Annotated in this window: 38 protein-coding genes (1 of these 38 running past the window's edge); 31 read left to right on the forward strand and 7 right to left on the reverse strand. The window is 50.4% G+C overall.

Annotated elements, in window-relative coordinates:
- Nucleotides 1-184 precede the first annotated feature (184 nt).
- Both EI42_RS25940 and EI42_RS25945 read left to right on the forward strand, forming a co-directional pair.
- Nucleotides 185-1,132, forward strand: coding sequence for a DUF5655 domain-containing protein (locus tag EI42_RS25940; protein WP_211326348.1), 948 nt, complete (start codon nucleotides 185-187; stop codon nucleotides 1,130-1,132).
- A gap of 906 nt (nucleotides 1,133-2,038) precedes the next feature.
- Nucleotides 2,039-5,350, forward strand: a complete 3,312-nt coding sequence (locus EI42_RS25945; RefSeq protein ID WP_111325552.1) for an AfsR/SARP family transcriptional regulator — start codon at nucleotides 2,039-2,041, stop codon at nucleotides 5,348-5,350.
- Between the two features lie 646 nt (nucleotides 5,351-5,996).
- On the opposite strand, the gene EI42_RS25955 is transcribed toward EI42_RS25945, so the two are convergent.
- Genes EI42_RS25955 through EI42_RS25965 form a run of 3 tightly spaced genes read right to left on the reverse strand, consistent with a single transcriptional unit; the run spans nucleotide 5,997 to nucleotide 9,288 of the window.
- Nucleotides 5,997-8,456, reverse strand: a complete 2,460-nt coding sequence (locus EI42_RS25955) for a beta-ketoacyl-[acyl-carrier-protein] synthase family protein (RefSeq protein WP_111325554.1) — start codon at nucleotides 8,454-8,456, stop codon at nucleotides 5,997-5,999.
- A gap of 21 nt (nucleotides 8,457-8,477) precedes the next feature.
- The gene (locus EI42_RS25960) at nucleotides 8,478-8,804 is read right to left on the reverse strand and encodes an acyl carrier protein (RefSeq protein WP_111325555.1); all 327 of its coding nucleotides are present in this window, start codon (nucleotides 8,802-8,804) and stop codon (nucleotides 8,478-8,480) included.
- A 34-nt stretch (nucleotides 8,805-8,838) separates the two neighbouring features.
- Nucleotides 8,839-9,288, reverse strand: a complete 450-nt coding sequence (locus tag EI42_RS25965; RefSeq protein WP_111325556.1) for an acyl-CoA thioesterase — start codon at nucleotides 9,286-9,288, stop codon at nucleotides 8,839-8,841.
- A 260-nt stretch (nucleotides 9,289-9,548) separates the two neighbouring features.
- Between EI42_RS25965 and EI42_RS25970 the strand changes: the two genes are divergently transcribed.
- The 19 genes from EI42_RS25970 (at nucleotide 9,549) to EI42_RS26055 (ending at nucleotide 27,612) form a co-directional block, all read left to right on the forward strand.
- Complete coding sequence (locus EI42_RS25970) at nucleotides 9,549-9,758, forward strand: hypothetical protein (RefSeq protein WP_111325557.1); 210 nt, start codon at nucleotides 9,549-9,551, stop codon at nucleotides 9,756-9,758.
- Nucleotides 9,759-9,772: 14 nt separating this feature from the next.
- Nucleotides 9,773-10,366 carry a DUF3159 domain-containing protein gene (locus tag EI42_RS25975; protein ID WP_111325558.1) on the forward strand — a complete coding sequence of 198 codons (594 nt, stop codon included), beginning with the start codon at nucleotides 9,773-9,775 and terminating at the stop codon, nucleotides 10,364-10,366.
- A gap of 301 nt (nucleotides 10,367-10,667) precedes the next feature.
- Nucleotides 10,668-11,657 carry an ABC transporter ATP-binding protein gene (locus tag EI42_RS25980; protein WP_111325559.1) on the forward strand — a complete coding sequence of 330 codons (990 nt, stop codon included), beginning with the start codon at nucleotides 10,668-10,670 and terminating at the stop codon, nucleotides 11,655-11,657.
- 34 nt (nucleotides 11,658-11,691) lie between these two features.
- Complete coding sequence (locus EI42_RS25985; protein WP_111325560.1) at nucleotides 11,692-12,810, forward strand: ABC transporter permease; 1,119 nt, start codon at nucleotides 11,692-11,694, stop codon at nucleotides 12,808-12,810.
- 33 nt (nucleotides 12,811-12,843) lie between these two features.
- Nucleotides 12,844-13,794 carry an ACP S-malonyltransferase gene (locus EI42_RS25990; RefSeq protein ID WP_111325561.1) on the forward strand — a complete coding sequence of 317 codons (951 nt, stop codon included), beginning with the start codon at nucleotides 12,844-12,846 and terminating at the stop codon, nucleotides 13,792-13,794.
- A gap of 9 nt (nucleotides 13,795-13,803) precedes the next feature.
- On the forward strand, nucleotides 13,804-14,757 hold the full coding sequence (locus EI42_RS25995; RefSeq protein ID WP_111325562.1) for an ACP S-malonyltransferase: 954 nt from the start codon (nucleotides 13,804-13,806) through the stop codon (nucleotides 14,755-14,757).
- 13 nt (nucleotides 14,758-14,770) lie between these two features.
- Nucleotides 14,771-15,517, forward strand: coding sequence for a 3-oxoacyl-[acyl-carrier-protein] reductase (fabG, locus tag EI42_RS26000; RefSeq protein ID WP_111325563.1), 747 nt, complete (start codon nucleotides 14,771-14,773; stop codon nucleotides 15,515-15,517).
- 28 nt (nucleotides 15,518-15,545) lie between these two features.
- Entirely contained in the window at nucleotides 15,546-15,866 is a 321-nt protein-coding gene (locus tag EI42_RS26005; protein WP_111325564.1) for an acyl carrier protein, read from the forward strand.
- A 17-nt stretch (nucleotides 15,867-15,883) separates the two neighbouring features.
- Nucleotides 15,884-16,372 (forward strand): 3-hydroxyacyl-ACP dehydratase FabZ, encoded by a 489-nt coding sequence (fabZ, locus tag EI42_RS26010; RefSeq protein ID WP_111325565.1) that lies wholly within the window; start codon nucleotides 15,884-15,886, stop codon nucleotides 16,370-16,372.
- A gap of 10 nt (nucleotides 16,373-16,382) precedes the next feature.
- On the forward strand, nucleotides 16,383-19,280 hold the full coding sequence (locus EI42_RS26015) for a GNAT family N-acetyltransferase (protein ID WP_111325566.1): 2,898 nt from the start codon (nucleotides 16,383-16,385) through the stop codon (nucleotides 19,278-19,280).
- Nucleotides 19,281-19,285: 5 nt separating this feature from the next.
- Nucleotides 19,286-20,614, forward strand: a complete 1,329-nt coding sequence (locus EI42_RS32085) for a DUF6365 family protein (RefSeq protein WP_137686249.1) — start codon at nucleotides 19,286-19,288, stop codon at nucleotides 20,612-20,614.
- On the forward strand, nucleotides 20,611-21,708 hold the full coding sequence (locus EI42_RS26025; RefSeq protein WP_170142917.1) for an aminomethyl transferase family protein: 1,098 nt from the start codon (nucleotides 20,611-20,613) through the stop codon (nucleotides 21,706-21,708). Before EI42_RS32085 ends, EI42_RS26025 begins: the two co-directional genes overlap by 4 nt.
- A gap of 69 nt (nucleotides 21,709-21,777) precedes the next feature.
- Complete coding sequence (locus tag EI42_RS26030) at nucleotides 21,778-22,266, forward strand: dTDP-4-dehydrorhamnose 3,5-epimerase family protein (protein WP_111325569.1); 489 nt, start codon at nucleotides 21,778-21,780, stop codon at nucleotides 22,264-22,266.
- Nucleotides 22,263-23,357, forward strand: coding sequence for a glucose-1-phosphate thymidylyltransferase (locus tag EI42_RS26035; RefSeq protein ID WP_111325570.1), 1,095 nt, complete (start codon nucleotides 22,263-22,265; stop codon nucleotides 23,355-23,357). The genes EI42_RS26030 and EI42_RS26035 overlap by 4 nt, the downstream gene beginning before the upstream one ends.
- A gap of 25 nt (nucleotides 23,358-23,382) precedes the next feature.
- Nucleotides 23,383-24,417, forward strand: coding sequence for a dTDP-glucose 4,6-dehydratase (rfbB, locus tag EI42_RS26040; protein WP_111325571.1), 1,035 nt, complete (start codon nucleotides 23,383-23,385; stop codon nucleotides 24,415-24,417).
- Entirely contained in the window at nucleotides 24,414-25,337 is a 924-nt protein-coding gene (gene rfbD, locus EI42_RS26045) for a dTDP-4-dehydrorhamnose reductase (protein ID WP_111325572.1), read from the forward strand. Before rfbB ends, rfbD begins: the two co-directional genes overlap by 4 nt.
- A gap of 18 nt (nucleotides 25,338-25,355) precedes the next feature.
- Nucleotides 25,356-25,523, forward strand: a complete 168-nt coding sequence (locus EI42_RS32830) for a hypothetical protein (RefSeq protein ID WP_170142918.1) — start codon at nucleotides 25,356-25,358, stop codon at nucleotides 25,521-25,523.
- Nucleotides 25,524-25,535: 12 nt separating this feature from the next.
- Entirely contained in the window at nucleotides 25,536-26,600 is a 1,065-nt protein-coding gene (gene sbnA, locus EI42_RS26050; protein WP_111325573.1) for a 2,3-diaminopropionate biosynthesis protein SbnA, read from the forward strand.
- Nucleotides 26,569-27,612, forward strand: a complete 1,044-nt coding sequence (locus EI42_RS26055) for an ornithine cyclodeaminase family protein (protein WP_211326349.1) — start codon at nucleotides 26,569-26,571, stop codon at nucleotides 27,610-27,612. Before sbnA ends, EI42_RS26055 begins: the two co-directional genes overlap by 32 nt.
- Before the next feature lie 244 nt (nucleotides 27,613-27,856).
- Here the strand turns inward: EI42_RS26055 and EI42_RS33485 are convergent, their stop codons facing one another.
- Nucleotides 27,857-28,249 (reverse strand): hypothetical protein, encoded by a 393-nt coding sequence (locus EI42_RS33485; RefSeq protein WP_111325574.1) that lies wholly within the window; start codon nucleotides 28,247-28,249, stop codon nucleotides 27,857-27,859.
- Here EI42_RS33485 and EI42_RS26065 point away from each other — a divergent pair, their 5' ends adjacent.
- Nucleotides 28,250-31,522 carry a hypothetical protein gene (locus tag EI42_RS26065; RefSeq protein WP_111325575.1) on the forward strand — a complete coding sequence of 1,091 codons (3,273 nt, stop codon included), beginning with the start codon at nucleotides 28,250-28,252 and terminating at the stop codon, nucleotides 31,520-31,522. It abuts the gene before it with no gap.
- Entirely contained in the window at nucleotides 31,519-35,280 is a 3,762-nt protein-coding gene (locus tag EI42_RS26070; protein WP_111325576.1) for a helicase-related protein, read from the forward strand. Before EI42_RS26065 ends, EI42_RS26070 begins: the two co-directional genes overlap by 4 nt.
- A 231-nt stretch (nucleotides 35,281-35,511) precedes the next feature.
- Here EI42_RS26070 and EI42_RS32835 read toward each other — a convergent pair whose 3' ends face one another.
- The 3 genes from EI42_RS32835 to EI42_RS26080 are packed head-to-tail and all read right to left on the reverse strand — an operon-like array spanning nucleotide 35,512 to nucleotide 36,556.
- Entirely contained in the window at nucleotides 35,512-35,652 is a 141-nt protein-coding gene (locus tag EI42_RS32835; protein WP_170142919.1) for a hypothetical protein, read from the reverse strand.
- Entirely contained in the window at nucleotides 35,636-36,190 is a 555-nt protein-coding gene (locus tag EI42_RS26075; RefSeq protein ID WP_111325577.1) for an ImmA/IrrE family metallo-endopeptidase, read from the reverse strand. Before EI42_RS26075 ends, EI42_RS32835 begins: the two co-directional genes overlap by 17 nt.
- Complete coding sequence (locus tag EI42_RS26080) at nucleotides 36,191-36,556, reverse strand: helix-turn-helix domain-containing protein (RefSeq protein ID WP_111325578.1); 366 nt, start codon at nucleotides 36,554-36,556, stop codon at nucleotides 36,191-36,193.
- Between the two features lie 188 nt (nucleotides 36,557-36,744).
- On the opposite strand from EI42_RS26080, the gene EI42_RS26085 reads away from it, so the two are divergent.
- From EI42_RS26085 to EI42_RS26120, 8 genes are all read left to right on the forward strand, one after another.
- Nucleotides 36,745-37,902 (forward strand): restriction endonuclease-related protein, encoded by a 1,158-nt coding sequence (locus tag EI42_RS26085; protein ID WP_111325579.1) that lies wholly within the window; start codon nucleotides 36,745-36,747, stop codon nucleotides 37,900-37,902.
- A 12-nt stretch (nucleotides 37,903-37,914) separates the two neighbouring features.
- Nucleotides 37,915-41,436, forward strand: coding sequence for a pPIWI_RE_Z domain-containing protein (locus EI42_RS26090; RefSeq protein ID WP_111325580.1), 3,522 nt, complete (start codon nucleotides 37,915-37,917; stop codon nucleotides 41,434-41,436).
- A gap of 28 nt (nucleotides 41,437-41,464) precedes the next feature.
- Nucleotides 41,465-44,317 (forward strand): RNaseH domain-containing protein, encoded by a 2,853-nt coding sequence (locus EI42_RS26095; protein WP_170142920.1) that lies wholly within the window; start codon nucleotides 41,465-41,467, stop codon nucleotides 44,315-44,317.
- Nucleotides 44,318-44,619: 302 nt separating this feature from the next.
- On the forward strand, nucleotides 44,620-45,174 hold the full coding sequence (locus tag EI42_RS26100) for a hypothetical protein (protein WP_111325582.1): 555 nt from the start codon (nucleotides 44,620-44,622) through the stop codon (nucleotides 45,172-45,174).
- 91 nt (nucleotides 45,175-45,265) lie between these two features.
- The gene (locus tag EI42_RS26105; protein WP_137686250.1) at nucleotides 45,266-46,717 is read left to right on the forward strand and encodes a hypothetical protein; all 1,452 of its coding nucleotides are present in this window, start codon (nucleotides 45,266-45,268) and stop codon (nucleotides 46,715-46,717) included.
- A gap of 519 nt (nucleotides 46,718-47,236) precedes the next feature.
- Nucleotides 47,237-50,425, forward strand: coding sequence for an NACHT domain-containing protein (locus tag EI42_RS26110; RefSeq protein WP_111325584.1), 3,189 nt, complete (start codon nucleotides 47,237-47,239; stop codon nucleotides 50,423-50,425).
- Nucleotides 50,426-50,849: 424 nt separating this feature from the next.
- Nucleotides 50,850-55,580, forward strand: coding sequence for an Eco57I restriction-modification methylase domain-containing protein (locus EI42_RS26115; RefSeq protein WP_170142921.1), 4,731 nt, complete (start codon nucleotides 50,850-50,852; stop codon nucleotides 55,578-55,580).
- A gap of 12 nt (nucleotides 55,581-55,592) precedes the next feature.
- Nucleotides 55,593-57,671, forward strand: the 5' portion of a protein-coding gene (locus tag EI42_RS26120) for a helicase-related protein (protein ID WP_111325586.1). 1,377 nt of this gene lie beyond the right edge of the window; only the first 2,079 of its 3,456 coding nucleotides appear in the window; it begins with the start codon at nucleotides 55,593-55,595; the stop codon falls past the right edge of the window.

Genomic DNA, 57,671 nt, shown 5'->3' on the forward strand with positions numbered 1-57,671 from the left:
GTGCGGATGGCTTCCTCGATGGCGGCGAATTGCGCCTTCGACCCATCGAGCTTGTATTCGTAGATCAGCATCCCTTGCTCCTTGTTCGTCCTCACTATCTTCGCGTATCCTAACACAACGATTGCCTTCTGTCAAGCGAAGGGGAACGTCCTGCCGCTGCTGGCTTCCTGCGCCATCCATCCCCTTGGCTGAAGCCAGGGGCCTTCTGCCGCTTTTTGGTAATCTGACATTGTTAAGCGACACATCCAAGGGGAATGAAGAGAAAACGTTCCTGGAAAAGCGGGATATGAAGGGAGGCTTTGCTGAAAGCCCGCTGGCGCTGAATCATGAGCTGGCTACACTGGATCACTGGAATCAGGAAACTATTGAGCGCCGTATAGAAGAGTTGGCCTATTTGGCTTGTGAGGTATGGCAGATACCACAGCTCCCCTCTGCGATTATTCGACGTTATTCGCGCTCATGGAAGAAGGGGGCTCTGGCTGATATCATCGGTCCGGCTGAGTATCCTCGGGCCGGCTTTGTTCCGAAAGGGGTGCGCATTATTCAGGGAGCGGAGCAGCGGTTCTATCTCTTCAGGCTTGTAGAGGGAGAATGGAAGCAGTATGGTGATGGTGTGAATGTCTGGTATACCGAGACCTGGCAGAATGTCCGGCAATGGATTCGGGATATACCAACGATTGATGAGGTGTCAGAGGTTGTTGAGAGCCAGCTTGTGCTTTCGGAGGATTCAGGAGAAGCGTTAGACTATCTGATACTAGAGTCTGCATCAAAGAACTCGTCTCGTATTGGATATCATCTTTATCTGCAAGGAGAAATTGGAGCACTTTTTGAGGAGATAGATAAACGTATTCTTGCTTTGAGCGAACAGGTAAGGCGAGAGGAACAAAAGCACTACATTGCATATAAGCTAGACAGCAACTTTGTTGATATCGAGCCAAAGAGGAAAAGTTTGAAGCTGATCTTGAATATGCCTTTTACGGCAATCAAAGATCCGAAAGAGATATGTCGAGATGTAACAAATATCGGGCATTATGGAAACGGGGATGTCGAGATACGATTAACAGATTTCAATCAGCTTGATGATACAATGATGTTGGTGCAGCAGGCTTTCCTGTGGCGAATGCAATTATAGAGGAATAAAGCTGTTTCGATTGAGGAAATACCGATCCCCTCTTCTATAGGAGAATTTTATTTCTATAGAAGATATTCCGTGGCTTCTTCTCTGATAGCTCTGAGAAGAAGCCCGCTCTTTCGTTATGCAATTTTATGGTAGGCAGGACTTTTTCCGGTGCAGGGTCCTGCCTGTTTATTTGGATGCGAAAAAGCTTTTGCGATTTTAACTGAAAACGATGCTGGTTTTTGATTGACGCTGTTTAATACGGAGACGAGAAATAATGGAAGGGTGTATATATGATGTTAAATTGCAGTATACAGTATTTTATGGCAATGTCTGTGAAACAATTACTTGTCACATGTGATAGAAGTAGATAAAATAAAAGGAGTGCATATATCTAATATGTTTTAAGTGTGAATGTAGTGGGGCGCTTTGCTTTTTGCAGCACTGGTGGGGGAGAGGAAACCATATGTAAGCATAATAAAGAAGCGGGTCTTATTTTTTATAAGATTTGAAGCAAGGAGCCTCAGGACTGCGATTTGATTAATGTCAACAGCAAGTAGCAAGTCGTCATAGGTGAGCAGGCAGGTATGGAACAACACGCTTCATTGTTTTTCTCATGGGCCGCAATGTGTTGTTCCCTTCCTCGCTTTTCAGGAAAACGGTGGCGCTCTGGTTCCTGGACAATGGACTCAGTGTTTGGAGAAGTGCGTGAGATTGGTTCCGAGGCAACTGTAGTCGTGCTCTCCTGGGACATTGGGCTGCTGGCATTTTTCAGAGGTACGCAGTGCCGAAAAATATCATTTTTCCTGGGGACTGGAATGATTTATATCAGATTATAGGGGGCGGGTATTGAAAACATGGACTTGAGCTTGAGGAGACACTGCATTTCTTTGCAATTGATCGAGAAATGAGAGGGATACTATGGGCGCTTTTGACGTATCATCGAAGGTGCATATCCCGGCGATCCCACGAACCTTTGTCCGCCGGAATCGGTTGCTGTCGATTTTAAAAGGGGCTTTAGATGGAGAGCATGAAAAGGAGTATCGAGTGATTTTGCTCTGTGCTCCCGGGGGATATGGCAAAACGACGGCACTAGTTGATTATATACGACAGGCGCAGTTGCCCTGTTGCTGGTATACCCTGGAACCGATGGACGCCGACGCAATCACCTTTCTGCGTGTGCTGGTCACAAGTATTCAGCATGTCTTTCCTCATTTTGGCAAGTCCGTGAGCGCGCGTCTCTCTGGAAGCGCTTTTTCGGAAAGTGAAGCCTTGTCCGGGCCGGTCTTAATGGATGCTCTGCTGACCGCGATTGAGAACGAGATTCAGGAGCATTTTCTTCTGGTCCTCAACGATTTTCATGAGGTGAACAACAGTGCGCCTGTGCTGGAGCTTCTCAATCACTTCCTGCGGAAACAGCCACAACACTGTACAGTCGTTGTTGAGAGCAGGGCTGTGCCCAGATTGGAACTTGCTCCGTTGCTGGCGCGCCGGGAGGTGTACGCTATCGGAAATGCGCATTTTCGCTTCTTGCCAGATGAGATATGTGAGCTGGCACGAGTACAGGGAAGCATTACGCTTACTTTGCAGGAAGCGGAGAAGCTGGCCCATTCTTTCGATGGATGGATTGCCGGTATTTTGCTTGGCACCCGGCTCGGTGAGGGGCAGATGTCGCCGGGGGGTGGCAGAATTCTTTCAGGGACATCAACGCTACGACTAGAACGACAACAGTTGTTCGCCTATCTGGTACATGAGGTGTTCAAGAGGGAACAAGAAGTGTACGCCTTTTTGAAAGAAGTGGCGATCCTGCCGCAGATGGCGCCGGAAGTTTGTGACGCGCTCTTGCAGCGAAATGATTCTGCGAGCAGGCTATCCTATCTTGAACAGCAGGGGCTTTTTGTCAGTCAGGTGGAAACCGACGAGGGGCCATTCTTTCTCTGTCATCCAGTTTTGCGTGATATGCTCTGTGAGGAGTTTCAGCGGGAGCAGCCGGAACGATACACGGAATTACAGCGACGTGCCTCAGAGTTCTTTTGCCAGAGAGGTGAGTATCAACAGGCGCTCTATCATGCACAGAGAGCAGGCGAGTATGAGCAGATGGCGTGCCTGCTTCAGGACGCATATCAACAGAGTGTAAAGCGTGGGCGCAGTTCTGAGGGATTGGCACACTGGATTGATGATATTCCTACAGATATCTGGATGAAGTATCCGCGGTTGCCGTTGATTCGGGCAAGCCTCTATCTGGCACAGGGCGATATCGCTCATGCCCTGCCACTATTGACTCGTTCCCATGAGCTGGTAGATAACGCTGCTGAAACGATGGAGAGCGAAGACCGACGGTTGTTACAGGCTGAAATCGCCCTCGCTCGAAGTAAGGCGCTCTTTTTTTCGGGCAACTATGTACAGGCACAGATACTCTGTCAGCAGGCTCTGCCAACCATACCTGCTGATGAGGTACCGCTTCTGGCAGAAGCTCATCTGCGACTGGGAATGTGTGCCCAGATGCTCGGGTGTTTTGGCGATTGTATTCGTGAACTTCAGCAGGCGTTGCGGCTCTGGGGGTATGGCATCGCGGCGAAACAGACAGCACTACTGCATAGCCAATTGGCAAATACCTATAGTCTGATGGGGAATCTGGCGCTTGCAGAGCATCATTACCGACGCGCGATGTCCTGCCTTGAGGAATTGCATGATGATTATGAACGGGCCAATACGCTCATCGGTAGAGGCGTCACATTACAGCGATACGGTAAGTATGATGAGGCAGTCACTGTCTTACAGGAGGCGTTAGATCTGGCGCGAAAAATTGGCTTTCGTCGCGCAGAGGCATATGCATTGGTTAGCCTGGGAGACGTATATCAGGATCAGGGGAAATACGATCAGGCGCTACTCATGATGGAGGATGGGCTATCGCTTGCTTCTCAGCTTGCTGAACACTATCTGGTTGGCTATACCCATAATACACTTGCAATGACCTATCTCCTGATGGGTGATCCCCACACCGCTCTGGTTCATCTTGCGCAGACAGAGGCTACCGCTGACGAGAAGACAAGCTATCATAACGAACTTGGGGCGCTGGTTCGCGGTACTGTGTGGCTGTATCAGCAGGAATATCAGCAGGCAAAGACCTGCTTTCTTGCTCTGGCTGAAACATTGCACGCAAAAGGCTATAAGCGCGAGTTGGTTCAAGTGATGGTGCGCCTGGCTGCCTGTTATGGGGCATTGCAGGAAAGAGATGAGGCGGTCAGACATCTAGAAAGGGCGCAGCGGCTTGCGGAGGAATATCACTATGAAGCATTGCTCCCTCTGGAGCTTGAGCGTCTGCCCGGGATCGCTGAGACGTTGCGGTTTCAACATGAAAGGGACTCCAATCGAGAGCTGCCTGTGAAAAAAGAGGCTGTGCCGCAGAATAGAGAGCCGCAGAGCCGTGCGAAGATGCCGGATGCATACTCTCGTCTTCAGGCGGTGAAGACAGAAGTTGTGCCGAAGCTACGTATCCTGGCGCTAGGAGAACCAGTAGTGTTACTGGAAGGGAAGCCTATCACGCGCTGGCGTATGGCAAGAGCAATGGAGCTATGTTTCTTTCTGCTGGATAAGGGAAAGCCTGTGCATAAGGAGCAGATTATGCTGGCTCTCTGGCCGGAAGTGGATGAGGCAATAGACCAGACACTCCGTTCAACGATCTATTATCTGCGGAAAGCGCTTGGTGAAGGCTGTATCTCTTACCGCTCAGGATACTATGCGCTGAACTTGCAGGCCCACTACGGCGATGAGGTTTGTTATGATGTGGCGCAGTTTGAGGAATACTATAAAGAGGCAAAAGAAAATTACGAGGTGAAAGAGTTTGATGAGGCATATGAACTCTTTCTGCGGATGGTGCATCTGTATCGTGGCGATTATGCGCAGTCATTTTACCATGACTGGTGTATTCCTCGACGTGAGGAACTGCGGCTAGCCTATCTGGATGCTCGGCGGCATCTGGCATTGATTTGTTGGAAGCAAGGAGAGTATCAGGAGAGCGCCTCTCACTGGCAACAGATGCTGATAGTTGATCGTTGTATGGAAGAGGCGCACTATGGATTGATGCGCTGTTATATGCAGATGGGAAAACGCAGTCTCGCATTGCGGCAATATCAGCGCTGTGCGGAGGCGTTACAGGAAGAGCTAGGGATTGAGCCCGGGGAACGCATTCAGCATTTATATCAGCGGCTGACCGGGCAGGTCCGAGAGTAGGAAAAGAGAAGGGTCGCCACGTGAGCGACCCTTTTGTTCATGTATTTCATTTTATTGGCTCTCCAGGAGGAAAAGGGTCTCCCTGTATATGGGTGAGGGTGATAGCCCTGTCAGGAAGAGCGTCGGCTGAGGTTGCAAGAAATGTTGCAGTTGCTGCTGAAAGGAACAAGAGAATGAGGGTCAGGTGCAAGATAAACGGTTTGATTGAGCAGATGGTGTGTGTTGCTTTCATTGCTGTCCTCCAGGTCTTTTCTAAGAGTTGCTTTTTCCTTTCACTTTCAGCTTACTTGATTGGTGTTAACACTGTATGCGCGTGGATAGGCTTACTGTTCGCACCTGTTTACAGCGAATCGAGAGGCAATACCTGCTTGTATGTCTATTGGCAATGATAAAGGAGGAGGCTTGTGTCTGAACTCTACTGCACCTTAGAGAACCGGTGCAAGCGCTCTGCTTTGGCTTCCTTGTTTGACACATCAGGGACAAGTGATAAACATCGAGTTGAGGAAGTTGCTGTCCCGGGCTGTGGCATCAAGATGTGAGCAGTTCCCATAGGTGAGGGGAACGAGCGTTATGAGAGGCATAGGAGAATGAGGGTGCTTGCCATTGCAAACACCCCTGATGAAAGGAAGGAGGACTGACAAGCTTCCTAAGCCGCCTGATAGCGGCGCAGAACGAGTGAATGATAATTGCCTGAGCCTGTTACCGAGTAGCTTGAGATCAATACATGCTCGGGAGTGGCGGGGCGCGCCGCACCATAGACATAGTCGAGCGCTGCATATTCTTGAGGCTCCCGCAAATTAGCTGTGGCAGAGATAAAACCATCATGCAACGCTGCAATACCGGCGATGATATTGAGTCCTCCGGCAGAGCCATGTGTTTCGCCGAAGATTGACTTAGGGGCAGTGACGGGGACGCGATCGCCAACGACACGGGCGAGAACCCTGGCCTCAACTTCATCAACGAGAGGAAGGCCGTTCGCAGCTGCGAAGACTGCACCTAGCTGTGCCGGTTCAATCCCGGCATCGAGCAGGGCGAGTTCAAACGAACGTTGCCATTCAGTTCCCTCTTCGTTGATGCGGGCGACGCGGAAGGTATCGGCCGTCATGCCAAAGCCTGCCAGTTCGGCATATGGACGGGCGCCACAGGAGCGAGCTGCCTCTTCGCTCTGAATCAAGAAGGCGGTACTGGCTGCGCCTATATTCGTGCCGGAGTGCGAGCGATCAAAGGGGCGCAGGGTGTCGCGACTCAGGAAATTGGGAATACGTCCGAAGCCTGCCAGCATCGGCTCATTGCATTCATCGGAACTTACAACAAGGATTGTATCAACGACACCGCGCTGAATCAGACTGTACGCGTAGAAGAGGGCACTGATCGTTGAGGTGCCGGCTGCGGTGATCGTTGACGTTGGCCCTTTGATCTTGAAATGCAGGGAAACGTGCCCGGCAGCGGCATTCATCACGGTATTCGGAAAGAGGCGCGGGTTGGCATTCTTCACTCCCTGCTCAATCACGGTGCGGTAGAAGGACTCAACCGTTTCAACGGGGCCAGTCCCGGTTGCGAAGAGAATCCCCACCTGTTCGCAGTTGTGGCGATCAATCTTGAAGCCGCTATCAGTCAGAGCGAATTTCGCTGCTGCAACAGCCTGTTTGCTGATCGTATCCATCTTCCGAAGAAGGCCAGGGTTAATGATCTTCTCATAGCGCAGGCCACGAATCATACCCGCCAGCAAGCTGCCGTAGGGCGAGGCGTCGAACTCAATAATAGGCTGGATCTGAGATTGCCCCTCGCGCAGACGAGAGAAGACCTCAGCAGTCGTGTTGGCTCCAGCAGCAAGAGCGCCAATGCCACTGATAACAACGCGCTTGTGTTGCCACGCGTGTCCATGCCCGGCCCGAGGATACTTGCCAAAGATAATACTTGCATTATTGCCGCCAAAACCGAACGAGTTTGAAAGAATGATGTCCAGTTTGGCCGGTCTGGAGTGGTTGGGCACGAAATCCAGGTCGTAGGTGCGTCGCTCTTCGTCGAAGTTGATGGTTGGGGGCAGGATGCCATCCTGCAAGGCAAGCACACAGGTGACCCCTTCAATTGCGCCGGCAGCACCCAGGGTATGCCCGATCATCGATTTGGTGGAACTGATAGGAATATCCTTGTGCTCCTTTAAAAAGGCGCGGATGGCCTTTGGTTCAATCATATCGTTGGTGGGCGTGCCAGTCCCATGCCCGTTGATATACGAGATCTCATGAATGCTAATGTTAGCCATCTCGACGGCTGTGCTCATGGAGCGGATCGCGCCAGAGCCGCCGGGATCGGGTGCCGTCTGATGATAGGAATCAGATGAGAGGCCATAGCCCATCACCTCTGCCAGAATAGTGGCGCCGCGCGCCTCAGCATGGGATAGTCGCTCAAGCACAAGAATGGCCGCGCCTTCGCCCAGATTGAGGCCATTACTCTTGCTATAGGGTGCGCAGGCTTCAGGGCTCAGAGCCGAGAGGCTATTAAAGCCGGAAAATGAGAGATGAGAGAGCGGATCGACGCCACCGGTAAACATGACGTCTGCTTTCCCACTAATCAGGAACTCAGTGGCAAAACCAATGGCATTTGTGCCTGCTGCACAGGCGTTTGAAATGACGCTTTTTGGGCCTTTCAGACCAAGATCAATGCTGATCAGATCTAATGGCGCATGCAGGGTGTAGAGCTGAAGCAAGCGCGGATGCGTTTTATGAATACCCCGCTTAATCCACTGCTCATGGAACATCTGCCCACTGACCATACCGCCAAGCGAGGTGCCCAGGACAACCCCGATACGATAAGGGTCGAGCTGTTGTACATTGATATGAGCATGTTCCGCTGCCTCTCGTGCGGCAATCACTGCCATCTGGCCGCAGCGGTCCATAAAGCGCATTTCTCGTTTGGAAAAGTAGCGCTCAGGGTGAAATTCAGTCACCTCGCCTGCGACATCGGTCGAAAGATTGGTCATATCGACGGTGTGGACCGAGCGGATGCCACTGCTCCCGCGTACGACGTTATCCCAGAAGGCTTTCTGTCCAATGCCATTAGCGCAGATGACGCCAACCCCTGTGACGACAATTCGTTCACGCGTCATATGAGCCTCCTTTATTTTGTATCAGGCGTGTTGCTCAAACATCGGTGCGGCGACCGGTTCACGCCCTTGCTGAAAGGCCAGGATGTATTCAGCGATCTTATTGACCGAGCTCAACGAACTGATATCATCATCGCTCACCGAGACCTCAAATGCCTCCTCGATGCCGACCACCAGTTCAAGCGCATCCAGGGAGTCCAGGCCGAGACCGCGGCCAAAGAGCGGCTGATCATCCGTTATCTGACCTGGCTCACAATTGAGTTCAAGGTATGAGACCAGCAGGGACTTGATCTGTTCATTGAGGGCTCGGCGCTGTAGTGCCTTCTCCCTCGTTTCCTGATAGTTGCTCATGTCTTCCTTCCTTTCTTTCTGGGTAGAATGGTATTTATGCTTTTTTTGCCTGGGACGTATGCTCTGTCTCAGCCAGATAGCGTTCAATTTGGTCGCTGATATGTGGCGGCAGGTGAAACAAAATGCGTCCGTCGGTACGCATCAGGACATGTGAGGATGCGCCCTCTGTAAGGAGCTGATGCCCTTGTTGCCGATACACACGATAGGTGAAATCAAAGCGCGCTTTGACCGGTTTTTTGAGAACCGTTTCTACCTCGACTATATCTCCGTAGCGCGCCGAAACGCGAAAGTGACTGCTACAGGTAACAACCGGAAAATGAAGCGTGCTCCCATCGGGCAGCGCCTCCAGATTCAGTCCTATCTGCTTTGCCAGGGTGACGCGCCCGATCTCATACCAGACAAAGTAATGAGAATGGTGAACGACGCCCATTGGATCGCATTCCACGAAGCGTACAGGAATAATTGCTCTGGCTTTCAGTACCATCACACAACTTCTTTCTCTCCTCTTTTCAGACAGTGTTTATGTCCGGACCTGCTGGAAGCATACCCGAGTTCTGTTCACACCTGGTTGCCTTTGAATTCGCAATTGTAGATTCCTGCAAGGAGGCTGTTTGACTGCTGAAGCTCTACGGGTGCTAATTCGTGCGAACAGTTGCAAACAAGAAGTGAATTGAGGCGGAGTATGCTTTTTCTGTCGTTAACCCCCCTTCTTTGCAAGAAGTGAGCGTGTAAGGATGAAGTGCTATGTCATGGCAAATAATCAATGAGTTGCTGATCTTGGCCAGTGTGGATGCTGAGTTTTATCAGGAACTGATTCAGTGCGGAGCCGTTGCGGCGTTGCGACGAGGCTTTCAACTTACTGAAGAGGAGCAAGCGGCTTTCGAGAATCTGCAGGTGAAAGATGTCTACGAGTTGAGTAGAGTCGTCATAGAGAGAATAGGATATAAAAAGTGACAAAGGAGAGATCATTGCAGAACACAACCGCCACCCTTCAAGAGACGAGTTCTCAACAGAGAACAAATTGGTTTGCTAGTTTTGGGGGCCTGATCCCTATCGTGCTGATGATCCCGCTGCTGATGTTGCAGCTCTGGACGGCCTGTATTGTTGCCGCGATCAGCATTTCACTGGTGACGATTCTTTATAATCTGAGCCAGAAGCGTGGCGTGACCAGCCTGGAAGCGCTCTCGTTGTTTTTCGGTCTGGTCAATGCTGTGCTGTACTTTGGGTTCCAGAGTACCTTTCTATTGCAGCGTCTGGGCGCATTCATTTATCTGTTGCTGCTTGTGCAGGTGATCCTCTCATTGGTGCGGGGTGTTCCCTGGACTGAGCAGTATGCGAAACGTTCGGTTTCGCCGGAGCTGTGGGAGAATCCGATGTTTCGGGAAACGAATCGGTTTCTAACCATTGTCTGGGGATGCGCATTCCTGGTAGATATGGTGCTCTCTATAGCCTTTACTGGTTGGCTAGGCAATATCGTGCCAATCGCTCTGGTGGTAGCAACGGCTGTGGCCACACCCTTTCTGACCAAATGGTATACCAGCCTGCGGACGAAGCAGAATTAAAGAGATAGTCCTGTCAGAGGACGCGAGCCATCCATAGTGGTGCACTCGCGTCCTCTGCTTTCTCTTGAGCGAAAATGCCAGGAGGCTTCTAAATGGAGGCACCTGGTCTCGACCTTTCGACGAACGCTGGCCCCTTTTCAGGCTATCAGAGGTTCAACTGATGCGAACAGATTGATGACTCGGTGTGAACGAGAGGCGGGTATGCTTTGAGCGAAGTCAGTTGGAGAACGTGAAGCGGATGGGCTGCAACTGACAGGTATTGTTGGAATATGGAGACAGAGAAGAAAGCCAGGTGAAATTCATGGCGATGATAGTAGAGCAGGCTCCCAGGCAGGGGAAGTCTACTGATAAGGTTGAGAATGTGATTGAGGCTCGTGAAATTTATAAGAGCTTCGGTGCTTTTCAGGTAGTAAAAGGGGTCAGCCTGGAAGTGAAAGCCGGTGAAGTATTTGGACTACTCGGGCCCAATGGTGCCGGTAAAACAACGCTGATCTCGGTATTAACCGGTATCCTGACTCCTGATAAAGGTAGTGCGACCATGTGCGGTTTTGATCTGGTGAAAGATGCGCGCAAAGTCAAAGATGTTATCAGCCTGGTACCGCAGGATCTCACGATTTATCAGGAGCTATCGGCACTGGAGAATCTCAAATTCTTTGCGCGTATGTATCATCTTGCGGGCAAACTGGCAAAGGAACGGATTGATGAAGTGCTGGAGATTGCCCGGTTAACCGATGTGGCGAAAAAGAAAGCCGGGACCTATTCGGGGGGCATGAAACGGCGTTTGAATCTGGCAATCGGGTTGCTCAATCATCCGCGCCTGCTCTTTCTGGATGAGCCAACTGTTGGCGTTGACCCGCAGTCGCGTAACCATATCTTTGAGTGTATCCGTATGCTGGTGCGGGAGCGCAATATGAGCGTTTTCTATACCACTCATTATATGGAAGAAGCGCAGACGCTCTGTCACCGGGTGGCGATCTATGATCATGGGCAGATCATCGCGCTAGGCACGCCTCAGGAACTGATTCAGAAGATTGGTGCGACTCGGTTGACTTTCAGCATAGAGGCGCTGCCCGAAGATGTGCTTGAGCAGGTGCGTGAGCTGGCTACAGTGCAGCAGGCTGACTACAGCGAACAGATCCTGACTGTTGCGGCTCCAGCGCCATATCAGGCGGCCCGCGATGTGATCGGTGTGCTTCAGCAACGGGATGTGCCGGTGACAGATATGCAGACGCAGGAAGTCAATCTAGAAACCGTGTTCTTGAGCCTGACGGGCAAGGCATTGCGCGAGTAAAGCATTCGCTATATCTGATGAAGGAGATGGGGTTATGACCTTCTGGCATGTCGCACTTAAGGATATCCGGCTACAGATGAAGGATCTACCAAGTATCCTGTTCCTGTTTCTGACGCCGTTACTGGTGATCGCGGTAGCCGGGTATGCTCTACCAAACCTGAGCAACAGCAAGACCTATAGCAAGTTCCAGATCCCGGTGGTGCAACAGGATACCGGTCCCTATGCGCAGGCGCTGGTCGATGCACTGAAAAAGAACTCGGCGCTTGAGATTCTGACTACCTATACCGATGAGGACAAGCAAGAACATACAATGACGCTCGATGAGGCGAAGAAGCGGGTCCCGGATCTGAAGGCGGCAATAGTGATCCCTGAGCACTTTTCTGATGATATGATCCAGCAGCGGCCGACCCGGATCACGGTACTGACTGACCCGACAGATAAGGTCGTGCCGCCCGTTGTCAGCAGTGTGGTGAACAAGATCACAACCCAGATGACGCAGACAAAAACGCTGATTGAGGTTGAGCAGGAAGAAAACAAGGTGGGCGAGAACTATCATCAACCCTCGGCTTTTGATGCGACGGTTCCTGGCTATGCGGTGATGTTCATTCTCTTCAGCACGACCTTTGCCGCGGCCTCGCTGCTGACCGAACGCGAAGCGGGCACGCTACGTAAGCTGAAGACGCTGCCAATATCGAAATTCTCGATTATTCTGGGGAAGATGCTGGCAAACTTCCTGGTTGCGCTGTTACAGTGTGTCGTCCTGTTTACTGCCGGTCACTATCTATTCGGGATGTGGCTTGGAAACGATCTGCTGGCTCTGATCACGGTGATTGTGGCAACAGCCTTTGCTGCGACCGGTCTGGGTATGTTGATCGCGGCTTTTATCAAGACGAGGGCGCAGGTGACAGGTGTGGTGACGCTCTGTGTGCTGGCGATGTCTGCTCTGGGAGGCTCGTGGTGGCCGCTCTATATCGAGCCGGAATGGATGCAGAACGTCGCGAAGGTCACGCTGACAGCCTGGGCGATGAGCGGCTTCAATCAGTTACTGGTGTATGGTAATGGTTTCTCTGCGGTTCTCACTCCATTAATTGTGCTGGCCTGTATCGGTATTGGCGGGGTGCTGATTGCAACGGCCCGTTTCCGGTACGAATAATGTTGAGCGTTCAGTGAAAAGGATGAATGCTATATGGAGTACGCGTTTCTCTTCCCCGGGCAGGGGTCGCAACAGGTCGGAATGGGCAAAGATCTGTACAGAAACTATGTGATAGCCCGAGAGACCTTTGAAGAAGCGAATGACATTCTGGGTTTTGATCTGAGCAGGCTCTGCTTTACCGGTCCACAGGTGACATTGACGGCGACCGAGAATGCGCAGCCAGCGATCCTGACGATGAGTGTCGCTCTCCAGAGAGTGCTGACCCAGGAAGGAATTATTCCGGGTATCGTGGCCGGGCATAGCATTGGCTCCTTTGCCAGTCTGGTGGCGGCGGGCTGTCTTCCCTTTGCGGATGCCGTACGCATTGTGCGGCAGCGAGGGTTGCTGATGGCGGCGGTACAACAACCCGGAAGTATGCTGGCGGTGGCCTCTGCCGACGAACTGAAGCTGAAAGAGGTTGAGAAGATGGCGCGGGAGCGCTTTGGGCTTGATATCGCGGCGAACAATAGTCCCGCACAGTCCGTCTTCTCGGGTGCGGTTGAGAGCATCCAGGCACTACAGGATGCCCTGGCCGACCGAAGCGGTGTGCAGGCGAAGCGTTTTTCGGTTAGCCAGGCTTTCCACTCGCGCCTGATGGGTGAGAAGAAGCAGGAATGGGAGCAATTTCTGAACGACTATCCTCTGCTGACCGCTCGTATCCCGGTCGGGTTAAACGTGCAGGGCAACTATACAACCGATGTGAGCGAGATTCGGAAAGATCTGGTTGAACAGTTTACCAGAACAGTGCAGTGGCGCTCGCTCTTCCAGCACCTGCTTGATCTAAACATCACACAGCTCATTGAAGTTGGCATGGGGCATACGCTGGCGGGACTGGCCCGCGCCTGGCCCGGTCGAATAACGGTTCAGGTTACAGAGAGTGTGCCGCATCTGGCGAAGCTGATCAAGCAGGCGCAGAAGCAGCAGCTCGCAACCCGCGCAGCGTAGGAGGATGGTATGCGATACGCGTTTCTCTTTCCCGGTATGGCCTCACAGCGCGAGGGAATGGGTCGCGATCTGGCAGAGCGTTGGCCTGAAGCGCGTGCGGTTTTCTCACAAGCAAGCGCCGTGCTGGGTTATGATTTCGCACAAAAGTGCTTCTATAGCCCGCTCAACGAACTGACCAGTACACAGGAAATGCGCCTGTTAACTATGTTTGTGGTGAGCGTGGCGAGTCTGCGGGTACTGGAAGGGGCGGGGTTAAGGCCTGCGATCGTTGCGGGTGCCAGTGGTGGAATCTTTGCGTCACTGCTTGCCGCTGATGCTATTGATTTTGCCCAGGCAGTGCGTGTGCTGGAGCAGCGCGGGCGATTGATCGCCTCGATCCCACCTGAAAAGCGCGGCTCTATGCTGGCGATCATCACGGCAAACGAGGAAGTCATGCAACAGGTGGAGCTGATCGGGGGCGAGGAGAAGGCGCACGTGGGGCTGTATAACAGTCCAACACAGATCGTGTTTGCCGGATCGGATGAGGTCCTTCGGCGGGTACGGGAGCGGGTACGGGGCCTGCGAGGTGTCTACATCCCGAGACCGGAGCGCTTCAGTGTTGGGAACGCGCATCACTCGCCACTACTGATGGTAATTCAGGAACAATGGTGCGAACTGGTCAACACGATGACGATCCGACAGCCTCGAATCCCCGTTCTGTTGAGCGGCTTTAACGAGGTGACGACCGATCCGCACCGGGTGCGTGAGGCACTGCTTGATCTGAATGGTGGCGCGGTCTATTGGCGGCAGTCGTTTAGCCGGATGCTTGAGGAGGGGTACCGGCTCTTCCTGGAGGTTGGTCCCTGTCAAACATTAACGAAGCTGGCCAGCGCCTGGAAGACACCACATACGGCTCTTCCCTGTGGCACCGTCGCTGAAATAGAGGCAGTCTTTACCCATCTGAGCGAGAAGCAAGCAGCATAAGAGGAGCAAGGCAATGTTTACCGGAGAGGAAGTAGCGCTAGTAACAGGCGCATCGCGCGGCATTGGCAAGGCAGTCGCTCTTGATCTGGCCTCCTATGGTGTGAAAGTCATGGTACATTATCACAGCAAGGAGGAGGAGGCGTTGCAGGTTGCTGACCAGATTGAGCGAGCTGGCGGCACGGCAAAGATCTTTCAGGCAAACGTCGCGGATGAGGCCGCAGTCCAGCGAATGTGTCGTGAAATTAAAAAGGAGTATGGGCGGCTGGATATCCTGGTGAACAACGCCGGGATCACGAAGGATGGCTTTGTCACGATGATGAGCGCAGCCAAATGGCAGGACGTTATAGACACCAATCTGAAAGGGACGTTCTTCTGTACGCGAGAGGCACTCAAGATTATGCACCGGCAGAAGCGGGGCGCGATTATCAATGTGGCCTCGACCAGCGGGGTAGTAGGGCAGCCTGGCCAACTCAATTATTCAGCGTCGAAGGGTGGCCTGATTGCCTTCACGAAAGGATTGGCGCGTGAAGTGGCTCCGCAAGGAATCAGAGCGAATGTTGTGGCTCCGGGCTTTACCGAGACTGATATGACCCGACAGATGGAGCCGGATGTGTTGAAAAAATATCTGGAGATGGTTCCCCTGGGCCGGATCGGCAAGCCGGAGGAGATCGCGTATATGGTCTCGTTTCTGGCCTCGTCAAAGGCCGCCTATATTACCGGAAAAGTCTTCATTGTCGATGGCGGTTTAGTGACTGTTTGATACGAAAAGGAAAGGAAGGAGAAAAACAATGGCAGTATCTCAGGAGCTGTATGAGAAGGCACTGCAGCGGCGCATATTGAACGAACGAATCAAGGAATTGCTGGTGAACTCACTGGAATTGAGCTGTGAGCCTGGCCAGATAACGGATGACCAGCCGCTCTTTGGTCGCGGTCTCGGCCTGGACTCCCTGGATGCGCTTGAACTGGTGGTCGGCATCGAGGAGGCATTTGAGGTCTCGGTGAGCGATGATGATATCAGTTCGTTGAGCTCGGTCAATAAGATCGCTGAATACATCCTGGCCTTTCAGCAAGGGCGTGAACCGGTCGCCGCACCGATGTTTGAAGCATAGGGAGAAGGAGTAATGTCATGAAGACGACATTAGGAGCAGACGAAATACGAACGATGTTACCCCATCGCTGGCCCTTCCTGCTGCTGGATCGTGTGACCGAGCTGGTGCCAGACAAATATGCGGTCGGGATCAAGAACGTGACCATTAGCGAGCCATTCTTTGAGGGCCATTTCCCGCAGCGGGCAATCATGCCCGGGGTGCTGATTGTGGAGGCGCTGGCCCAGTTAACCGCGATTGTCTACTGTAGTGGGCACCTGGCTCGGGCCGAAGAGTGTGGGGCTGGTGCGGCGTTGGAGGAGGTGGCAGATCATGTAGGCTATCTGGTGATGATTAAGAGTATGAAGTTTATGCGCCCGGTGGTGCCGGGAGATCAATTAACGCTGAAGTCGAGTGTCGCAGCCGGTCATGGCGTGTTTTCCCAGGTTAAAGTCTCTGCGCATGTTGGACCGCATCTGGTTGCAGAAGGTATCCTCGGCGTTACGCAGGCTCAGCCCGAAGAGCTGTAGGAGGTGATGTATGTCAGGCTCCATCGCAATTCGTCCATTGCAAGAGGCGGATGTTGAGGGCGTGGTTGACCTCTATAATCGGGGAGGTTTTGGCCCGATTGCCGGTGGACAGGCGTTAACCGGCGCGACTTTCCGTCGCCTGTTAGAGGAACGAGGCACCTATCTGTTTCTTGTTGCCGAGAGTCAGGAGCCAAACGCAATTGTGGGCACGCTGGGCCTGTTTCAGGTATCGGAGCAGCGAGTTGCACAGCCTGAAGAGGTGTTCGCAGGGAGCTTCTTTATTCACCCGGAGTTCCGTAATGGCTCGATTCCCAACCTGCTCTTCATTGAGGCGTTGCGAGCCCTGATTCGCGATGGTTATAGCTGTATCAGCGCGACCGTGAACCCGGCGAACACAACAGCCCTGGCACTTTATAAACGTATGGGCCTTTATCGCACACGGGCAAGCAGCATCGACTACGATGGGCAGATTGAGCTGAAGGGATATCAGCCGCTGATTATGCGCAGTATCAAACAGATGGTCCCGGATTATCTGACTACGCTGCCACGAGTTGAAAGCTGCTGGCGCTTCCTGGCTCCCAGGCAGTCACTGCGCTCAACCGGCTACGATACCGAAAGCTGGAACGGCCTGGAAGTGATTACCTACGAGATTCATTTTGAAGAACATTTCTATCGTTTCCGGCTGGATGTCGAGAGCAATGGACTGGTGGAGTTACAGACAAACGCTGTTCATTTCAGCTTTTATCCAGAGGCCGGGCCAGAGGGTCTGGTTGGTGAAGAACTGAAGCTGGTACACGAACTGACCACCCAATGTGAACAGGCTTGTGCTGTCAGCCGGGCTGATGGGAGCGAAGTGCTTACACGGAGAATATTCGGTCCCCACCAGCACTGGCGGTATGTGGAGCGGCTGGTCTTTCCACAGCCAGGACGGCACGTTGTGCGCTGTACCTTGCATTTGGAGAGCTGCTCGCTTGATTTTCAGGTAGGCGTCAGATTATTGACAGGTGTGCATGCCCAGCGAGTGCGCCCGTTAGTCCATCTCGTGCCGGGAACTGAGACGGTGCGCGTACCGATTTGTTTGCAAAATGCAACGCAACGTCCCTGTTCACTGTCTGTTGTTGCGCCCTCCTGGGCCCGGTGTGACAGCATAACTCTCGCAGCAGAGAGCGCTGCTGAAACGGCGCTCTCCTGTGAGGGGGTTCCAGAGGGCGTTCATGCCGTCGTGTTCGAGGCGCAGGCAGAGGATGGAACCCGGCGGCAACTGGACCCGGTAATGTTACCGGCGCTACGTCGGGGAATGGCGGTCAGCTACCGTGAAGAGAGCGGAGCGTATGTGCTTGAGTCGACTGCTGTAAGAGCAACCATCGATGCGAAGACAGGTCTGATGCATATCTGGGATAAGGGTGCAAGCAGGTTAGCTCTGTATGAGGCATGGCCCGATGTAGGGCCGCCATTCCCTGGCGGCTTGAAGCGAGGTAAGGTGCGTAGGCTTGAGGCATGCTGTGAGGCAGATGGCACGCTGACGCTACAGGAAACGCTGAAAGATGGCAGCTTGCTCAGGCGAACGCTGCGGCTGCGTGATGATCATCTGCTGGAGATTCAGCAAGCATGGAAGCCAGCTCGGAGACGGCAGGCCAGGTTGAAAACGTATGGCTGGTGCGCTCTACGCCAGAGTGTGCTTACTGTGCCCTTGCGTGAGGGCTGGCAGACGAGACCGGTAATCTATGGGGAATATCCCTATGCAATGCACGAGTTTGAGGCTATTCCGAGTGCAGATCTGCCGTGCGAGAGCGCGGCTTATGCCGAAAACTGGTCGGTGTTTGAAGAAGCTGGTCGCTGTACAGGGCTGCTCTGGGAGCGTGCCGCTGAGATCTGTTACGGGCTTCATTGGATGCCGTCGCTATTTTTCGAGCTCCCGGAGAAAGAAGCTATCTTGCCTGGCTACGCCTACTATATCGGGCCTGGTGGAGCAAATGAGGTTCAGCGTCACTGGCAGACCTGCTATGCTCATGGCCCGGTTGAGGCGGAACAAACAGCGGTTTTGGCAATGCAGACGCCTGAGACGCGACCCGCTATCGAAACGGTGCTGGAACGACTCTCGGTGCAGGAGGCGCCCGCAGTGCGACTTACACCGGGCGGGACAGGACAGACCCGAGGCTATCAGGTTGATAACGGAGTGGTACGTTTTCAGGTCGCGCCAAAGTTTGCCGGGAGCATCTACAGTTTGACCTTTCAGGGGGCTAATCTGCTACAAACAGCGTTGCCTCGACCGCGTCCGTTTGGTGAAAACGCGTCCTGGTTTGGTGGTATCCATCCCTACAGGGTCAATGAGCGTACTAATTTGCTGGAGAGCTTACTTTGTGATGGTGAGCGAATTCCTGAATATGAAGTCCAGCCATATCAGGAGCTGGATGCACAGGGGCGAGCCTGGGAGGGCGTGATCTTGACTGCCGGTGCACTGCGCATCGCTTATTCTGTCCTGCCAGGGACAAGTATGCTTCGGTTGATGGCTGAATATCACAACACGCGGGCGGTAACTGAAACCTTTGATCTCCTGTTTTATGCCTTCTTCCGAGCGCTGCATAGTCGCGTGCCGAAGATGCTGTACTATGAGCGGCAGGGGAAGGGAGCGTATCTGAAGGAGGAAAAGCGAGGCAGGCGGGTCTATACCGGACGCAGTTGTGTTGTGACGCTGGGGCGAGACGTGGCTGTAAGTCTCTGCGCACCGGAGATTGCAACCTATGAATGGCCAAAGGATGGTTTTCAACATGCCCTTCTTCATCATTTTGATGTGGCACCAGGAGAGACACAACGAGCATACTCATATCTCTTTGTCTCAGATTCGCTGGAACAGGCTTTCAGTGTCGCAGGCTTTCAGCGGAGCCAGACAGGCAGTGTGAAAGGATGAATGGAATGCGAGTCATTTTTGTGGCGTTGAGCAAGTTCAGTGTAGGAGAGCTGCATAACGCGCTCTGCGTGGCCCAACAATTGCAGCGTCGTGGGGCCGAGGTGCTCTTTTTAACGCCACCTGAGCAGCAAGCGTATGCTGAGGCTGCGGGGATGCAGGTAAGAGTGCTGCCGCTGAAGCTTCATCAACAGATACAGGAGGTGATAGAAGACTTTCGCCCTGATGCCGTGGTGTTGGCTGATTACTATCTACTGGATATCGAGAGCGAGATACTGGATCTGGAAGCTCTGTTGCGTTTGCCGGTTCCATGCGCCACCTTTGACTCGTTCCGGTGGGCGCCAGAGCCGCGCACAGTTGAAAACAGGTTGATTCGTCCACAGGATGAACGCCTGTTTAAAGGCAAGTTTGATCGTCTGGCACGGGTGCGAGCGCTGCCCGAGGGAGTGCAGATCTTGCGGGCCTGTCCGGTAAATGTGCCGACAAAGCCTGAGGGACGTGTCATCTCGCTCAAGATGTACGAGCAGCCATTTACGATCACGGAGGCGCGGCGTCGTGAAGTGCGTCAGCGCCTGGGGGTGCGGGAGGATGGCGAAAAGCTGGTGATGTTTGCAAAGGCTTCCTGGGCGCTCAAGGCGATGTATTACCGCATGTTGCAGTCTGGTGGGCGTGCGGCGCGCCTGACCTATAGTTATGAAGATTTCTTGCAAGAGCTTCTGATACATTATATTGCGGAAGTAGATGCACCGGTAACGGTGGTGGGAGTAATGCCGCAGGGGAAAGGAGAGGTGTATAGACAGGAGCAGAGGCGCTTTGTAAGTATGCCCTTTCTTCCAATGAACGAGTTCACCGAACTGGTGCTCTCTTGCGATCTGTTTGTGACGGATAATATGCCCTCCAGCGCTACGACAAGGGCCGTTTTCGGGCGTGTACCGGTCATTGTGCTGACTAATACGCTGCTCACCGGGACGCAGGATGGCTCACCATTGACCTTCCCGGAGCATCTGCGACTTTCGGAAGAGGGTGCGGCGCTGATCCAGAAGTGGAATAGTCTGCTTCATGGCGGAATTTATCCCTTTACGATTTATCCAAACGGCTGGATCGACGAATTACGACCGCTGTTTCAGAATAACCCGTATTGTACCACACTGGTTCAGGCGGAGATGTATGCATTGAGCGAGACTGCGCACTGCTTCGCGGAGCTGCTCTGTAACAGGAAAGCCCGTGAGGTGCTTCAGGCGCGGCAACAGGCATATATCGAACAGGTCGTTGGACTGCCGCCAACCTATGACCTCTTTGAGACATGGATTGCAACCATGAAAGGAGTATATGCATGAATACCGGATTACTGACAGTGACACACGAGCAGGCAGTGATGAAAGATGAGGCGGGCTATGGCATTATCGCTTCCTTTGGTGATGTCATGAAAGAGTACGCGGCCATTCGCAGCAGTGTGGGTATCTTTGATATGTCCACGCATGGTAAATTCCGGGTCAGCGGAGATGAGCATGTGGCCTGGGTTTCAAAAATGGTCAGCCGGGATATCGAGTTCTTGAATAGCGAGACCGAAATCTTCGCGCTCTGTCTGGACGAAGAAGCAAAGCTGCTTGGTATCGTGACACTGTACAAGTATGATGATGCGATTGTGATTGAGACCGAGACCACCGACCGCAAACGTCTGACGGAGTGGTTTGAGCAACATCGGGAAGAGGGTGTTGAGATTGAGGATATCAGTGATGAGTATGCGCTGATCGGGCTTGAGGGACCACTGGCTTTTAAGGTGGCGCAAACACTGCTTGATTACGAGATCAGCAGCATTCCCTTCCAGGGCTTTGTCGAAGTAGAGCGTGATGGCGCCACCCTGTTACTGGCCCGCACTGGCTACACTGGCGAGTATGGGTATAAGGTCTTTGTTCCGGCGTCTGTGGCAGGCGAGGTCTGGCATGAGCTGTACGCAAAAACACAGGAGCTTGGCGGAACGCAGTGCGGAAGTGAAGCGCTGGAGATCACCATGCTGGAAGTGCGACAGCCAATCGGCCATATTGAGGCGCGTGAGATCCCCGTTCTTGAAGCTGGTCTGGGCTGGCTGATCGATTTCGGCAAGATGGATGCATATATCGGTCAGGAGGCAATCAATGAGCAGGCTGCACAGCCGGTTGAGCGCCGAATGATTGGCTTTATCGTCGAGAAGCAGGCACAGATCGAGGCGGGCGATGCAATTGTGCTCGACGATCAGGTTATTGGGCGAGTCGTCACAGCTTGCTATAGCCCGACGCTGGATGCGATTCTTGGCCTGGCGCTGAACAATGAGCCGTTCACCGTTCCCGGTTTAACCTGGACCGTGCGCACCGCAGAAGGCACTGAATATGCGGCTGAGTCTGCTTCTTCGCCGTACATTGTGCCAAGATCCTGGAAAGTGAAGATGCTCTAAGAGGGCGATTCCGAGGAGCAGCCAGCTCCTCGGGTTCCCTTCCGTGCAGGGAGAAAAGGAGAGACGCTGATGAGTATAGCTATCGTACAGGAGTGCCTGGAGATAGAGGGCGTGGTGCTGAAGAAGTTGCAGCGGCATGCTGATGAGCGCGGTTTTTTCCTGGAGCTGATTCGTCAGAATGACCCGTTTTTTGCCGAGGGCTTCGGGCAATTGAGCCATAGCAAGATGTATCCGGGAGTGGCGAAGGCATGGCATATTCATAAAACACAGGTTGATTGGTGGTATGTGGCGCTTGGACGGTTGAAAGTGGGGCTTTCGGATCGGCGTCCTGATTCCCCGACGTTTGGCAGAACTATCACCCTGTTTCTGGGTGAGGATCTTGAGCCTGCGGTGTTAAAGATCCCACCCGGGGTGGCGCATGGCTGTAAGGCGATTGGCGGTGTTTCGCATCTCTTCTATGTGACATCAAGCATCTATAACCCGGAGGAAGAGGGACGTATCCCGCATGATGATCCTGAGATAGGCTACGACTGGAAGAGCGGAGCGACGATCAAATGAAAGCGTTAGTTTTAAGCGGCGGCAAGGGAACGCGGCTGCATCCGCTGACCTACACCAATGCCAAGCAGTTGATTCCGGTGGCCAATAAACCAGTGCTCTTTTATGCGTTGGAAAAGATCGTCGCTGCCGGCATTTATGAGATTGGGATTGTGGTTGGCGACACGCGCGAAGAGATTATCGCTGCGGTTGGTGATGGCCGCCAATTCGGTGAGCAGGTCTCTATCTCCTATATTCATCAAGAACAGCCGCTCGGGCTGGCCCATGCGGTAAAGCTCGCGCAACCTTTTCTTCAGAATGACCGCTTCTTGATGTTCCTGGGCGATAACTTCATTGAGGAGCCGCTAGGTGAACTGGTCGCGCATTTTGCCGCCCCTGATTGCCTCGATCACGCAAAGGTATGCTTAACGCGAGTTGAGGCGCCGCAACAGTTTGGGGTGGCACTGCTTTCCGAGGAGCAAGAGCGGCTGGTGAGAGTGGTGGAGAAGCCGAGAGAGCCGATCAGCGATCTGGCGATAGTAGGTGTCTACCTCTTTGATGCACATATCTTTGAGGCGGTTAACGCAATTCACCCTTCTGCGCGGGGTGAGCTGGAAATCACCGATGCGATTCAATATCTCATTGACCGGGGCTACAGAGTGAGTCCGCATCTCTTGCGTGGGTACTGGATTGATACGGGGAGGATGCAGGATATGTTGAACGCAAATCGTACTGTGCTGAGCCAGATGCAGGGAGCGCTGGCGCCCGGGGTCGAGATTGATGAGCGCTCGTGTCTCTATGGTGAAGTGGTGCTGGAGGAAAATGTGCGGCTGATTAACAGCGTGGTACGGGGACCATCGATTATCGGGCGCAATGTCGTCCTGGAAAATACATATATTGGTCCTTTTACCTCAATAGCTCATGACACAGTCGTTATGAATAGCGAGATTGAGCACAGTATCATTCTGGAGGGATGCACCATCCAGGCAATTGGCGGGCGTATCGAAGATAGTTTGATTGGTCGCCATACACAGATCTACCCGACGCAGGGCCGTCCTGGAGCGCATCGGTTATTGCTTGGAGATCATAGCAGCATCGGGCTGATGTCTGCTTAGTATAAAAGAAAGAGGAGATGGCGAAGTGCGTATTCTCGTCACAGGAGGCGCTGGCTTTATCGGCAGTAATTTTGTGTCGTTTCTGCTTCAGCACTATCCGACCTATGAGGTGGTGATCCTGGATAAGTTGACCTATGCAGGGAATCTGCTGAACCTCACGGAGGAACTGGAACGGTCAAACTGTACCTTCCAGGAAGGTGATATCTGCAACCCCTTGCAGGTTGAGCGGGCCATCCGAGGATGTCAGGCTGTTGTACATTTCGCTGCTGAAACGCATGTAGATCGCTCTATTGTGGCTCCGGAAGTGTTTATCAAGACAAATGTGGAGGGCACCTATGTGCTGCTGGAGGCGGCGCGGAAACATCATATTCAGCGCTTTATCCATATCTCAACCGATGAGGTGTATGGAAATGCGCTTTCACCGGAGGGGATCAGTCGTCCCTCGTTAGAGACTGATCCGCAGCGGCCGATGTCGCCTTACGCTGCCAGCAAAGCCGCAGCGGATAGCCTGGCCTATTCGTACTGGACGACTTATGGCGTGCCAGTGGTCATTACACGTTGTGGCAATAACTATGGCCCGCGCCAGTATCCGGAGAAACAGCTACCGCATTTCATTCTCTGTGCACAGGAGAAACGACCGTTACCGATTTATGGCACAGGACAGAATGTACGTGACTGGATTCACGTCTACGACCATGCGGCGGCTATTCTGACGCTGCTTCATGAAGATGGGAAGCTGGTTCATGGTGAAGTGTTTAACGTGGGGGCTGGTGAGGAGCGCACAATACTGGAAAATGCTTGCACAGTATTGGATCTGTTGAGAAGACCAAGAAGCTTGATTCAATTTGTTCCTGATCGACCAGGGCATGTCAGACGCCACGCTGTTGATACAACCAAGATCCGGCGCGTGTGTGGCTGGCAGCCTCGGGTGCGTTTTCGCGAGGGCATTGAACAGACAGTGCGTTGGTATCAGGAACATCCGGAGTGGATCGCGGCGACGCGTGCCAGATATGACGATTTTGTACGCAGAGTTTTTGAGCTCGAGGCGGAGGCTGCATGAGTACCTTTCTTGTGACAGGGGGCAGTGGCTGTATTGGCAGTCGGATACTGCATCGGCTAGGAGCGCAGGGACATACCGTATATGCGCTCCAGCGGAGCGAGTTCATCCGGCGTGAGCCGGGAGTGCAATATGAGTACTGCGACCTGACCACGATTTCGGAAGCCAGGCTGTGCGCTTTGTTTGAGCGAGTACAGCCTGAGGTGTTGATCCATTGCGCCGCTCTGACCAACGTTGATGCCTGTGAGGGGCTGCGAGAACTGGCATATGCTCTCAACGCTGCTGCAACCTATCGTTTGGCCCGAGTCTGTGGCCGGTATGGCGTTCACTGTCTCTTCCTTTCAACCGATTATGTCTATGACGGGACGTCACCTCGACCTTATCTAGAAGAGGATCAGGTGCGGCCCTTGAGCGTCTATGGGCAGAGCAAGCTGCTCGGGGAGCGGGCAGTACAGGAGGTCTGTGAGAGCTGGACCATCTGCCGAACCGCTGTGGTGTATGGCTCTGTGGGGGGAGCGCGGCAGGACTTTACTCTCTGGCTGGCGCAGCAGCTTCAGCGGAAACAACCAGTGCGTATTGTGTGCGATCAAGTCAGTTCTCCAACCTATGTAGAGGATCTGGTTGAGCAGATCCTTGCTCTGGCTTCCCTGCGGGCACAAGGGATCTATCATACGGCTGGCAGTTCGATGCTTGATCGTTATCAGTTTGCGTTACTGGTGGCACGTTTTCTGAGCGCTAATGAGACATTGATTTCGCCGATTTTGAGCGATGAATTGGCGCAAAAGGCGCAACGACCCACATACGCAGGACTCTGTATTGAGAAAATCAGCAGGAAGATCGGAGTGCGTCCACTCTCTGTAGAAGAAGGGCTGACACGCTGTATGACCGCGATCAAGGAACAAAGTTTGCTTTCAGCTGCATAAAGGAAAGGAGTCTATCCTATGTCCAGGCCATCAACCGTTCTCGCTTTTGCTGCTTCGATGACTATTACCGCCATTATGACAGTGACAAGCTATATCGGAATCTATCTCCTGACGCATCCTGAGAAAGAAACGCAGAAGGGAGAAGAAAAGGTACAGGCGCAAGAGATACTGGCAAAGGCAGCATAGGAGGGGAAGCGGATGAATGCTTGTGACTTTGCCAGTCTTACCCATCGAGAGTTGTGCGATCTGGCGCGGAAACTGGGAAATACGAGAATGGAAGCTATTCGCGTGCTGTTGCATGGTAGGCCGAGAACAATTCATCTGAAGCTGGAAGCAGATAATCCGACTGGCTCGGTGAAGGATCGCACGGCCTGGGGATTGCTACAGACGTTGGAGCGGCGCGGGAGATTGCAGCCAGGCTCATGTCTGGTGGAATCAACATCGGGAAATCTCGGGGTAGCGCTGGCCTTTCTCTGCCGCTTGCGTGGATATAGCTTTATTGCCGTAGTTGATCCAAAGACGACACCTGAGAATGTTTCGCGCATGCAGGCACTTGGTGCCGAGGTTGATATGGTACGCCAGCCCGATGAGCATGGGGGGTATCTGCTCTCGCGGCTGGCCCGTATTCGGGAATATTGTGAGCGTTCCGCCCACTACGTCTGGCCGAATCAGTATGCTAATGCGGCCAATCCGCTGGTGCATCGCCAGATGACCGGGCCTGAGATCTATCGCCAGATGCAGGGAAAGGTCGATGCTATCTTTCTCGCGGTGTCAACGGGCGGAACACTGGCCGGAATTGCTGAATACTTCCGTGAGGTCAGCCCGAGAACGCGGATTATCGCCGTTGATGCTTATGGGTCAGTTGTGTTTGGAACGCCAGCGGCGCCGAGAAAATTAACGGGGATAGGTGCCTCTCAGCCCTCTCGTTTTCTGCGTCGCGAACACTATGACGAGTACCTGCTGGTGACGGATCGGGAAGCCTTTTCGGTGTGCCGTTCACTGGCTGCCTCTGTGCAGATACAGGTGGGGGGATCGAGTGGTGCGGTGCTCGCGGCCTGCCTGCGCTATCTGGAACAGCATTCTGAGCTTGAGCGTGTGGTGTGTCTGTGCCCCGATGGAGGCGCAAACTATACGTCTTCGATCTATCAGGATGCCTGGTTACAGGAGAATGGAATAGAGCTGGATAAGATTGATTGTTTTGAGCGTGCCTTGAGTCTGAAAGGAACGAAAGATGCGAGACGGTTTTGTGTATCTCTCGCGTAAGGATGTGATGCGAGCCTGCGCTGATCTCGATAGCGTTGCTGTGATGCGAGAAGTGTTTCAGCTGCATGGTCGCGGTCAGACGATTCTGCCTGATGAGGCGTATCTTGGGTGGGTGAATGAGGAGGGAGAGCACGTGCGCAGCCTGAATATGCCGGCCTATGTCGGGGGAGCGATTCGATTTGCAGGCACGAAAGTAATTAATGGGAACATTGCGAATCCACAACGGCGCGGTATTCCTCGGGCCAGCGGACTGACGTTACTCTATGACGAGGTGACGGCGCAGGTAGTATGTGTGATGGAAGCGGCCTATCTTTCGAGCCTGCGAACGGCCAGTGTCAGTATCCTGTCTGCCTTGCTTTTACAGGGAGGGCTGATTGAGACGGTTGCCGTAATTGGGGCAGGCGTGATTGCGCAGCGACATCTGGAGTTGGTGTTGAAGTATCTGCCCGACGTGCAACGGCTCCTGGTCTATGATCTGGTCCCAGGACAGGTGGAGCAAGTGCGACAAGCATTGCAGTCTGAGTTGCTCCGGCGTGGAGTCACATTGGAAGAGGCGAAGTCGGCGGAAGCGGCGATTCGTCCGGCACAACTGGTAATTCCTGCGACGACGGTGACTGAAGGATATATCCAGTATGCATGGTTGCAACCTGGAACTATTGTGGTGCATGTTTCGCTGGATGATGTGCTGCCAGAGGTTGTGCTTCGAGCCGATGGGGTGATCGTCGATGATTGGGAACTGGTGCGCACTGATACCCGTCGCCTTCTGGGAAGAATGTATAGGAACGGGCAGCTTGTCGGGCCGGATGAAGCTTTGCCCGCTAAAGGGGAAGAGTGTCGGCGAGTTGATGCGCAATTAGGCGAGCTTGTCTGCGGGAAGCGAGGTGGGAGGAAAACGAAGGATGATATTCTCCTGGTGAATCCGTTCGGGCTTGCGATCGAAGATGTGGCGCTTGCATCGTACGTGTATCGAAAAGCAGGCCAGCTAGGACTGGGGATACAACTGTTGTATTAAAACGAAGTCAGATGTGCGCAGTATCGTGGTTGCATCCGTTATGTTTGTACCTCGGGTTAAAGGAGTACGAGAGAGATCAAGCATATACGAAAGATGCAAAGCATCATCAGATGCGAAAAGGGGCTGCACGTTGATTCAGTATCCAGATACATTTGGGGACAAGGAGCGTTGTTTTTCTGCAAGAATCTGAGAAGTCTCGCTCCCTGTTCCTCACTGTTTTCTGCGATCGAGGCTTCTGTTGTGCTCAACGCAGAAGAGAGAAGAGGAGGTACCCTCCTATAACTGCAATAATGAAGGCAGCAGGACCTATAAACAGAACATTTGTCCTATGAGATGGCGAGATGTGTTGTGTGCTTAGAGCAATTGCATTTACACTGCTCCTTTGCTCGAATGCCTTTTCAGGTTGAATCCCCCTTTTAGCTCCTGCTTCTATCTCACTTCCCTGTCTACTTGCTTGTTCCATTGACAAGGTAAATGCAAGTTCTATTTTAAAGTATGCTTTAAAATAGTAGTAGATATTATTTATGGTAAATACTTGAAATGATGGTTGATTTATAGTATCCTCTCTATAGATGTTTCTGATGGTGAGGCCACTCCCCGGTACTTCTGACTCGTTTTTCGTGGAAGAGAGGTGCATATGTCGAATAATATTGAATACACCAACCTGACGCTTGCGAACAGTGATTATAGCGATTTGTTGGAAAAGATTGAGAAGCTGCTGGATGAAGAGCTCAAGCGAATTCAAACCACAGGCAAAGGCAACTACTTTGGGATGACTCCGTATCCTGTTTTTGATATTGATAAGCTTGCGGAGGCTATGGCGAAGCAATTTATTGGCAGTAACCAATATCCATTTGAGAATATAGATGGAACGGCCTTCGCAACCGTGTACATGCCTGAGGTAGAGGCACAACAAAAGTTTAGTCAACAACTCCATTCTATTCTGCGAAAGATGCAGCGCTGTATGCAAAGTCTCTATTTCAAGCAACCGAATGCACCAAAGCAACAGACACCAAATGCTCTCCATATTTATATGAAGAAATTTGTTGAAGAGATAACAAAAACATTAAGTAGCTCCTCTCTTTCTTCTCAAACCGGTTCACAGATGCATGGGCTTACGTATGGAAGCTTCACTACTCCGTTTGATGTAAAGAAGAGACGCCTGAGTGTAACAAAGAATCCTGAGAGCAGTGAAGTGGGCGAAAAGATCTGGTTGAAGGGGCATAAACTCACGGTCCAGGTCCAGAACATTGGTCAGTTTGACCGGGATGTTATTGATGGCATTATGACACGGCTTAAACAAATGCGTGAGGCGGGTGAAGAGCTTGATGATGAAAGTCTGAGTGACGTACAGGATGAACTGAAGAGAAAAGCGGCGGCACCGACATCGGACCTGCAAGCGTTGCGGAACGCGGTTATTGCTGAGACGGTTGCGCGTATCTTTCGGGAATGTAAAGTGCGCTATTTGCAATACCTGCTCAATGGCATGAAGGTATGGAACAAGCCGGGAAAAGAGCGGGGGATGCGCCTGCTTGAGAACCTGATTGCGCGCCTGCGGGCGCTTGACGAGTATAGTCGTGCTTATGATCTTGAGCACTATGAGGTGACCTTTCAGCAGCGTACCTATAACTTTAAGGAGATTCTGTCCGGGGCAGCTGCTTTTGATTCCCTGCCTATTATTACCGAGATTGAAGGCCTGCTGAATGAGACAACCGATGTGCAGCAAGGAATAAAGACCTTTATTGTGGGGGTGAAGCTGAAACTCAATGGCAAGGTGCAGGTCCACGGAGGCAAGAATGACACCGTGTTTGATTATAACATCAGCCTGCTCGACCCTCAGACTCCCCTTTATAAGAGGCGTAAGGCAGCGGCGATTGATGAAGAGAGATTCTATGAAAAAGTGCTGCATGTGGCCTTGCTCTATCTTGTGCTGGTAAGGTTAGATGATCCTACCTTTGATGCGGTTGCATTCTTTGAGAAGAAAATACGTCCAGTGCTGCAAACTGGCTCTGAAGAGGAGAAACTGGATGTTCTCCTGAAGATTAAGCGAGGCATTGAGGCTGGAAAGAAGGCTGAAGAGTATATCAGAACGCTCAAAGATCTGCTCGTTGAGTTTATCAAACATCAATCTATCGGACCAGACATGGCACCGGAAACGCTGGTGTTGAGTCTGAAGTCTTCGCTGCTGAATACTGATCTGGACTCGATCGTTAATTCGCATATCTACTTTCAGGAATTTGTTCCTCAGCAGTCGAAAAGTGTGTTGAAACATGTTGCGGTGGAAGAGGCCAGAACCAGTAACGACGCACTCTGTAAACTGCCACTTCAGATCCAATTCGAGCCACTCTACTACTATCCAGCAGATACGCTGGAAGAGGTGTACACCATGAAGTACACAGCCACCCAGTTGAAGACGCTCCCCGTGATGCTGGTGCCGGTTGACAATAGTGAGTATCTCAGAGATATTAAGAATTCGTTTGGAAAACTGAACCGAATCGCTCTCTATTATCGGCACCATACATGGTATTCGGACTCGCCGGAAGCCTTTGTCTATCGCTTTACCTATATCACGCTTGCCTATATCTTTGTGAAGATGCTTGCAAGCTATGCGGTGGGGAAGGGGGAGGATCCGGACCTGTTCTTGCCCATTTTGTGTATCCATGATCGCGATGAGGCTGAAGCAGATGTCAATCGGCATGATGAGACGGTGTACAAGGAAGAGGAGCAAAAAACAGTACAACTCAGCGATGAAGCCTTTATCCATTCGTTTGCCAAGCTCCTCGATTTTCTTCTAAGTCAGGATTATCTAAGCAGCTCGCAAGGTTTCAAGCGTGACACGATTCAAGGTGCGAAGCAGGGAATTCATAAGCGGAGAAACGCGCTTGCCTCCTTGTTTTCAGCACTTCCACGTTCCTTTGTAAAGCAGTTGGCACAACCGAACAGGGACTATGCGTTGAAAAAGCTTGCCCTGGTGATCGTTTCCAGTCGTCCAAGCGATAAGAATAGGAAAGCGCAAGAACCGGATTCAATTGAGGGTGCGACACTGTATGGTCAGATTGTTGGGATTGAACGGCTTGATACAGGCGCTATCAGGCTTGGCCTGCTTACCACCTTCTCTGCCAACCTTGAGAAGAAGGAGCTCTACTCTCGTCCCCAGGCCTTGATAGACCAGCTTCGAAAATATGCAGCTCAGGGTTACTCTCATTTTCTCTATGTCGCGCATGCGCCATATAATCGGACTCTCAAGGTAGAACAGCTAGATCTTTACTTTATGAATGAATCCGTTATTCAGGCGCTGCGTGAAATTCCCGCAGGTGAGAAGGGTGAACATATTCGGGTCTATCCGATTTTCTGTGACAAATACTACGTTGTCAATCGTAAACCACGGGCCAGATCAAGTGTCCCGGACGTGAATTCGCTCTATATCGATGATATTGGAGAGCTTGCGCAGGTGTCACGTGATACCAGCAAAAAAGCTATTCTCTTTTTCAATATCTTTACCGGGAAAACGATTAATCCTGAGTCTGTCTACAATGGTGTGATGTCGTATACGACGCTGGTGAACACCTATCAGAATGATGTGACCTACGATCAATACATCTGGAGTGACCTGCTCAGTTTGAGTAGTGAGAATTCTCTAAGAGCCGAAATCCTGGAGATGCTGACCCTCTTTCACTTCTGGCGTTTTGAGAAAGGCAACGAGATTAGGAATGTTAACAAGACTGGGAAAGACAAAAGGATTCAGATTCAGATGAAACTGGACCCCTATAGCCAGATTATTGGGACAGACTCAGTTGGCAAACTCAGCATTTATCCTCATATGCGGAGCAAAGTGCGTTTTAATGCATTGTCTTATCTGACAGAGGTCCGTTCTGTCTTGCGCAAGCAAAAGAATGAAGGTGAGCGATGATGGGAGAGAAACCACAGCAAGAAAACAAGAAGAAGCTTTTCGGGACCCATCTTGGTCGTGTGTTTGAGGTCGGTTTTAATATCGGGCTGCTCGAAAGCCTGGAGCGCCATGAGATTACTGCCTACTATGGTGATACCTATAAGCAAGATTTGCAGAAATTGTATGCCCCGCGTCTGATTCAGCAGTTGCAGAAATATGCAGATGTCAGTGACAGTTGGAGTAAAGCAAATATCGAGCGCTGGGGCTATTTTATCCTCATGCGTGGCTACCTCAGTGGCTTGACCTTTTTTACGGAATATCTGCAGTCGTTTCAACATGCAGATTATAGATGTGTCTATATCCAGTGCAATTTTTATGGCTCGAACAGCCTGGGAACCTATACTGAGAAGGACTCGCGCTCTGCTGCCCTGGAGCTTATCCAGCAGTTTGATCGTGCAGGCTATGAGGTTGAGTTGACCGAGGGAGACCTGAGAGAATATCAGCGTACGGGAGAATTTCTAAATGCAGATACATTGCTGTTGTTGACCAACGGAAAAAAATGGCGGATGTTCTGCGTTGATCTCTCAATCTTCACTGTACGCACGCTTGAAGACACCCATGATCTGACCGATATCGCCTTTCTACAGCAGATGCTTGTGCGTGAGCTATCTTATCTGAGAAGCAAGAGTGTCTTTACAAACTTGAGTATTGACGCCGATCTTGACACGACTGCTGACGTGATGCTCTCTTCGCAATTGAATCACTATTTTAAGGCATTTCAGCATCACGATAAAGAGAGTGTAAAGCTGATTCAGGCGGCTAGCTATGCATACAGCTTTTATGCGTTCCTGCGGCGAAAAGCGGTACTCGATGAGCGAAGCGACCTGTTTATCAACGCGCTTGGCTATACAGATCGTGGTTGGAGTGGAATCGCTGTGCATCAGAAGGCGGATAAAGCCAGTCAGATGGATCTGCTGAAGACCTGCGCGGAGATTTATCGTCAAAAGCCATATGATCAGCAGATCGACGAGGCACGCAACGAACTGCTTCGCTCAATAGAACAGACCGCAGGGCTTAGCTTTAGCGGAAGTGCTGGGCGTGCGTTCGTGCGCAATTTGGTTCATCTGGTGGAGAGGGGTGATGGTATTCGCTGGTTGGACCATGAAGAGATACTCGAAGGGTTTGCCAGTACATGGACGCCTTTGCAGCCCGAGATTCTCAACGAGGAGGCGCAGAAGTGGCTTGAGATGAGTGGTTTTCAGGGAAAAACCTTGCAGGATGCGCATGCGGAACTGATCAAGCAAGCGTTGCGAAGTGATCGACTCTATCTCTTCCTGACGGGGAGTCCTGGCATTGGTAAGACGACGGCCCTGACCTCGTTCTTGAAAGAAGCCGAAGCAAATGGTGAGGGTTTTCTGTTGCTCTATGCGAGCCCACGAAAGCAGGTCAATCGGGATATCATCAAGAAATTCCGAGAGGAGCCAGCATCACAGCATTTGTTTGCTCTGACCACCAACTCAACTATTTTACGCGCTCATGGTTCTCGGAATGGTCCTCAGAAGAAGACAGCGTACTTTTATTCACCCGAACGCAGTGCTCGCTTCTTTGAGGGAGGTATTGACTTTCTTCCTGCGGACGAAGCGGAAATGCAGCCCTCGTTCCAGCGAGCGCGTGAGCTAGAGGAGATTCAAGAGGGCTTGCTTGTTGACAAGGGAGAGCGCGTATATGGTGTGCTCGATAGTCTGTGCAGCGCAATCAATGTCGTCTTGAGCCGAGATATCTCGCGCTCGGTGGTAGCCTCGGTCGCAATTCAGTCTCTCAAAAGAGTGGGCAGGGGAGAGAACACCACGCTGGATCATCTCAAAAAGATGCTCAGAAGCGTTTCCAACGATCATGGCATTATTCCTGCTAAGATGCACGAGCTCAGGAAGCGGATCAAGCATGTCTTCATTATGATTGACGAAGTAACCGGCGATGAGGGTGGAGCCGCTTTTCTGGCGGGGCTACAGCGTTTCCTGAGCAATAATGGGCTGTTGGACCCCACTTATGGCTTCAACACAAAGATCATCGTTGCCGATGCCTCTATTGTGGATTCACGTGTCATCAAACAGCATCTTGAAAAAGATGATTTTGAGCCGAACAAGATTTACTTCCGTAAGCTGGCAAAGGAAGAACAGACTACTCCATTGAGTGTACAGGAGATCTCCTTTAAGCTTAAAAAAGGGTGGCTCATTAATGCGAACGTCTATCCTGCGGAACGGCTGAAGCTGCGGTATGAAGTAGCAGTCGATACGCTTCATTATCAGGAAGAACGCTATGAGGATCGGAGCAAGCAGATCAAGCAAGAGACACATGAGCGTATCATCAGATCAATTTTGCAGACCTTAGAGCGCGCCGATCACCAGCAATTGTTGGTCTATATTCAAGATAAGATGCGCCTCTCTGAAATTATGCAAGCAGTATACAAGCGGCGGCAGGGTGATTTCAAAAGAGGGGTGCATTACCTGGATATTCACGCGAATAATTCTGAGTATGAGCGGCGCGAGATCGAGGCTCGGCGCGAAAAGGTAAAAATTATCTTTATGACAGCCTCTGCCAGTCGAGGTCTCTCCTTCCCTCATGCGCGCCATATCATTGTTGATATTCCGCACTTTGAGATTGAACAGAACCTGATGGAGATCCTGCAAGTGATCTATCGTGGACGCGGGCAGGAGCAATACAACCGTGGCGAGAAGCAAATTACCTTCTATCTGACAGAACGAATTGCCTATCTCAAACCGGAAGATCGGGAGCTGTCTGTCCGTGAGCGAATGATAGATCTGCTCAATATGCTCATTTTGCTTAAGGCGGCGATTCTGACACGCATCCAGGGCTATGGAAATATCAGCAGAAAGAAGTATGTCATTATTCCTATTGGAGGGAAAGCTGTTGCTTCCTCTGGGGAGACGCTAACCTCACGGATTGGACGTTTACTTAAAGAGCTTCAGGATCAGCAGCGCCTCAAATGGGAGAATGAGGATCTGAAGTATGTACGTCAGGCGCTTCAAGATTTGCTAGGAAGTGCGGAGATTAAATTACAGCATTATGGGGGAGATGCTACTCAGGCGTTTGTTCCGCTGTTGCCGACCTTCTATCAGGAGTTTGTAGAGCGTGTGCGCGGTGGTCTGCATGGTCTGTTAGGATGGAAACGCTTTGAAACGGCCTACATCTGTGGCGGGCTGCTTGTCGCTCCGTGCGTTGGCCGCAATATGCAGGAAAGCTACTGGCTCCATGCGAACAAATTACTGCGAGAGAAGGTGGGGAGCAAGGAAGAGCTCTTAGCACGGATGGAGGCGCTGGCGCGAGATCGCGACTATCCTGATTCTTTGCATGATACATTGAGAGATGCGATCGCCTTAATCAAGGGCTTGGAGCGCTATGATTCGCATGTGACCTCGCGGTATAAGCAGGATAGCTGGCATAAGGATCAGCACTGTGCCTTTCCCTTGGTCTGCCTGGTTGCCTATCCTGTTTTTCAAGCGTACTTCCAGGGAAAGCCGCAGCGTGAAGAGCAGGCGGAAACCTCCTTCCGGGCGCTGCTACAGACATATCTGCGTAGTGTTTGCACGAATGCTGATAGCATCTTACCTCTTGGCAGCATGTACGAAGATTTTCCCTTTTTGATCTTTCGCAGTCTGAGCCTGGGGGAAGCGCGGCGCAAGATCTTTACTGGAAACTATCTCTTTATGTCACATGAGATGAACATTCTCAACCTGCTGCTTGCAACTGATCGGGTCTGAATGGACGCCTGATCGGCGTGTTCGGTTTGTTTTCTCAGCAGGAGCCAGAGATTTTGTGTAATGTGAGTCGGGCGATGACCATTGGAAGAACTCCATCTTTGGTCATCGCTTACTCTGTTTTGTGCGTGTGAGAAAGCTCGGAAAGTGATCGTTATCGTGTAGATAACGTATTCTCGAATGAGATGTTATTCTAGATGAACAGAAGCATGAAAGGAGCTTTTGCTTGTTTTCCTATTCTTTGATATCCTTTTTCCATGTCAGTAGCAGCGAGATAGCCAGAAAGAGGATGCCATATACCAGAATCACCAGGAGCGCTTGTGTTCCACTTATGTTGAGCTCGACCAGGTTTCCCTGATTATTTTTTGTGTTCATACCCTGTCATATTGCATCTATACCGTACCATTTGCAGGCTAGCTCCAAAATGATTGGCGATTTCCTGAAGGGTCATTCCACGTTGAAAAGCCCAGTCTAGCCCTCTTGCTGGAATTTGGAGACAGCCTCCCAGATATTCAGCTGCCTGTTCATCTGCAATGCGAAATTCCCGAGAAAGTAGTCCTCCTGATAGTTGATGGAAGCAAATTGGCTGATGGCCGAGTAATAAATGAGCCAGCTCATGCATTATATTTGATTCATAACGTGTTGATGCATGATTCGGGTTGTAAATAATTAAATGCTTTTCTTTTCCAAGAGGCAATGTCAAGGCAGACCAGCCAGCATTGTCTGCTAGTAGAATCTGTATGAGTTGTTCATCTATTCCAGGAATTTCTAAAGGGCTGATGACCGGGACCTTGAGATATTGTGCTAAACGCCTAGCTGGTAAAGGGTCGTAAGCATGGATCTGTAACGCTTTTCGTAGGCGTATTCCTTCGTTCTCACATCTCTTTCTTATTGTTATGTCTAAGCCTCTCATCTATTCTATATCTAATTTCCCTTCCGTTGCCGCTTTATATGCTGACTTCATTAACTTTGCCAGTGCATCGGCCATTTCAGGTGTGAGCTCCCTATCTGCACGAAGATAGCCCTCAATGCGCTCTGGCGTGCTTATCTCGCTTTCCTGCTGCTCATCTATCTCCTTAATAAACTCCTCAGAAGAGACCTGGAGCCAGGAGCAGATGCGCAAGAATGTCTCCATATCGGGAATCTTCCCATTTTCAATGCGAGATAAAGTAGATGAGCTTACTCCCCCAATTTCTTGAGCAGCCTCACGGAGTCCGCGTGTGCCACGTTTAGCTTTTATAAGGGATGCAAAGTATTTTGTATCAAATATTCTGCCCATGTTTCTCCTCAAATTGTTGTCCAATACGGACACTTATTCATGTATTGCTCAGAGAACCACAATATGGTATACTTCTGTTGTTGCAATTTGGAAACGGCGTCCTATGTATGATACAGATTTTGTTTCGTCCGTGAAACATTGTACTGGGATTAGTACATACAGTCAAATAAGCAAGAAAGAAGCGGTGTATGGCTCGATCATTACCTGAAGATGTCTTTCCTTACCTGGTTCTTGGGCTGGCGAAGTACATGGAGAGCGAGCGGAAATATCCCTATCCAGATGAACTGAGGTATGCTCTCAATCATCTTTCCCTCGTTATGCTCTCAGGCTTCCCTACCACGATTACTGATATGTTCTCGCTTTTTGAGTCACCGCTTGAAGAGTGGTGGCCAGGGACACTTCCTCCGGCAATTGATCCTCGTTTCGAGTTGCTTTATGAGGGCGAATTAGACGAGCAGGTTGTAGAGTTTCTTCTTGAATATGACTTGCCTGTTCAAGCAACCCTGCAAAATGTCCAGGTTGTCCTTGATAATCAAAAAGTAGTTGCAATGTTGAACGTGTGCAGGAGCGCATATATTCAAGATCCATCTAGGGCAAGTGAGGAATATATTGCTGCCAGACAATATATCATCGCTCATCCCTGGACGAGTGCAGAGCAGATCCGACGGAAATTTCGAGATTTTCGCTATATCACTGTTGAAGCCATTAGTTCATTTTATCGGGACAGCCAAGCGCTTCAACTGGCCCTGCTTTATCAGCGTCAGGGGAGAGCAGGCGCTTGCTATTGGAATTGTCCCGCGTGTGGGCCGCTATATCTGCGTGATAATCGGCTTGGAAGTCTCAAACCAAATGCCTGTTTAGGGCGTTGTCCTGGACCCCAAGGATGGGATGCGCTTGATCCGGTTGATAATCCTCTCGTTTTGAGACGCGGTATTCACTTACGTACTTTTATACCAGGGGTTACTGAATTGCAGTTATATCATTGGCTTGTCCAGGAGGCGCAGCCAGACACCCCTGAGCTTCAGCAGGTGCTCTTATGGCCGGGGGTAGATTGCTACGATTTGCAGCTTATCTACCAGCGCACATTACAAAGAAGAGAAGTTTGGGCGGTAGATGTGAAAGATTACAAAGACCCATTTGTTCTGGGAAGGCGTATTGCTCAAGATAATCGACAGATAGTAGAGAATGCGCTTGAGTGGAATCAATGGTATTATGTGTATCCCTCTTATCGAGAGTTGCAACGCAGTGACTATCGAGCGTGCGTGCTTCGAGCTGCTGGTCAGCTTCCTGCCAATGTACATGTTGTGAGTGAAAAGCAGTTCAAAGTATTAGTAACAGAACAATAAAAGGGGTGGCTAATGTATGATAGAAGCCAGTGGTATAGTCCGCTCGTACAGAAGTTGATGGCTCAGGATAAACGAAAAATTCTGGATGGCCGATATGTTTTCCTAGTTCGGGTTGAGCTTGGTTTGAGGCTGCTTGAATGGCTTGATCTCTGTGACGAGCCAATAACCGTTCTCTGGGTGGTACTGGATGATTTACCTCTCCCTGATGAGCGCCTCATCGCATGGAATGAGCGTCAGAGACGAGCGATTGCAAATGCGCGTGTCCTGCTCCCCTTTTCTGGGCGCTTTGCCTGGGAACACGCGCTGAGAGAATATGCCATCATTCCTGAAGCTTGGCGCTGCTATGTTGTGCAACCGGGTGATCCAGATCGACAATTGCTCTTGCCTACTTCCTGCTGCCCTCAGGAACGACTTCTTGTCTATGACAAAACGCTTGCGAGTGTATTACCCTTTGCCCAAAGAACGATTCGACCTGCGGAGGCGAACATCTTTTGTTTTGATGCTATCACGACGCATGGAAAGCAGGTTGTTCAGGTAGCGATTCCCGAAGATATTGCGGAGATGGCTAGTAGCGCTATTCCCTGGTTTACCAGTCCGCGCGATCGGGGCCCAATGAACTATTCGTATGAAGACTTCCGCAAGATTGCGGTCGAAATAGAGGAATTACGGCAAGAGCGTGGTCTGGCCGAAGCGTTAGGATCTCGCACAAGCTGGGTAGATCTGGTTGAGAACCTGATATCGTATCGTGCTGTGGCTTCAGATGGGAGTCTTACTGAGAAGAATACGACTCCTTTGAAACTGGATGGTTATGCTTATGTTGTTGGCGCGGTTGCCTCTGGTAAGTCAACGATGGCGAAGTTGATATTAGCGGATGCGGCCCTTCATCCAGAAAAGGATATGCGGGTCACACTTGTGGTTGGAGATACGATGTCAGCCCTGAACCTGGCTGACGATTTCAATCGGCTATTTTGTCAATGGGGAGAGCAGCCCGTTGCTGTTCCTCTCCTTGGACGATCAACGCGGGATCGGCATTTGAAGCATCTCTATCGTTCAAGTCAATTTCGTTCAGATCACTGGGCTCTACGTTGGTTGAATATTGCCTGTCCCCTCCAGGCGCTAGTGACAGATAGCCCGGCACAGCTTGTTACTCCAGGGAATGAGCCTTGTGAGGCGCTTTATAAACCACTCAAAAAACCAAAACAGCGTAAGAACTATCAGTATTGCCCCCTCTTTGCCACCTGTCCGGCGAAACAGTTGTATCGTGATATGCCTGGTGCACGCATCTGGATTACTACTCCTGGAGCGTTAGGAGTTTCTCGTATTCCCGCACAAGTTGAGAAGCGAATGGTACATTTGACAAATATAGTGTATGAGCAATCTGACCTCGTCATTTTTGATGAGGCAGATATGGTTCAGGCCTGGTTTGATGATCTTTTCGCAGGAGAGACGGTTTTAACGAATGAAGCGATTGGCAATGGACTTCTGGATGTAGAAGATGTTGAGTCTGCTCAAGCCTGGATTCCTCAAAGAGCGCAGCCAGCTGCTACGCGTCGTTGGTTAGGGGCAGAACGACAGTCCTTGACTGCTATCTCTAATATTCTTAGTAGCCTTGCAGATATCGAGCACGGAGCTTTTTTGCGCCATTGGATTGGTCGTCATTTTTTTACGGCGCTCACACTCGCTTATAAACTTGTCTGGAGGTTACTTGGGTATCCAGAATGGGACTCTGAGGAATTCAAAAAATTGGATCAGATAAAGGCAAGCAAAGAAGTACAGGCAATTGTTGCCTACTTCGAGCAACTGAGCTACAGAGATCCTCTAACTATGAGGTTGCCAATTGGAGTGAAGGCGCGCGAGGAGGATGCCGTTTCCCATTTAGCACAGATTATGCGGTTTATCATCGCGGCGGGCGATAGTGGCCATAATCCTGCGATAAGAGAGGAATGCTGGTCTTGGCTTCAAGCATTTATTCCCAATATTGAGCAAACAATGCAACAATTGGAGCGAACGTATGCGCAGAAGCAGACACGAGGGGCTCGAGCGGTACCGCTTCCAACAAGAGATACATTTGCCCTCTGTCTGGAATTTGTGTTGAATGTCATGACTCTCGATCGCAACGTTCAAATTGTCTTCTATGAATGGTACAACAAGCCTGAGAACATGATGACAGCGCTTAATGAACATTCACTGGAGCGTTCTCCACGGTACCTGATGGATGTTCTGCCTATTCCTCCAACCGGTCGTATGTTTGGGACCTACTACTCCAAAGAGATAGAACTTGGGCGGAATGAGGAGAAAAAGCAGAGAGGTCCAGCTAGTCTCTCCATCTTCGCATATCAAAACATTGGGCGATGGTACACGATGAACTTCCACCAACTGTTTACGAATCTTGATGGAAGACGTGGACCAAACGTCTTAGCTCTCTCAGGAACCTCCTGGTTGCCTCATTCTTCGCGCTGGCATATTGACATTCAGCCTCAGGGAATGCTCGATCCATCATTAGGGGCACAGCAGGCTATCGCGCAAAGTTCTTTCTTCTATTGTCCTCAGTATAAGAAGGAGGGTAATAAGGTACTGCCAATTCGTGTTTCGGGCTCTGACGATATGCTTCAAGCGCTGAAAAACATGATACGGGTGTTGACTGATGAGCAGCATGTATCAAGGGCAAGTTTTAAGAAAGAGCTAGAAAAACTACGGGAACTCGGGCAGCAGCAGCCGCACTACTGGAGAGATAGAGAGCGCCTCTTGCTCCTCGTGAACTCATATGAACAGGCGAAGCACGTTTTTGAGGCGCTCAGAGCGAGCAGTCAGTGGAAGGCAGCAGCACCTGGGGAAATACAATATCTCTCACAAGCTGAAACTGCTGAGGATGAGGAGAGGGTGGATGACACTCTATATCGAAGTGATGTAGAGGATTTTGCTTTAACGAACGGAAAAATTCTAATAGCTCCATTGCAGGCTATCGGTCGAGGATATAATATTCTCAATCGTGAAGGAAAAGCCGCTTTTGGCTCTATCTACTTCCTCACGCGACCTATGCCTTTTCCTGCTGATACACAGGTATTGGCACAGGAGCTCAATCGCCGAACGCTCGATTGGTGTAAAGATTCACAGTTTCCGGCCTGGCAAGAGCCGGAATTGATTGGTAAGGCGCTTGAGCTACGCAGGATAGCAAGTGCATACTGGCGGAAAGCAGAATTACGAAGCTTTTATCGCCTTCTGGAACATGAAGATGAGAACGGTAACATAACCTATAGTGAGCGACTTAACCTGGCTGCGACAACGGCTGGCCATATCATTCAGGCATGTGGGCGCCTACTTCGTGGCGGTGTTCCCTTCCGGGCCTACTTCATTGATGCTGCTTGGGCCCCAAAGACAGCGAGGCAACCCGATAGTAAAGAAGCAGCAGATACGAGTTTGCTTGCAGCAGTGATACAGGTGTTGCAGGACTATATGGAGTCTCCAATTGGTGAAGGGCTTTACGCTTCGATTGTAGATGCTCTGGTCGATATTCACAATTTTCAACCGGAATAGTCATAGTGTGGTAGAAAGTGAGTTAAGAATGGACAAATTTTCATCTATTGTACCTTTGCGCTTTCGTATCGATGAGTCCTATCTGCGAGATCTGGCTGTTTCGTTTTCTCCGTTTGCCTACGAACAGGATTGCAAAGATTTTCTCGCGAAGATGCAGCACTATCAGACTAAAAAGGGGCGTGACAGGAATCTGCCTTATCGTCGGCTTAATACAGTTCTCACCGCGCTCGCGCCCACGCTGGCGCATCCATTTCTCTCACATAGAAATGTTGATACTGGTAACTATGAACGGCAGATGCTCATTATTGGTACGGAGAAAAAAGATCGTCCAACGCCGGAACAAATCAGCGACTTAGTGTATGAATGGGGAAAGCAATGGGGACAGGACCAATTTCGAGATATTGTTGAGAAGGGGGTTGGCAAGGACGTATATAAGCAATTTCTTGACCGTCTACAGCAGCCGCTTCAGCGTTGGTACGAAACAGATGCTGCTTTGCTGTTTCGCGATCTTAATAAAGGAACACAGTTAGGCTATCAGGCGATTCCGAGTCTATTTGCGTCCCTAATGGCGGGTAAAGAATCAAATATTCATGGAAGAAAGGTTTCCTGGCGCCTGATGCAGGATGGTATGTATGGACTAGCTGTAGTGAGCGAACCTTTTTTAGCGAGCTATACGGATCGCAAAGGAAATATATGTGAAGGGACCTTTGCCTACAAATTAGAATTCCGTTTACAAACGCAGGTAGGAAGTCCACACCGCTGGATCCATTTATATATACGTTGTACGCGTTATGTTGATAAAAAGATTACCAGAGTGAACTATATGCGTGACGTGTCTGTGCGAGTCGGTGTTCACCAACCTCGTTTAGCGGGATGGGGATGGTCTCCAACGCTTGTATCATTGCCGCTGACAGGTGGATCGAATAGCCCACGTTGGGATGATCATCTCGTAGAGCTTTTATCTGCAATGAAAGCGCGAGATCTGGTGTCGCCAGCGGTGATCCTACGGGAGCCGCAAAAATATCGAGCCGCGAGTGAGCAAACAGGATACGATCAATATTATGTTGTGTATGCCGAAGGTTTTCGGCCTTATCACAAAATTAAGACAGGCTTTGATTTCGCCGAAATCCAAGAAGTTGCTGAATCTGTAAGTGAAATTCTGGGTCTTGAAATCTCTTGTGGTCAAACGCTGGTTTCTGATATGCCGAATTCCCGGATGTATTTGAACGAGCTTCCTCCCTCTATGTTCGATATTGGTGATTTTCAAAAGAAGCAATTCTTGAGAAAAACGTATAGACAGACCAAAGATGAGAATAAGAGGCTTAATCAGATGGAGAGGCAGAAGATTGTGTACCAGGCTTTACAGAGGGCTACTGGAAATCAGATGGTGTGCATTTTTCTCTGCTGGCAGAATAGCCTTACAAAGCGCATTCTCGAGCAGGAAATACGGAATGCGCTCTTTTTAGATGCTGATATGCCTTTGCCTGAAACAGTTAGGATAATTGTGCCCTCTCAACCTATTCCTGATGATCTTGTTCAGCCTCTGGATCCTGGTTCACTTGATCCTCAAAAGCGCTTTAACAAGCTCTCTGCAGAGGAACGTCATGAATTTAATCAAGAATGGAAGAAGCAGATGCAGAAAGCATTCCGGGACAAAGCCCGGGCCTGGGAAACTTATCTCCGGACTTTGCTTCCTGAGGCTTCCGGCTACAGGCTTGCGTTGATTGAACTGACTCCTATGGAGAAGAAGCAATCTTCTAAGCAACAGATGTCTTCCAATGGAACGACAGATGATAACCCTCATGCAAGCCAGAATGTGAAAGGAGCGGTTCGCTGGGCATGTAATAAACTTGACATCGCCTCTCAGGTCATATTCCCGCTTAAAGTAGATGGTGATGGTCATGTTGATAAGGCGGAAGCTGCAAGAGCGAGCAATAGTGTATTGGATCTGATTTATCGTCAAACAGGTCTGGTTTATGGAGCGCCTGTTGAGCTCTATGCAAAAGCAGGTATAGCACAGGAGCAGGCGAAACAACTTTCTGTAATTGGGCTCTATAAACTGCGTAAGAACCTGCCTGTAGCGATCAATTATCCAATAGCAGTGCGCTACCGACACGATGGAACATTTCAAGTATTACTGCCCGATTCATCTTTGCAGTGGCTTCCCCTTATAGATGCGCGGAAAGTGCTTGGCGAGGTCTTTATGCGGGGGAAAAAAGACAAAATCGCTTTAGAGCCGGCAGACCAAGCGCAATTTGCGGCTCGGATTTTTACGGAGGCATATCACGTGCCGACGCTTGTTTTGCTTGAGGCGACAGATTGGCGTAATTATAATGTTTTGCCGCAATTCTCAAACGCCATGCAGGTGAAAGATAGACTCGATTTAAGCCATGTAAAGGCCTGTGGACGCATCTATACACCTGAAGATCTTCCATATCTTCGTATTATCCGGTTGCGTACAGTTGGTTCATCTGGGGAGACTCCGCAGTACTTCCCAGTGGTTTTTGACGAAGAAGGGGAGATGGAGGAAGGGCAGGATTTCAAGCAGTTGACAGGCTTTATTGATAAGCAGGCTGAGAGCCCTTTCTTTCACTACTTCTCAATCGGGAAGTTGCCGATTACCTCGAAGGACCAGAATAGAAAGAATCTATATAAGATGGATGAAGGAGGCGGGATTGCCTTTAAGCACCAGACAATGGTTGAGATGGTACCGTTCTTTCTTCAGAAGGGTGATGATCCGCTTGCGTGGTGTCGAATTCCGCATTTTTTGCGCATTCATCCTGCGTGGGGTGGTGGCAATATAACGCTTCCATATCCGCTGCACCTTGCTGCCTGTATGCTTGATGATCAGATATGCATGCTGGAGCATGTTACGGGTTGAGAAGAGGAACAGGCTTAGTTGGTCCATAGAGTCTGGGTAAGGAGAGATTGCCCAGGCTCTTTTTATAAATCCGCGTTTTGCTGAAGATGTGAGCCTTTTTATATGAAAAAAGAGATGCCTGCAACCTAACGCATCTGTATATCTTGGCAAGAAGAGCAGAAATATAGATGCTATGTGAGAAAGCAAGCAGAGTAAGTATTATATTTTAAAAGAGATGAAGATTTGGCATTTATAATTATGGCATTTCATAATATAGCATGGTATATTGGAAAAAGGAGAGTGAATAGAAATCGAGGGAGCGCATGATTGACAATGATGAATTGACTCCAATCATCGGGAAGTGGAGAGATGTTTTTGAAAAGTTCCTTCGTGGTGAGCCAAGTAGCAAGATAGCGTCAGAAGCACTACAGGTTGCTGAGAAGATGTTCAAGGTAGGTTATGGATGTCCTGTTTTTCCCCAACTAGAAGCTGCACTTCATGAGTACAACCGCGTATGTTTACAAAACTCCCTACTGATTATGGATATGCAAAATCGTCTCTCGCAACAACTTGTGGTGCTTACAGCTCAGGTGAAAGATCATCGTGTCTCACATGTGGCAATTCGCACGGCGCGAAGGATTGCCATCGAACTTACTGTGGGCGTTGTGCCATCGTTGCAGAGTGATGAGGAATTGAGTACTTATCTGGCGACCGAGATTGTAAAGGATGTGATCTGTCATTGCTGTCTGGATGCAGCCCGGGCCATCTCTGTGGGCGGAATATATGCAGACAATGCAAAAGCGTTTGAGGCATATCGAGCAGTCCTTCAGTGTCTTGAGGCTGGTGCAAGGCAGGTAGGGCAGCAATTGCGGCAATAGATCTTCGCTTCATCGGGATGTTTGTTTGTAGGTTCTTTCCAAATTGTTTTCTCGTATGGCATGTTTCGCAAGCGATGAGAGGAACGTTCCAGTGAAGGAAGCAACCTATACACTTGATCTGAGCAATGCTGGTGTCTATGGATTTTGGGGAGAGGCGAATAGAGCACAGAGTACCCATTATTATTTAGATGATTCCCACCTGGGTAAGCAAAGCACGTATTTGCTACCTCATCTTATTGCGGATCTTCTTGATATAGCTGCAACGATCGCATGTGCGGATTATTGTAATAGCCGACCTCATAATCATGGAGGTCTATATATGCCTCTCAAGGCATGGAGACGCGAGTTTGACTTAACAATAGGGGTACGAGAGCCGGATCTATGGAATGATAAGGCCGTGAAAAATACTCTAGAGGAACTTCTTCAATGGATGACTGATGATAGTTGGTCCTTCCATTTTCGGAAGGTGCTGAGACAGAGGAGAATGAATGATCAGAAGGTGGGAGCGGTACAGTTGCCGCTATTTTCTCGTCCGGAGATGGTGGTTGCCCTTTATAGTGGAGGCTTAGATTCGTTGGCTGGAGTTGTATCAATTTTGCACTCCTATCCTCAGTGGGGAATTCATTTGGTGAGTTCTGTTGCGAAGCGTTTGGATGGCGTCATTAAACAGCAAATTTGTAAGTTGCGACCCCACTTTGAAGAAGACAGGGTAGCTTTTGTACGTATGCCGTTTCATTTGAAACCACCGAAGAAGACCAAGAAAGAGCCTACACAGCGTACACGCGGATTTCTCTTTTTCTCTTTTGGCGTTGCTGCAACCTACGTTGCTCAGAGGAAGGAATTTGTGACGCTTGAAAATGGGCTGGGACTATTAAATCTTCCCTTTAATGGGCGGCAATTGGGGGCACACACGACTCGTGCAGTACATCCGAAAACCATTGTTCTGATGAATAGGCTCCTTGACACACTTGGCATAAAGATGTGTTATAGGGCTCCCAACCTTTTGAAGACGAAAGGTAAACTCTGTCGAGAGCTGCGAGATGCAGAGCTTGGTTTCCTTGGCGCTAGGACGATCTCCTGTGATAGCTTCCCTGCACGAATTAAAAAATGGGATCAGCACATTGAGATCCATTGTGGATATTGTTCCTCGTGCCTCCTGAGGCGCCAAGCTCTCTTCGCTGCTGAGTTGATAGATGTGGATCGTGCCTCTCATTATTGCATTGATGTCTGTCAACCCTGGCCTAAGCAGCAACTGCCAGGAATGATCTGTATTGGTAAATATGACCTAGTCAGGATGCAAGAGCCACTGAAGATGATGCTGGATCAGGTGGCATTGCTTCGATCGGCTTGCCAGGCTGCGAGGCCTGAGATCGAGCTATTACGATCCTTTCCCGATCTCTCCATCGCGCTTGAGGCGATACAGGAGGCTCCTCAGTTGTTCGACTTACAGCCAGGGGACAACTATTTAGGGAAGTTGTGTAGCCTGCTCAGGTGCTATGTTCAGGAGTGGGACCGCTTTCCTTATACTTTGGAAGTTGTGTAGCTTTCTGGATAGGGAAAGAGCAAAGAGTACTGCACGGATCATCGGATAAGTTTTATTTTCTAAAAGTCTGGGTAAGTAAGGGTACCAGGCTCTTTTGCTTGGATTTCTTGCGTGCTCAATAATGGAAGATAGGGGGCTGTATTGAAATCGAGCTTGAGAATTTGTACGGGACGATGCGGTGAATATCTCATGAACTGTGGCTTTCTTGTTAAAAAAGGAGTAGCTTGGTCTGGTTAACTCTATGAGAATAGTATAAATGTTACCGGTAATTTTGATGATACGAAGAAAATAACGTATGATATAAGTGTCATGCTGAACCATCTGAAAGAGTAAAAATGACTCTTACTTCTTTCCAGGGGTTCTTTTCATTTAGAGAGCACTCAATCTTTTTAGAGGATGCTTACCCCCTTTGATATTCCAATTATGGAATGCAATAGGTGTATAATGAGAGTTTTTCATCTTCTTCTTGTTTTGAAGGAAGCTATTCACCTATAGAAAGAGCAAGGATTGCACGTAAGTATGGTAGAGTATGCACTGATACCTCTTCTTCAATTCGCATTTCTTTTTCTTGATATTTCCTGGCACGCAGTGTTTAATTGGATCATTCAGCCAGAAATCATCGGGCCTATTATTGCCTTGCTTATAAACGGCGTAGGTTTCCTTGTTACTTTGCTTGCCATTAAGCCCTGGGAGCAACGTGGCGAGGAAAAGCGTCGAAGAGAAGCAGAGGAAAAGAAGCAAGTAGCAGAAAAACAAACGAGAAAGAAGACTCAGGAAGAGCATGAAGTGGAGTATCTCGACAGCTTGCTTCGCGATGAGCGCTACATCCTGGTAAAGCATCTACCGATGGCAAAAGGGCTTCCCCTTGCTCACATTCATGTCCCGCAACGACTTCGCTTGTTGAGCTATCAGAGGGTGATAAATCGCGAAAACGCTGATCCCGCGCTCATTATGCAGCAGTCATTGCAAGAGACAGAGGAAGAGTATAAACAGGCTCACGATTTTGATGAGATTTTTCAGCGTGAAAAACGCTTACTGATACTTGGTGCACCAGGATCTGGAAAGTCTACTCTCCTGCTTTTGGTGGCTCGCCAATCTGCTATGGCATATATACAGGGAAAAGATACACTTCTCCCGTTTTATATCGAGCTAAGTGATTTTGCTAGGTCAGAAGCAACCTCGTATATCGAGTATCTGAGTGAGCTGTTGGAAGTGCGGTTTGAGGGAAAGGAGAACGCCAGAGCGTATCTTCAGGAGAAGGCAAAGAATGGTTCTTTGCTGCTCCTGCTTGATGCGCTTGATGAGGCTCCTGCTGAAAGCGCTTCCCAAGAGAGAAGGAAGGCCTATCAGAAGATTTTCGATGCGGTTGAGCAGATCGTTGCAGACTATCCCGATATTCAACTTATTATCACTGCTCGTCTGGCTGAATATAAACAGCGGCAACGAACGCCATTACCGTTCCCTGAATACGAGATTCTTCCGTTCCGGCATGCGGATGTTGAACGCTTTATTGATCAATGGTTTGGGGACCAACAAGCTCATCTTGCCCATAGGCTCAAGGCTGAGTGGAATGCTCCCGGAACAGGACGATTACCCCTTCTCGCAACGAATCCCCTTCTGCTCACCTATATTGTGCTCATTTTCAGTCAGAATGGTCATCTGCCCGAGCGACGAGCTGATATCTATAAACAGATCGTTGACCTCATGCTTCAGGGATGGGATCGTGAGCGCCTTCTCTCTCGGCCAGAGAATGCTCTACTAAAGCCCGAGCTGAAGCGTGAGCTGCTCGCTCACCTTGCCTGGCATTATCATCAGCAGTATACACGCGACTTCACTGAGGATGAGGTTGTTACATTTATCGCGGATTTCTGTCAGAAGCAGCAGTGGTTTCCTGAGAGAGATCAGACGGTGGCCAGACAGCTCCTGGAGGAGATTTGTAGCGATAATGGCCTGTTAGAAAAGCGAGGAGAGCATTTATATAGTTTCTCGCATCTGACCTTCCAGGAGTATTTTGCGGCGCTTTGTATTGCTGGTGTAACTGAGCGCACAGAGAATGAGGAGCAACATCTCCTGATGCAAGCATTGCAACATCGTCAGAAGGCATGGTGGGAGGAGGTGTTCTTGCTCTATGCTGGCTGCACGCGTCGTATTCATCTGTTGTTTGATGCCTTACTTGATCCGAATACGCTTATCGAAGATCTCTTTGCAAGAAACTGTTTGCTTGCTGGTCGCTGTCTCGATGCATATTCTCACCCCGAACTTCCGCAGCCAAAACATCAGCAGCAAATTATAGAGCAGTTGTTAAACCTACTGGAGACAACTTCATATGCAATGGTACGGGAAGAAGCTGCCTCGGTGCTTCTTGGGTTGATGGATATCGATAATGGATTGCAGCAAGATCTGCTCGTGCTGATGCAAACGGGGCCGTTTCCTGTGCGTCAGGCCTTGCTTGCTGCCTATGGGAGGCCGGGAGCCACAGATGAATTGAAGCAACTCATCTCCTGGTTGTTGCAGGCCGCAGGAGATGAGCGAGTGACAGCAACGATACTGAAGAGTTTAGAGCGCTGCAAGGATGATCTCAAGCTTGAACAATCACTGGTGCAACAGCTTCTCAGCTATGTTCAGGATCAAGCCGCTGATCCGGGGCTCCGCTATGACATCTGCATCTTGCTTGCCCGCCTGGAGCTGCCAACGCTCGATAAGATATTGCTCATACAGATGCAGGACAAAAAAGAAGATGTGAGATTGCGTATCTCACTTGCGGTTCGTTTCGCGCGCCGGGGACTCATTACCGAGTCGTTTTTGCTACCGCAACACGATGAGTTGACGCGCTTTCTATGTGCTCTTGCCCTGTTGATGACGCCTGCTACCTCGCTTGCGCTTCGAGAGCAGGCACAAGAGATCGTGTTTACGGTCATTCTTCAAGGGCCGAGCGAGAAACAAAAGAGACTCCTATATTCCTATATCCCTTTTATGCTCTTGAGGAATCTCTCCTTCTCATTCTTTCGGGAGCGGCTGTGGGAAGTGCTTCAAGATCAGCGCTTGAATCAGCTCTGGCACGACAAGCTAGTTGAGGCACTCTATAGAGGAATACTATCCGCTCCGCTGAACCAAGAAGGACAGCAAGCGCTGCTCTCCGAACTGCAACGGCCTGAGGTTGTGGCTGTGCTCCAGTCTATACCACAAACTGGGCAGATCTCACCAGTAGCGCGTGTGCGCTATGCCTTAGGGGATCCAGCTTCTCAATTGCAACCCTTGGAGGTGCTGCAAAGTGCTCATGAGTTCCTCTCCGCGGAAAAGCGCGCATTCCAGCAGCTTTCTGATAAGGAGCAGATAGAGCTGCTTGAGAACGTACATATTGAGGGGACGGTTCGTCTTGCTCTTCTCAAACACCTGGTTCAGGAAAAAGCCAGTAAGTGTATTGAGGACCTTCGAGCACTGCTCAAGCGGGGAAAAATCTCGCTCAATCTACGAAATGCGATCATCAGTACTCTCGGTCTGGAACCAGCTAAGAAGAGAGAAGGTGAGGAAGAAACGGTACGCTTGCTCCTGCATCTTGCCAATCATGAACAAGCTACCCGCGAAGCCGCCCTTCAAGCTCTCTGGTACATCAGCCGGAGAACAAGCATCCATATTGTGAAGAACCGTTCGTCCGGTAAGATCTCTTCTCCAGAAATTGAGGCTATCTCTGGCCTTGCTTCGAGATAAGGAGAAGGCATGGAAAGCTGCCTTCTCTCTTTTGGGCAGCTATTGCTTGACAGCCCTCTCTCTTCATGTTAGGCTTTCTTCATGCGTAGTGCAGCCACCTCGCGGCGATGTGAGAAAAACAGGGAGAGGGACCCCCATGTATCTGGAGATACAAAGGAACGACATTAAAGATGTCTCTAATAAAGATGCTCTTGCTAGCCTCTTAGGGAGGCTTGGATTTGATATAGATCGTGAACCATTATCACCTGCTGCATATAATTTAGGCTCTGTTGAAACTTCTATCTCTCACTTTGAACGTATTGCGTCCTTACGTGATGGGGCGCTGGAACTCCCTGTCTACCTGGTAGAAATACAGGGGCTCTCAATAAGAAAGGATCATCGGACGCAAATTGCGAGGGCCATTCAGAAACGTGGCCTACATAGTTTGTTGATCCTAACAAACGATTATGAGATACTTGAATTTCTCTTCCTCATGTTTCGTGCTGATGTCGTTCAGCACGATCAAGAAGGGAATCAGGTCTACATCGGGGGGGTGCCCCGTTCTTTTCAGATCAAGCGCTCGGCTCTGGATGATGTCTCGTTTCGCTTGCTCCAGATGCTGAGGCGGCATGAAGGCGAAGATGTTACAAGCTATGCTGACCGCTTATATACTATCTATGAAACTGCCTACTGGAGCAAGGAATATTTTAACAATCGCTCTCTGTTCTCGGACTATTATTTAGAGTATCGCCTCCCCGAGGAAACCGCTTGGCGAGAGACTAGAGAAGGCGCAAGAAGCCGTACGTTCGGCCGGACCTTTACTAACTTTTGCCGGCTCTATGATGAGGCAAGGGAGACCTGTCAGGGGAAGCCTGTCGGGGTCTTGCAGCAAGCACTGATCCGGCCTATCCTTGAACTGCTCGGCTTCGATGTGGAAGAGAAACCAGCATCAGGGCAGAGTCATCCCCCATTTTATTTGCTCTATCGCAAAGATGCCGCTGGGAACCGGATCACGCCTGCTGTCGCTTTCTGTCTTGCCTACGCGTGGGAACGCAATCTTGATCGTCCACAGGGAGATCTTGACTCGCTGTATGACGTTGAGCAGGATCCGGAACGTCGTCTTGACAATCCCGGGGCGGCGGTTGTCTCGCTCTTTGAGCAGAGTGACGAAACGGGTGAAATCCCCTGGGGAATCCTGACAAACGGGGTTCAGTGGCGGCTCTATTCGGCGCAAGCACATAGCAGAAGCACGAATTATCTTGAAGTATATCCTGATGAGATCGCCCGTATGCAGCCGCTGGATCCTACAGAGGCCTTTCGGTATTTCTGGTTTCTTTTCCGGGCAGCATCGTTCAGACCGGCGGTGACAACGCTTGATGAGCAGGACACTATCACGCTGGAGAAGATCTTCCGCGAAAGCGGGCTCTATGCTCACACCCTCGAAGAACAGCTCAAGAATCGTATCTTTGAGGAGGTCTTTCCCCATCTGGCCCAGGGGTTCCTTGAATATGGCAAACAGCACGGGCTCTATCCTGCACAGCCTGAAACGCTGCCTGCCCACCAGCAGGAACAGATTCTGAAAGCAATTTTTGATGGCACCCTGACCTTTCTCTATCGCCTGCTCTTTCTCTTCTACGCGGAAAGCCGTCAGCTCCTGCCAATTGAGAAGCCCAACGACGAGACAACCGAGGAGACAAACTATTATCGCCTGAGTATCAACAAATTGAAACTCTCTATTGCCTCTGTTGCGGGCATTCAAGAAGAGAAAGCCCCTGGTACCATTCGAGCGTATTATGATGACCATTCTACAGAGATGTATGAGCGGCTTCAGGAACTATTCAAGGCGATTGATGGGGGAAGCGTGGAACTCAATGTGCCTCTCTATAATGGCGGCCTCTTTTTGACGAAGCCGGACGAAGCAGGTACGCCCGCAGAAGCTGAGGTTGTGCGCTTCCTCAATACGCTGAAAATCCCTGATCGCTATCTGGCACTTGGCCTCGATCGTCTGGCTCGCGTCGAAGATGAGAAGGCGGCAAAGCTCATTCCGGTCGATTATAAGACGCTTGGTGTGCGTCAGCTCGGTAGCATCTATGAGGGACTGCTTGAGTTCTCCCTTCAGCTTGCAACGCAACCTATGGTTGTAGTACGCGAGAGGAAAAAGCGCGAGCAGAAAGAGTTGCTCATTTCGCTTGAAGAGGCCCGCAGGACCCACAAGCACCCGATCCAGCTTCGGCCTGGAACCTCGCAGGTGATCTACCAACCCGGCGATATCTATTTGATTAATGATAAGCGCGAACGGAAGACGAGTGGTAGCTACTACACCCCTGATTATGTGGTGAAATATATCGCCGAGGAAACGATTGGAAAGCTGCTTGATGATAAGCTGAATCAGCTTCTTCCTCGCTTTCGGGATCTCCAGCTTGAGCTACGCCATCAACGCGAGATTATGCGAGAATTATCACCAGAGACGCAGAACGAGGCAAAGGCAGAAGAAGCTGCTTATCAGTTGCCCGAGGCACAGGCGCTGATCGAAGACTTCTTCGATTTCAAGGTGCTTGATCCTTCGATGGGTAGCGGACATTTCCTGGTTGAGGCGGTGGATCTGATTACCGATCGCATGGTGAAATATTTGGATCGCTTTGCCTGGAACCCTGTTATGCATCATCTTCAAAAAATGCGTAAGGACATTCGTGACGAAGTTGAGAGGCAGGGTGTCAAGATCGATGAAACGAAATTGACTGATATTAACCTGCTGAAGCGTCAGGTGCTCAAACGCTGCATCTATGGTGTGGATATCAACCCGATGGCGGTTGAGCTGGCAAAAGTGAGCCTCTGGCTCGATAGCTTCACCCTGGGTGCGCCGCTCTCTTTCCTGGATCACCATTTGCGCTGTGGCAACTCGTTGATGGGAGCATGGCTTGACCAGGCCCAGAGCGATATCACAGCCCTTGCACCGCGATCGCTCTTTTATAGCACGGTGGAATGGAAGAACGATATTCCCGAAGCAACCGGAAATGCACTTGCGGTTGCCCACTTAAGCGATGTCACGAAGGAACAGGTGCAACAAAGCAAGGCAAAGCATAAAGACGCTGAACGTGCACTCCTTCCCTTCAAACGGCAGATGCATGTCTATCTCAGTCGCTGGTCTCGCAATAAGAGTGGCTCGAAGAGACAAAAGGCGAAGCAAGAGAATAAAGAGCAGAATGTCGCGCTCGATTTTCTGCGCAACGCCGTTTCAAAGGAATGGAGTCGTGACAATACGCTCACTCTCCTGGACGAGGAACAGCAGCAGGTTGTCGCGAACGCGCTCGCTGATGCTCAAGAGTATCGCTTCTTCCACTGGGAGCTTGAGTTTCCCGAGGCCTTCTTTGAGATCACACAAGAGAATGGGAAGCAAAAGGCCCGCTTCAAACAGGATGGCGGCTTTGATGTGGTGATTGGCAACCCGCCCTATGTACGTCAGGAGCGGCTCGGATCGCTCAAAGATGTCCTGCAACACCTCTACTCTGTCTATAATGGGACCGCTGACCTCTCAACCTATTTCATCGAACTGGGTCATCTGCTGTTGCACCAGAACGGGCGCTTTGGCATGATTACCTCCAATAAGTTCATGCGGGCGAACTATGGCAAGGAGATCAGGGCGTACCTCGCGAACGATCCAGTCTATGTTGACAAGCTGATTGACTTTGGTGACCTCCCCGTCTTTGGTGACGCGACCACCTACCCGCTGATCCTGCTCACCCGAAAGGCGAAACGTACAGGGACGCCGACAACCTATACCAAAGTGACGAGGTTGCAATTCAATCAGCTTCCCAAACTCTCTCTGAGTACCGTGCTTGAAGGTAGTCTGGTTGAGTTGCCTGAAGATGCGTTGAAGAGTGCTAACTGGTCGCTTGCTAATAAGGATGGGGAGAGCGTTTTACAGAAGATCAAGGCATGCAGTGTCCCTCTGAAGGAGTATTTGCCGAACAAGATTTATTACGGCATAAAGACAGGCTGCAATGAGGCTTTTGTGATTAATCAGGAGACACGTGATCGCCTGATTGCACAGGACCCCGCCAGTGCGGAGATTATTAAACCGCTTCTTGAGGGAGAGGATATTAATCGGTATGAAATAGAATTCAAACAACAATATCTTATCTTTACTAGAGGAGAGTTTAAGCTTTCAAAGTACAAGGCAATAAGAGAGTATCTAGAACAATTTAGAGAACGGTTAGAGCCACGACCAAGGGATTGGGATCCCAGGAAAGCTGGCAAATGGAATGGAAGGGCTCCAGGTTCCTATCAATGGTTTGAACTACAATCGACTACCGCATATTATGCAGAGTTTGAGAAGCCGAAAATTATATTCCCTGATATGGCAAATAAAGGAAGTTTTACTCTTAGCACAAATGGGGAATATGCCTTGAATACGGCTTATATGATTTGTTCTAGCTCTTTGTCTTTACTTGCATTGCTTAATAGTTCTTTGATAGAGTTCTTCTATAGAGATAAGGCTGCTCTTTATAGAGGCGGATACCTGCGTTTTTTTGCTCAGTATATTAATGAAACTCCCATCCGCAAAATCAAAGACGTAACCCCCGAGGTGGAGCGTTATGCCGCCCTTGCGGAGGCACGCCAGCTCTATGAGGCCTATCTGAAGCGGGAAGCGATTGAGATGGATGACCTGCTTGCATTTGTAGATTTTCATCTATCGAAGAAGCCGGAGGCTGCTGATGTGATCCGCGATCTGCTCGCCTTTCTGGCAGAACAGATGCTGGTGTTCAACAAGCAGAAACAGCAGGCGCAAAAAGACTTCCTCTCTTGGCTGGAACGCACGATTAGGATCATGCCTGATCGGCAGGGGCGAACCGGCCTTGCGTCGCTGGCCAAGAAGGATAAGCTGCTGAATTATCCAGGCGAGTATCAGGAGAGGGATGTGAAGCTCTCAGCGGAAGGCCTGATAGATACCCTTAAGAAGAACAAAGCGCGTCTGGCTGCGTGGCCGCGATTTGCCAGCCTTCAAGGAGAGATCATTGCGGAATACGAGAAGAGTCTGGAAACGATCCTGCCATTGAAGAAGCAGTTGCGTCGAACTGATGCTCTGATAGACCAGATTGTCTATCGGCTCTACGGGCTCACAGATGAGGAGATCGCTGTGATCGAGGCGGAAACAGGAAAGGAAGTAGAGGGGTAGGGAGGCGAAACCATGAGTCCAGAGAGGAAGCAGACGCAACCATCATACGAGAGCGGATATCTTTCGATTCCGTTTGTGATTGACAATCAGCAGCATACGCTGAGCGATGTCTTAAACCGAATTCTGTCTCAAGCCCAGAAGGGATTTCAGCTTGATATCGCGACCGCCTATTTTAATATTGGTGGATGGGCGTTGTTGCAGCGCAATCTCGAAGCCGGTGCCCGTTCGTTTCGGCTCTTATTGGGAGCGGAACCAAAGCAGGGAAAAGATATCGGGCGCGAAGACGAGAAGGCAGAAATTGTGCAGGATCTACTCCACGAGTTGAATGAGGCCTCCTTCAATGAACGGATGCTGCAACAAGTTGAGGATCTCACCGCGTTTCTTCAACGTTCCTCGGTCGAAGTGCGCCTCTATCGTCAGGGATTTTTGCATGCCAAATGTTACCTTGTCTATGGAAGTGAAGGGCTGGCGCTGCTCTCACCACAGCTTGCAATTGTGGGCTCCTCGAATTTCACGCGTGCTGGCTTGCAGGTGAACAAAGAGCTCAACCTGGTACATCGTGCGAATCTGGTGACAGAGGATATTGCGCCGGAGCGGTTGCCTGCGCTTCTGAGGCCAGAGGAGAAAAGGCAGCTTGTGGAGACCGAGGAAGAATCGCGTCGTATCGCGGCTAATGTGCCCGGTCTTCTGGCAATGGATGAGCTAGCTGAGTGGTATGAGCGGCAATGGGAAGCTGCCCATGACTTCAAAGCGGAGCTTATCGAACTGCTTGACGCCTCGAAGTTTGGGCGCAAGGAATACACGCCCTATCAGGTATACATGAAAGCGCTCTTTGAGTATTTTCGAGACGAGTTGGAAGCGCAGGAGGGCAATGGAAAGACGCGCTCAGTTATCGAGCTGAGCGAGTTTCAGGAGGATGCAGTCAGAAGAGCCCGCAAGATTCTGCTACGCTATGATGGAGTGATGATCGCTGATAGTGTTGGGTTGGGAAAGACCTGGATCGGCAAGAAGCTGCTAGAAGATTATGCCTATCATCTTCGGTATAAGGCCGTGATTATTTGCCCTGCCTCGCTCAAGAAGATGTGGGATGAAGAGACCAGGAGTGCCGGCATCGCGGTACATATTCTGACCCAAGAGATGCTTGGACGAGAGGAATATGATATCCAGCCGTATCTCGACGCCGATCTCGTCTTAATTGATGAGAGCCATAATTTTCGCAACAAATCGACGAGGCGCTATGAGAAGCTTGAGCTTTTGTTAGCAGGGAACCAACGCAAAGGCGCAATGAGCGGAGAACGCAAAAAGATCATCTTGTTAACGGCGACCCCGATAAATAACAGTATCTTTGACCTGTATCATCAAATTAATCTCTTTACCGGTGGTGATCGAAGCTATTTTGCTGAGGCGGGCATTGGAGATTTGCAGCGCTATTTTATGGCTGCTCAGCGCCACCAACAGAAAGAGAGCGGTCTTGCGCTCTTTAATTTGCTTGAAGAAGTGGTGATTCGTCGCACACGTCCATTTATCAAGCAGGCATATCCGAATGCGACCATTAAAGGAATGCCTATTCGCTGGCCTGAACGGCGCTTGAAGACGGTGCGTTATAACCTTGAGGGCACCTATGAGGGTATCTACACCACGATTGTCAAGCATATTGAAGGGTTGCGCCTGGCTCCCTATAAGCTTGAGACGTATAAGAAGTCGGAGGTTGCCCGCGATCAGTTTGAAGAGGGGCGAGAAGAAGCGCTTGTCGGCATCTTTAAAACACGCTACTTGAAGCGACTTGAAAGCAGTATCGATGCATTTCGGATCAGTGTTCGGCGTGCATTGGAGTTCCTGAAGACCTTCATGAGCTACATTCTGGAAGGGAAGGTGTTCGATAGCAGTAGTTTTCAGAGGGCGCTTCGCTTCCTTGAGCATGAGGAGGAGGAAGATGATGCCTTGCCACAGTCATTGGCAGAAGATCTGGATGCAGACGAAGAGGCGCGGCGTTTTATTGAGCAGCTTCCGACGCTGGATCCGAGCCAGTATGATTTGAAGCAACTCTATCTTGATGTGAGCAAAGATGTTGAGGCATTAAATGAGATCTGG

Origin of the sequence: Thermosporothrix hazakensis, assembly GCF_003253565.1 — a bacterium.
In the GTDB taxonomy this organism is placed as follows: Bacteria; Chloroflexota; Ktedonobacteria; order Ktedonobacterales; family Ktedonobacteraceae; genus Thermosporothrix; species Thermosporothrix hazakensis.

Bases quoted from the DNA above. Each gene is read 5' to 3' on its own strand.
- EI42_RS25985 (WP_111325560.1), top strand. From the start codon at position 11,692: ATGACCTTCTGGCATGTCGCACTTAAGGATATCCGGCTACAGATGAAG.
- EI42_RS26005 (WP_111325564.1), top strand. From the start codon at position 15,546: ATGGCAGTATCTCAGGAGCTGTATGAGAAGGCACTGCAGCGGCGCATA.
- EI42_RS26025 (WP_170142917.1), top strand. From the start codon at position 20,611: ATGAATACCGGATTACTGACAGTGACACACGAGCAGGCAGTGATGAAA.
- EI42_RS25945 (WP_111325552.1), top strand. From the start codon at position 2,039: ATGGGCGCTTTTGACGTATCATCGAAGGTGCATATCCCGGCGATCCCA.
- EI42_RS25965 (WP_111325556.1), bottom strand. From the start codon at position 9,288: ATGGTACTGAAAGCCAGAGCAATTATTCCTGTACGCTTCGTGGAATGC.
- EI42_RS26085 (WP_111325579.1), top strand. From the start codon at position 36,745: ATGGCTCGATCATTACCTGAAGATGTCTTTCCTTACCTGGTTCTTGGG.
- EI42_RS26055 (WP_211326349.1), top strand. From the start codon at position 26,569: ATGCGAGACGGTTTTGTGTATCTCTCGCGTAAGGATGTGATGCGAGCC.
- EI42_RS32830 (WP_170142918.1), top strand. From the start codon at position 25,356: ATGTCCAGGCCATCAACCGTTCTCGCTTTTGCTGCTTCGATGACTATT.
- EI42_RS25955 (WP_111325554.1), bottom strand. From the start codon at position 8,456: ATGACGCGTGAACGAATTGTCGTCACAGGGGTTGGCGTCATCTGCGCT.
- fabG (WP_111325563.1), top strand. From the start codon at position 14,771: ATGTTTACCGGAGAGGAAGTAGCGCTAGTAACAGGCGCATCGCGCGGC.
- EI42_RS26070 (WP_111325576.1), top strand. From the start codon at position 31,519: ATGATGGGAGAGAAACCACAGCAAGAAAACAAGAAGAAGCTTTTCGGG.
- EI42_RS25980 (WP_111325559.1), top strand. From the start codon at position 10,668: ATGGCGATGATAGTAGAGCAGGCTCCCAGGCAGGGGAAGTCTACTGAT.
- EI42_RS26080 (WP_111325578.1), bottom strand. From the start codon at position 36,556: ATGGGCAGAATATTTGATACAAAATACTTTGCATCCCTTATAAAAGCT.
- EI42_RS25995 (WP_111325562.1), top strand. From the start codon at position 13,804: ATGCGATACGCGTTTCTCTTTCCCGGTATGGCCTCACAGCGCGAGGGA.
- EI42_RS26090 (WP_111325580.1), top strand. From the start codon at position 37,915: ATGTATGATAGAAGCCAGTGGTATAGTCCGCTCGTACAGAAGTTGATG.
- EI42_RS25960 (WP_111325555.1), bottom strand. From the start codon at position 8,804: ATGAGCAACTATCAGGAAACGAGGGAGAAGGCACTACAGCGCCGAGCC.
- EI42_RS26095 (WP_170142920.1), top strand. From the start codon at position 41,465: ATGGACAAATTTTCATCTATTGTACCTTTGCGCTTTCGTATCGATGAG.
- EI42_RS32835 (WP_170142919.1), bottom strand. From the start codon at position 35,652: ATGAACACAAAAAATAATCAGGGAAACCTGGTCGAGCTCAACATAAGT.
- EI42_RS25970 (WP_111325557.1), top strand. From the start codon at position 9,549: ATGTCATGGCAAATAATCAATGAGTTGCTGATCTTGGCCAGTGTGGAT.
- rfbD (WP_111325572.1), top strand. From the start codon at position 24,414: ATGAGTACCTTTCTTGTGACAGGGGGCAGTGGCTGTATTGGCAGTCGG.
- EI42_RS26100 (WP_111325582.1), top strand. From the start codon at position 44,620: ATGATTGACAATGATGAATTGACTCCAATCATCGGGAAGTGGAGAGAT.
- EI42_RS32085 (WP_137686249.1), top strand. From the start codon at position 19,286: ATGCGAGTCATTTTTGTGGCGTTGAGCAAGTTCAGTGTAGGAGAGCTG.
- EI42_RS26030 (WP_111325569.1), top strand. From the start codon at position 21,778: ATGAGTATAGCTATCGTACAGGAGTGCCTGGAGATAGAGGGCGTGGTG.
- sbnA (WP_111325573.1), top strand. From the start codon at position 25,536: ATGAATGCTTGTGACTTTGCCAGTCTTACCCATCGAGAGTTGTGCGAT.
- EI42_RS26015 (WP_111325566.1), top strand. From the start codon at position 16,383: ATGTCAGGCTCCATCGCAATTCGTCCATTGCAAGAGGCGGATGTTGAG.
- EI42_RS26035 (WP_111325570.1), top strand. From the start codon at position 22,263: ATGAAAGCGTTAGTTTTAAGCGGCGGCAAGGGAACGCGGCTGCATCCG.
- fabZ (WP_111325565.1), top strand. From the start codon at position 15,884: ATGAAGACGACATTAGGAGCAGACGAAATACGAACGATGTTACCCCAT.
- EI42_RS26110 (WP_111325584.1), top strand. From the start codon at position 47,237: ATGGTAGAGTATGCACTGATACCTCTTCTTCAATTCGCATTTCTTTTT.
- EI42_RS33485 (WP_111325574.1), bottom strand. From the start codon at position 28,249: ATGCACCTCTCTTCCACGAAAAACGAGTCAGAAGTACCGGGGAGTGGC.
- EI42_RS26065 (WP_111325575.1), top strand. From the start codon at position 28,250: ATGTCGAATAATATTGAATACACCAACCTGACGCTTGCGAACAGTGAT.
- EI42_RS26075 (WP_111325577.1), bottom strand. From the start codon at position 36,190: ATGAGAGGCTTAGACATAACAATAAGAAAGAGATGTGAGAACGAAGGA.
- EI42_RS25990 (WP_111325561.1), top strand. From the start codon at position 12,844: ATGGAGTACGCGTTTCTCTTCCCCGGGCAGGGGTCGCAACAGGTCGGA.